The 57,671-nt window shown below is 66.6% G+C and carries 51 protein-coding genes and 1 tRNA gene (1 of these 52 running past the window's edge); 37 read left to right on the plus strand and 15 right to left on the minus strand.

Annotation, left to right across the window (positions count from 1 at the left end; translation table 11 throughout):
* Positions 1 to 703 (plus strand): HNH endonuclease signature motif containing protein (locus tag RM50_RS11385; RefSeq protein ID WP_043452665.1); only part of this gene is annotated, 703 nt, incomplete at its 5' end.
* 72 nt (positions 704 to 775) lie between these two features.
* Complete coding sequence (locus RM50_RS11390) at positions 776 to 2,635, plus strand: ABC transporter ATP-binding protein (protein ID WP_043452667.1); 1,860 nt, start codon at positions 776 to 778, stop codon at positions 2,633 to 2,635.
* Here the strand turns inward: RM50_RS11390 and RM50_RS11395 are convergent.
* On the minus strand, positions 2,632 to 3,237 hold the full coding sequence (locus tag RM50_RS11395; protein WP_043452669.1) for a hypothetical protein: 606 nt from the start codon (positions 3,235 to 3,237) through the stop codon (positions 2,632 to 2,634). The genes RM50_RS11390 and RM50_RS11395 overlap by 4 nt on opposite strands.
* 70 nt (positions 3,238 to 3,307) lie before the next feature.
* Here RM50_RS11395 and RM50_RS11400 point away from each other — a divergent pair, with 70 nt between their 5' ends.
* From RM50_RS11400 to RM50_RS11430, 7 genes are all read left to right on the plus strand, one after another.
* Positions 3,308 to 4,444, plus strand: coding sequence for a GuaB3 family IMP dehydrogenase-related protein (locus RM50_RS11400; protein WP_043452671.1), 1,137 nt, complete (start codon positions 3,308 to 3,310; stop codon positions 4,442 to 4,444).
* Between the two features lie 101 nt (positions 4,445 to 4,545).
* Positions 4,546 to 6,285 (plus strand): glycerol-3-phosphate dehydrogenase/oxidase, encoded by a 1,740-nt coding sequence (locus RM50_RS11405; RefSeq protein WP_043452672.1) that lies wholly within the window; start codon positions 4,546 to 4,548, stop codon positions 6,283 to 6,285.
* Positions 6,286 to 6,325: 40 nt separating this feature from the next.
* Positions 6,326 to 6,814 (plus strand): PTS sugar transporter subunit IIA, encoded by a 489-nt coding sequence (locus tag RM50_RS11410; protein WP_043452673.1) that lies wholly within the window; start codon positions 6,326 to 6,328, stop codon positions 6,812 to 6,814.
* A 73-nt stretch (positions 6,815 to 6,887) separates the two neighbouring features.
* The gene (locus RM50_RS11415; RefSeq protein WP_043452674.1) at positions 6,888 to 7,778 is read left to right on the plus strand and encodes an SURF1 family protein; all 891 of its coding nucleotides are present in this window, start codon (positions 6,888 to 6,890) and stop codon (positions 7,776 to 7,778) included.
* Complete coding sequence (locus tag RM50_RS11420; protein WP_043452676.1) at positions 7,775 to 8,281, plus strand: DUF3817 domain-containing protein; 507 nt, start codon at positions 7,775 to 7,777, stop codon at positions 8,279 to 8,281. The genes RM50_RS11415 and RM50_RS11420 overlap by 4 nt, the downstream gene beginning before the upstream one ends.
* A 167-nt stretch (positions 8,282 to 8,448) precedes the next feature.
* Entirely contained in the window at positions 8,449 to 10,038 is a 1,590-nt protein-coding gene (gene guaA / locus RM50_RS11425; RefSeq protein WP_043452678.1) for a glutamine-hydrolyzing GMP synthase, read from the plus strand.
* Between the two features lie 181 nt (positions 10,039 to 10,219).
* The gene (locus RM50_RS11430; RefSeq protein WP_082007058.1) at positions 10,220 to 14,581 is read left to right on the plus strand and encodes an AAA family ATPase; all 4,362 of its coding nucleotides are present in this window, start codon (positions 10,220 to 10,222) and stop codon (positions 14,579 to 14,581) included.
* A gap of 87 nt (positions 14,582 to 14,668) precedes the next feature.
* Here RM50_RS11430 and cpaB read toward each other — a convergent pair whose 3' ends face one another.
* The 3 genes from cpaB to RM50_RS11445 form a co-directional block, all read right to left on the minus strand.
* Positions 14,669 to 15,397: a Flp pilus assembly protein CpaB gene (gene cpaB, locus RM50_RS11435; RefSeq protein ID WP_082007059.1), complete on the minus strand. Its 729-nt coding sequence runs from the start codon at positions 15,395 to 15,397 to the stop codon at positions 14,669 to 14,671.
* 113 nt (positions 15,398 to 15,510) lie between these two features.
* Complete coding sequence (locus RM50_RS11440) at positions 15,511 to 15,783, minus strand: FmdB family zinc ribbon protein (protein WP_043452683.1); 273 nt, start codon at positions 15,781 to 15,783, stop codon at positions 15,511 to 15,513.
* A 112-nt stretch (positions 15,784 to 15,895) separates the two neighbouring features.
* Complete coding sequence (locus tag RM50_RS11445; protein WP_043452686.1) at positions 15,896 to 16,516, minus strand: 5-formyltetrahydrofolate cyclo-ligase; 621 nt, start codon at positions 16,514 to 16,516, stop codon at positions 15,896 to 15,898.
* Positions 16,517 to 16,620: 104 nt separating this feature from the next.
* On the opposite strand from RM50_RS11445, the gene galU reads away from it, so the two are divergent.
* The 7 genes from galU to RM50_RS11480 all read left to right on the plus strand — a co-directional run bounded on the left by galU (position 16,621) and on the right by RM50_RS11480 (position 23,223).
* Complete coding sequence (gene galU / locus RM50_RS11450) at positions 16,621 to 17,526, plus strand: UTP--glucose-1-phosphate uridylyltransferase GalU (RefSeq protein WP_043452687.1); 906 nt, start codon at positions 16,621 to 16,623, stop codon at positions 17,524 to 17,526.
* 4 nt (positions 17,527 to 17,530) lie between these two features.
* Entirely contained in the window at positions 17,531 to 18,193 is a 663-nt protein-coding gene (locus RM50_RS11455) for a GNAT family N-acetyltransferase (protein ID WP_052260184.1), read from the plus strand.
* A 63-nt stretch (positions 18,194 to 18,256) separates the two neighbouring features.
* Positions 18,257 to 19,159, plus strand: a complete 903-nt coding sequence (locus tag RM50_RS11460) for a hypothetical protein (RefSeq protein ID WP_043452688.1) — start codon at positions 18,257 to 18,259, stop codon at positions 19,157 to 19,159.
* 167 nt (positions 19,160 to 19,326) lie between these two features.
* A tRNA-Ala gene (locus RM50_RS11465) sits at positions 19,327 to 19,399 on the plus strand.
* Positions 19,400 to 19,612: 213 nt separating this feature from the next.
* Complete coding sequence (locus RM50_RS11470; protein ID WP_205622255.1) at positions 19,613 to 22,090, plus strand: PEP/pyruvate-binding domain-containing protein; 2,478 nt, start codon at positions 19,613 to 19,615, stop codon at positions 22,088 to 22,090.
* Between the two features lie 115 nt (positions 22,091 to 22,205).
* Positions 22,206 to 22,358 (plus strand): hypothetical protein, encoded by a 153-nt coding sequence (locus RM50_RS20875; RefSeq protein WP_043452689.1) that lies wholly within the window; start codon positions 22,206 to 22,208, stop codon positions 22,356 to 22,358.
* A 103-nt stretch (positions 22,359 to 22,461) separates the two neighbouring features.
* The gene (locus RM50_RS11480; protein WP_052260186.1) at positions 22,462 to 23,223 is read left to right on the plus strand and encodes a Pr6Pr family membrane protein; all 762 of its coding nucleotides are present in this window, start codon (positions 22,462 to 22,464) and stop codon (positions 23,221 to 23,223) included.
* A gap of 31 nt (positions 23,224 to 23,254) precedes the next feature.
* Here the strand turns inward: RM50_RS11480 and corA are convergent, their stop codons facing one another.
* Positions 23,255 to 24,250, minus strand: coding sequence for a magnesium/cobalt transporter CorA (gene corA, locus RM50_RS11485; RefSeq protein WP_043452690.1), 996 nt, complete (start codon positions 24,248 to 24,250; stop codon positions 23,255 to 23,257).
* The gene (locus tag RM50_RS11490; protein ID WP_205622256.1) at positions 24,251 to 24,745 is read right to left on the minus strand and encodes an Lrp/AsnC family transcriptional regulator; all 495 of its coding nucleotides are present in this window, start codon (positions 24,743 to 24,745) and stop codon (positions 24,251 to 24,253) included. It lies immediately after the preceding gene.
* A 168-nt stretch (positions 24,746 to 24,913) separates the two neighbouring features.
* Here RM50_RS11490 and RM50_RS11495 point away from each other — a divergent pair, with 168 nt between their 5' ends.
* Entirely contained in the window at positions 24,914 to 26,167 is a 1,254-nt protein-coding gene (locus tag RM50_RS11495) for an MFS transporter (RefSeq protein ID WP_043452692.1), read from the plus strand.
* A 14-nt stretch (positions 26,168 to 26,181) separates the two neighbouring features.
* Here RM50_RS11495 and RM50_RS11500 read toward each other — a convergent pair whose 3' ends face one another.
* Both RM50_RS11500 and RM50_RS11505 read right to left on the minus strand, forming a co-directional pair.
* On the minus strand, positions 26,182 to 26,685 hold the full coding sequence (locus tag RM50_RS11500; protein ID WP_043452765.1) for an Lrp/AsnC family transcriptional regulator: 504 nt from the start codon (positions 26,683 to 26,685) through the stop codon (positions 26,182 to 26,184).
* Between the two features lie 116 nt (positions 26,686 to 26,801).
* Positions 26,802 to 28,052 (minus strand): MFS transporter, encoded by a 1,251-nt coding sequence (locus RM50_RS11505; protein ID WP_052260188.1) that lies wholly within the window; start codon positions 28,050 to 28,052, stop codon positions 26,802 to 26,804.
* A gap of 94 nt (positions 28,053 to 28,146) precedes the next feature.
* Here RM50_RS11505 and RM50_RS11510 point away from each other — a divergent pair, with 94 nt between their 5' ends.
* Entirely contained in the window at positions 28,147 to 29,121 is a 975-nt protein-coding gene (locus tag RM50_RS11510) for a LysR family transcriptional regulator (RefSeq protein WP_043452693.1), read from the plus strand.
* 119 nt (positions 29,122 to 29,240) lie between these two features.
* Positions 29,241 to 30,236 carry an N-acetylglucosamine kinase gene (locus tag RM50_RS11515; RefSeq protein WP_430929406.1) on the plus strand — a complete coding sequence of 332 codons (996 nt, stop codon included), beginning with the start codon at positions 29,241 to 29,243 and terminating at the stop codon, positions 30,234 to 30,236.
* Between the two features lie 10 nt (positions 30,237 to 30,246).
* On the opposite strand, the gene RM50_RS11520 is transcribed toward RM50_RS11515, so the two are convergent.
* Positions 30,247 to 31,263: a pirin family protein gene (locus RM50_RS11520; protein WP_043452696.1), complete on the minus strand. Its 1,017-nt coding sequence runs from the start codon at positions 31,261 to 31,263 to the stop codon at positions 30,247 to 30,249.
* A gap of 220 nt (positions 31,264 to 31,483) precedes the next feature.
* On the opposite strand from RM50_RS11520, the gene RM50_RS11525 reads away from it, so the two are divergent.
* The 6 genes from RM50_RS11525 to RM50_RS11550 all read left to right on the plus strand — a co-directional run bounded on the left by RM50_RS11525 (position 31,484) and on the right by RM50_RS11550 (position 37,268).
* Entirely contained in the window at positions 31,484 to 32,584 is a 1,101-nt protein-coding gene (locus RM50_RS11525) for an ABC transporter ATP-binding protein (protein ID WP_043452697.1), read from the plus strand.
* Entirely contained in the window at positions 32,584 to 33,300 is a 717-nt protein-coding gene (locus tag RM50_RS11530) for an ABC transporter permease (RefSeq protein ID WP_043452698.1), read from the plus strand. Before RM50_RS11525 ends, RM50_RS11530 begins: the two co-directional genes overlap by 1 nt.
* Positions 33,297 to 34,043 carry an ABC transporter permease gene (locus RM50_RS11535; protein ID WP_043452700.1) on the plus strand — a complete coding sequence of 249 codons (747 nt, stop codon included), beginning with the start codon at positions 33,297 to 33,299 and terminating at the stop codon, positions 34,041 to 34,043. The genes RM50_RS11530 and RM50_RS11535 overlap by 4 nt, the downstream gene beginning before the upstream one ends.
* Positions 34,040 to 35,002: an ABC transporter substrate-binding protein gene (locus RM50_RS11540; RefSeq protein WP_043452702.1), complete on the plus strand. Its 963-nt coding sequence runs from the start codon at positions 34,040 to 34,042 to the stop codon at positions 35,000 to 35,002. The genes RM50_RS11535 and RM50_RS11540 overlap by 4 nt, the downstream gene beginning before the upstream one ends.
* A gap of 139 nt (positions 35,003 to 35,141) precedes the next feature.
* Entirely contained in the window at positions 35,142 to 36,362 is a 1,221-nt protein-coding gene (locus RM50_RS11545; protein ID WP_043452704.1) for a pyridoxal phosphate-dependent aminotransferase, read from the plus strand.
* A gap of 51 nt (positions 36,363 to 36,413) precedes the next feature.
* On the plus strand, positions 36,414 to 37,268 hold the full coding sequence (locus tag RM50_RS11550) for a polyphosphate kinase 2 family protein (protein ID WP_043452706.1): 855 nt from the start codon (positions 36,414 to 36,416) through the stop codon (positions 37,266 to 37,268).
* 124 nt (positions 37,269 to 37,392) lie between these two features.
* Here the strand turns inward: RM50_RS11550 and RM50_RS11555 are convergent, their stop codons facing one another.
* A complete protein-coding gene (locus tag RM50_RS11555; RefSeq protein WP_043452707.1) occupies positions 37,393 to 37,611 on the minus strand; it encodes an exodeoxyribonuclease VII small subunit in 219 nt (72 codons plus the stop codon).
* On the minus strand, positions 37,608 to 38,990 hold the full coding sequence (gene xseA, locus RM50_RS11560; RefSeq protein WP_082007060.1) for an exodeoxyribonuclease VII large subunit: 1,383 nt from the start codon (positions 38,988 to 38,990) through the stop codon (positions 37,608 to 37,610). The genes RM50_RS11555 and xseA overlap by 4 nt, the downstream gene beginning before the upstream one ends.
* 161 nt (positions 38,991 to 39,151) lie before the next feature.
* On the opposite strand from xseA, the gene RM50_RS11565 reads away from it, so the two are divergent.
* A complete protein-coding gene (locus RM50_RS11565) occupies positions 39,152 to 40,003 on the plus strand; it encodes a hypothetical protein (RefSeq protein WP_043452709.1) in 852 nt (283 codons plus the stop codon).
* A 9-nt stretch (positions 40,004 to 40,012) separates the two neighbouring features.
* Complete coding sequence (locus tag RM50_RS11570; protein WP_043452711.1) at positions 40,013 to 41,092, plus strand: 4-hydroxy-3-methylbut-2-enyl diphosphate reductase; 1,080 nt, start codon at positions 40,013 to 40,015, stop codon at positions 41,090 to 41,092.
* Between the two features lie 148 nt (positions 41,093 to 41,240).
* On the opposite strand, the gene RM50_RS11575 is transcribed toward RM50_RS11570, so the two are convergent.
* A complete protein-coding gene (locus RM50_RS11575) occupies positions 41,241 to 42,473 on the minus strand; it encodes a DNA recombination protein RmuC (RefSeq protein WP_043452713.1) in 1,233 nt (410 codons plus the stop codon).
* Between the two features lie 90 nt (positions 42,474 to 42,563).
* Here RM50_RS11575 and ychF point away from each other — a divergent pair, with 90 nt between their 5' ends.
* Complete coding sequence (gene ychF, locus RM50_RS11580; RefSeq protein ID WP_043452772.1) at positions 42,564 to 43,649, plus strand: redox-regulated ATPase YchF; 1,086 nt, start codon at positions 42,564 to 42,566, stop codon at positions 43,647 to 43,649.
* A 69-nt stretch (positions 43,650 to 43,718) separates the two neighbouring features.
* Here the strand turns inward: ychF and RM50_RS11585 are convergent, their stop codons facing one another.
* Positions 43,719 to 44,273 carry a DUF3090 domain-containing protein gene (locus RM50_RS11585; protein WP_043452715.1) on the minus strand — a complete coding sequence of 185 codons (555 nt, stop codon included), beginning with the start codon at positions 44,271 to 44,273 and terminating at the stop codon, positions 43,719 to 43,721.
* Between the two features lie 72 nt (positions 44,274 to 44,345).
* On the opposite strand from RM50_RS11585, the gene RM50_RS11590 reads away from it, so the two are divergent.
* The 6 genes from RM50_RS11590 (at position 44,346) to RM50_RS11615 (ending at position 53,503) form a co-directional block, all read left to right on the plus strand.
* The gene (locus tag RM50_RS11590) at positions 44,346 to 45,965 is read left to right on the plus strand and encodes a cryptochrome/photolyase family protein (protein WP_043452716.1); all 1,620 of its coding nucleotides are present in this window, start codon (positions 44,346 to 44,348) and stop codon (positions 45,963 to 45,965) included.
* A gap of 101 nt (positions 45,966 to 46,066) precedes the next feature.
* Complete coding sequence (locus tag RM50_RS11595) at positions 46,067 to 47,845, plus strand: ABC transporter family substrate-binding protein (protein ID WP_043452718.1); 1,779 nt, start codon at positions 46,067 to 46,069, stop codon at positions 47,843 to 47,845.
* Positions 47,846 to 48,110: 265 nt separating this feature from the next.
* Positions 48,111 to 49,796: a peptide ABC transporter substrate-binding protein gene (locus RM50_RS11600; protein WP_043452722.1), complete on the plus strand. Its 1,686-nt coding sequence runs from the start codon at positions 48,111 to 48,113 to the stop codon at positions 49,794 to 49,796.
* Between the two features lie 125 nt (positions 49,797 to 49,921).
* Complete coding sequence (locus RM50_RS11605; protein ID WP_043452724.1) at positions 49,922 to 50,851, plus strand: ABC transporter permease; 930 nt, start codon at positions 49,922 to 49,924, stop codon at positions 50,849 to 50,851.
* Positions 50,841 to 51,785, plus strand: a complete 945-nt coding sequence (locus tag RM50_RS11610; RefSeq protein ID WP_043452726.1) for an ABC transporter permease — start codon at positions 50,841 to 50,843, stop codon at positions 51,783 to 51,785. Before RM50_RS11605 ends, RM50_RS11610 begins: the two co-directional genes overlap by 11 nt.
* An 11-nt stretch (positions 51,786 to 51,796) precedes the next feature.
* A complete protein-coding gene (locus tag RM50_RS11615) occupies positions 51,797 to 53,503 on the plus strand; it encodes a dipeptide ABC transporter ATP-binding protein (protein WP_043452729.1) in 1,707 nt (568 codons plus the stop codon).
* A gap of 107 nt (positions 53,504 to 53,610) precedes the next feature.
* Here RM50_RS11615 and RM50_RS11620 read toward each other — a convergent pair whose 3' ends face one another.
* Positions 53,611 to 54,510 carry an SGNH/GDSL hydrolase family protein gene (locus tag RM50_RS11620; RefSeq protein ID WP_043452730.1) on the minus strand — a complete coding sequence of 300 codons (900 nt, stop codon included), beginning with the start codon at positions 54,508 to 54,510 and terminating at the stop codon, positions 53,611 to 53,613.
* Between the two features lie 269 nt (positions 54,511 to 54,779).
* Between RM50_RS11620 and typA the strand changes: the two genes are divergently transcribed.
* On the plus strand, positions 54,780 to 56,708 hold the full coding sequence (gene typA, locus RM50_RS11625) for a translational GTPase TypA (RefSeq protein ID WP_043452732.1): 1,929 nt from the start codon (positions 54,780 to 54,782) through the stop codon (positions 56,706 to 56,708).
* Between the two features lie 119 nt (positions 56,709 to 56,827).
* Here the strand turns inward: typA and RM50_RS11630 are convergent, their stop codons facing one another.
* Positions 56,828 to 57,070: a hypothetical protein gene (locus RM50_RS11630; protein WP_052260190.1), complete on the minus strand. Its 243-nt coding sequence runs from the start codon at positions 57,068 to 57,070 to the stop codon at positions 56,828 to 56,830.
* A gap of 137 nt (positions 57,071 to 57,207) precedes the next feature.
* On the opposite strand from RM50_RS11630, the gene fdxA reads away from it, so the two are divergent.
* Both fdxA and dapC read left to right on the plus strand, forming a co-directional pair.
* Entirely contained in the window at positions 57,208 to 57,534 is a 327-nt protein-coding gene (gene fdxA / locus RM50_RS11635) for a ferredoxin (RefSeq protein WP_013601705.1), read from the plus strand.
* An 11-nt stretch (positions 57,535 to 57,545) separates the two neighbouring features.
* Positions 57,546 to 57,671, plus strand: the 5' portion of a protein-coding gene (gene dapC, locus RM50_RS11640) for a succinyldiaminopimelate transaminase (RefSeq protein ID WP_043452735.1). It continues 1,026 nt past the right edge of the window; the window shows 126 of its 1,152 coding nt (coding positions 1-126); the start codon lies at positions 57,546 to 57,548; the stop codon falls past the right edge of the window.

The raw sequence follows: 57,671 nt of genomic DNA on the forward strand, positions 1-57,671 counted from the left end.
TGAAGCTGCCGGAAGCACGGGCGAGATCGGGAAGGTCCCCACCCCGCGCGCGGACGTCCTAATCACAGTGCCGGTGTTCGCCCTGCTCGGCCTCACCGACGAACCCGCGGAACTGGACGGCTACGGCCCCATCCCCGCGTCGATGGCCCGGAAACTCGTCGCGGACGGGGCGGACTCGTTCCACCGGGTGCTGGTCGACCCCCGCAACGGGGCACCCCTGGAGATCGGCCGTACCCGCTACCGGCTCACCCCGGCCATCAAACAATGGCTCAGGATTAGGGACCGGAAATGCACCTTCCCCGGCTGCAGCAACCACACCCCGGACAACGACACCGACCACCTCACCGCCTGGCACCACGGCGGCGCAACGGATGTCAGCAACCTGGCACAGCTCTGCCCCAAACACCACAGCCACTGGACCCCGGATCCGGCAACCCCGGACGAGCCCCCGGGCTGGACCTCACCCACCGGCCGCCACTACCAACCCGAAGGCCCCACCCCCGAACCGACCCACTGGCCACCAGGCATCCTCCCGGCGGGTAGTGCTGCGCCGCCCGCGTGCTTCCACGGCGAACAAGTCAGCCCCGAAGACCTCCCGCCGTGGGAACCGGACGACGACACCCCCATCGACCCCGACCACCTCCCACCGGACGACCCCGTGTGGGCGGAGTTCTACGGGAAGCCGTTCGTGCTGCCGGTCTAACCCGTGTTCCCGTCCGTCGCCGGATGGGTCGGCGCTGCCCTTTTGGCCCTGGGCCGGCACTAGGCTGATTCCATGTCCCAACCGCGCCATCCGGCGGAACTGACCCCCAAACGCGATCCCCAAAAACGGCTCGCCCTGCGTCCGTATGCCCGAGCCGTGGCCCAGGTCCTTCGAGTGAGTTTCCGGGCCTCCCCGGGCGCCGTGATCATGAAGGTGCTCGGATCCCTGATCTCGGCCGTGCTGCCGCTGGTCACCACCTATTTCGCGTCCCTCACCACCACAGCCCTGGCAGCGGCCTATGCAGGCGACGCCGCCGCCGGCCGCCTCGCCGTCATCTACGTGATTGTCACCGCCGCCCTCGGTCTCTTCTGGGGCGCCTTCAACAGTGTGGACCGCTACATCCAGCAACTGATGAGCTTCAAGGTAGGCGCCATCGTGGGGGACCAGATGTATGAGCGCTTCCTGGCCCTTGAATTCTGGCGCTACGACGACAAGGAGACGGTCGACCTCTACGACCGCGCCAAGCGGTTCTCCGACTCGTACGCCCGCGTCCTGGACCGGATCGCCGCAATCTTCACCCAGCTCGTGTCGGTCATCCTGGCGGTTGGTGCCCTGCTGCTGGTCAGCTGGTGGATTGCCGTCATCGTCCTGGTGGCCATCGTGCCCAGCGTGTATCTGCAGTTCAAGCTGTCCCGCGAACAGATCGCCCACTGGAACACGCAGGTTGACTCCCGCCGCCAGCGCCGCATGATCGAAACCAACCTCCTCCGCCCCCAGCACATTGCCGAGATGCGGCTCTACGGGATCGTTGGCTTCCTAATGGACCTGCGCTCCCGGCTCCGCGACGCGGACGAACGGCGCCGCCTGGATTACCAGCGCCGCTACATCCCCCGGCAATTGGCCGCGGACGCCCTGCAGTACGGCGCGGAGGTGGTGTCGCTGATCTGGGTGGTGGGCCAGATCATCGCCCGGGCAGCCCCGGTGGGCCAGTTCCTCTACGTCCAGCAAATCGTCAGCCGCGCGCTGTCCACCGCCAACAACCTGGTGTCGTCACTCAGCTCGATCGACGAGGACCTGGCCAACCTGAAGGACTACGAGCTCTTCATGGCGATGCCCGTGCACGCGGAACATGCCCCGCCCCTCCTTGGCGCGCCCGAAGAGGTCGAGCTGAAGGACATCCGCTTCACCTATACCGGCAGCGACATCGAGGTGATCAGGGGCGTCAGCCTCACCATCCGCCAGGGCCAGCACATCGCCATCGTGGGGGAGAACGGTGCTGGCAAGTCCACCTTGATCCGGATCCTCGCCGGCCTCTACCGTCCCGATTCGGGCAAGGTGCTGCTCGACGGCGTGGACCTCGCCGCCGTCGACGTCACCTCCTGGCACCGGCACCTTGCCGTGCTCAGCCAGGAGTTCCTGAAGTACGAGTTCGCCACCGCCGCGGACAACATCTACTTCGGCGACGTGCAGAATCCGCGCAACGATGACCGCGTGCGGAAAGCTGCCGCCGATGCAGAGGCCCTGGAGTTCATCAACAAGCTGCCCAACGGCCTGGACAACCACGTCAGCAACTGGATGGAGGATCCCCGCGGCCGGAAGGGCAGCGGCCTGAGCGGAGGCCAGTGGCAGCGGCTGGCCATGGCCCGGAACTTTTACCGGGATGCGTCCTTCATGGTGATGGACGAGCCCACCTCGGCCATTGATGCACTGGCCGAGCACAGGATCTTTACCCGCCTCTTCGCGGACCGCAGCAGCACCATCATTGCCATCAGCCACCGCCTGGCCACCATCGAGAAGGCCGACATTGTGTACATGCTGGAGGACGGGCAGATCGTGGAGCAGGGCACCCACAAGGAACTGGTGGCCTTGCGAGGACGCTACTTCCGGATGTTCGAATCCCAGCTCACCGTGGAGGAACCAACAGGAACCTAGGCCTCCACCACGGTTGTCCGGACCCTCGCCACGCTGGGCCGCGGCGGAACGCTGCTGAACCCGAACGTGACCGGAGGGCGGATGGGAGCGAGCGCGCCGGCGTCGGATCCTTCCCAGCGGACGACGGCGGAGGTCACATGGTGCAGGTCGGTCACCCCATAGAACTCCGTCCTTCCACTGCCGGCAGTGCCGTAGGTGCGGGCGCCCGGGGCCGCCAGGGCGGCCAGCGGACTCACCGCGGAGAGCCAGCGCGGATGGACGGCAAGGCGCCGGGGCACTGCCCGCAGCGCCGAACCCAGGTACGTCCTCGCTCCGGTGACGGCCTGGATCTCCAGCGGGCCGGCGTCGACCGTCAGCCTTCGGTCCGCCAGCGACGCCCGGACGTCCAGCACCCGGACCTCGTCAAAGCTGTAGGTCGCGGAAATGAACCCGGCCACGTCCGTCCGCGGCGCCAGCAGCAGCCGGTGCCCCGAGGGCTGCTGCACCATCACATCGGCGAATGTCCCGAACGGGGAGTCCTGCCAGAGGCCCACCACGGCGCGCAGCCCCGAGGCGGTGCCGATGCCGGCTATGTGCCCGTCGAAGATCCAGTGTCTGCCCATCCCGCCACTGTATCCAACCGCCCCGGCCCGGCTGGGCGGGTGGGATGCGGCGCTGGGATAACCTAGAGCAGTGACTTATGAGATCGAGATCGGCCGTGGCAAGCGTGGGCGTCGTGCCTACTCCCTGGATGACATAGCAATCGTCCCCAACCGTCGCACCCGCGACCCCAAGGATGTCTCCGTCTCCTGGCAGATCGACGCGTACCAGTTCAGCATGCCGGTGATTGCCGCCCCGATGGACTCGGCCATGTCGCCGCAGACCGCCATTGCGCTGGGAAAGCTCGGCGGCCTGGGCGTCCTTGACCTGGAGGGCCTCTGGACCCGCTATGAGGATCCGCAGTCCGTCCTGGACGAGATCGCTTCCCTCGAGGATGAGACCAACAGTCCCGCCGTGACCGGCCGGATGCAGGAGCTGTACCAGGCCCCCATCCAGCCCGAACTCATCACGTCCCGCCTCGCCGAGATCCGTGAAGCCGGCGTCACCGTTGCCGGTTCGCTGACCCCGCAGCGCACCCAGGAGCACTACAAGACCGTGGTGGCTGCCGGCGTCGACATCTTCGTCATCCGGGGCACCACCGTGTCCGCCGAGCACGTGTCCAAGGACCACGAACCGCTGAACCTCAAGCAGTTCATCTATGAGCTCGACGTTCCCGTGATCGTGGGCGGCGCCGCCGGCTACACCCCGGCGCTGCACCTGATGCGCACCGGCGCGGCCGGCGTGCTGGTGGGCTTCGGCGGCGGTGCGACCACCACCACCCGCCGCGCGCTGGGCATCCACTCGCCGATGGCCTCCGCCATCTCCGACGTCGCCGCCGCCCGCCGCGACTACATGGACGAGTCCGGCGGCCGGTACGTCCATGTGATTGCCGACGGCGGCATGGGCACCTCGGGCGACATCGTCAAGGCCATCGCCATGGGCGCCGACGCCGTCATGCTGGGGAGCGCCCTGGCGAGGGCAGAGGAAGCCCCGGGCAAGGGCTGGCACTGGGGCCAGGAAGCGCACCACACGGAACTTCCGCGCGGTGACCGCGCCAACGTGGGCACCGTAGGGCCGCTGGAGGAAGTCCTCTTCGGACCCGGCCACCACACCAACGGCACGTCCAACCTCATCGGTGCGCTGCGCCGCTCCATGGCGACCACGGGCTATTCGGACCTGAAGGAATTCCAGCGGGTCGACGTCGTGGTGTCGCCCTACGCCGGGAACTGACGCGGCCGGCAGGGCGGCGTGGACCGCGGCCGCCCTGCCCAAAGCACGCCACGAGCAAGTAGTGTGGGTTTACTACCGGCACGAGGCACTGGAGGCGTTCAATGAAGAGTGTTCCTGCAAACGGCGGGGTCCTTGGCCCGGAAGCCAGGGAAACGGCCATCCAGCGGTTGCGTGCCACAACTGAACCCGGCCAGGAACTGGACATCCTGATCGTCGGCGGCGGGATCGTCGGTACCGGAGCGGCGCTGGACGCTGTCACCCGGGGCCTGAGCGTTGGCATCGTGGAGGCCAGCGACTGGGCAGCCGGAACCTCGTCACGGTCTTCCAAACTTATCCACGGCGGCCTGCGCTACCTCGAAATGCTGGACTTCGCCCTGGTCAAAGAGGCTCTGCAGGAACGCGGCCTCCTGCTGTCCGAGATCGCCCCGCACCTGGCACGGCCGGTGCCGTTCCTGTACCCGCTGACCAAGCCCTTCATCGAGCGGCCCTACGTGGGGGCCGGCATCGCTTTGTATGACGCCATGTCCATTTCCAGCGGACACAGCCGGGGCGTGCCCTTCCACAAACACCTGAGCCGCCGGGGAACTCTCCGGGCCGCCCCCAGTCTCAAGAACGATGCGTTCGTCGGCTCCATCCGGTACTACGACGGCCAGGTCGATGACGCCAAATACTGCGCCAACCTGGTCCGCACGGCCGCGTACTACGGCGCCCATGCCGTGAACCAGATGAAGGTGGTGGACTTCCTCCGCGAAGGCGAGCGGGTGGTCGGCGCCAAAGTCGAAAACCGCGAGGACGGCACCCAGTTCAGCATCCGAGCCAAGCAGGTCATTAACGCGACCGGCGTCTGGACCGACGAAACCCAGGCCATGGTCACCGACCGGGGCCAGTTGAAGGTCCGCGCCTCCAAGGGCATCCACCTGGTGGTTCCCCGCGACCGTTTCCAGTCCACGGTGGGGCTGATCCTGCGCACTGAGAAGTCGGTGCTGTTCGTCATTCCCTGGGGCCGGCACTGGATCATCGGCACCACCGACACCGACTGGCACCTGGACAAGGCGCACCCCGCCGCCTCCAGCAAGGACATCGACTATGTGCTGGAGCACGTCAACCAGGTGCTGAAGCGGCCGCTGACCCGGGAAGACGTTGAAGGGGTATACGCGGGCCTGCGCCCGCTGCTGGCCGGCGAAAACGACTCCACCGCCAAGCTGTCCCGCGAGCATGTGGTGGCGCACCCGGTTCCGGGCCTCGTGGTGGTGGCCGGCGGCAAATGGACCACCTACCGTGTCATGGCCAAGGACGCGGTGGATGAGGCCACCCGCACCATGGACGAGCGGGTGCCGCCCAGCTGCACGGAGACCATCCCGCTGCTGGGTGCCAGTGGGTTCCGCGCAGCCTGGAACCGCCGCAACCGCACCGCCGAGGAATCCGGCGTCCACGTGGCGCGGATCGAGCACCTGCTCAACCGCTACGGGTCCATGACACCGGAGGTCCTGGCCATCATTGCGCAGAACCCCGAACTCGCGGAGCCCCTGCCGGGCGCGGACGACTACCTCCAGGCTGAGGCCGTCTACGCGGCCACCCACGAGGGGGCCCGCCACGTGCAGGACGTCCTCACCCGGCGCACGCGCATCTCCATCGAGGCGTGGGACCGCGGTGTGTCCGCTGCCCCCGTTGTCGCTAAACTGATGGGTGACGTCCTTGGCTGGAGTGACGCGCAGCGTGAAAACGAGGTCCGCCACTACATTGCCCGTGTGGAAGCAGAACGCCTTAGCCAGCAACAGCCGGACGACGAATCCGCGGACGCCGCCCGCTTGGGCGCTGAAGACATCGTGCCCTTGCGCTGAGGGGCCGCTTGCCCCGCATTGCTGACTGAAGGGATACGCCTTGGCGGAACCACTGGACCCGTACGACGCCCACCTCACCACTCCCGACATGGTGATCCTGGAGATGGAGGCGAAGGACAAGACGGACGCCACCAACCAGTTGGCAGAGCGGCTGTACGCTGCCGGGCGGATTTCGGATCTTGACGGGTTCCTCAAGAACGTCAACGCCCGGGAGCACCAGCTGGCAACGGGGCTTCCCGGCGGCGTCGGACTGCCGCACGCGCGCAGCGAATTCGTGTCCCAAACCTCCATCGCCGTCGGCATCGCAAAATACGGTCATGCGCTGGACTTCGGTGCCGCCGACGGACCCGCCACGGTCATCCTGCTCATTGCCACACCGGCCAGCTCGTTTTCGGACCACCTGGAAGTGCTGGCCACGCTGGCCCGTTCGCTTTCAAAGGAGTCCTTCCGCGAATCCCTGCGGCGTGCCTATGACGCCGAAGTCATCGCCGAGCTGATTAACTCCAGCCTCGTGTTCTTCGACCATTAGCCCGGGCCGCGGCCCAGGCTGGTCCGTCCCTGGCGTTTAGTTGTTCTACAGAAGTACGAAGTACGGTTAAGACGTGTGGAAAACAGCCCTTAAGCCCCGATGGATCGCCGGTTTTGTCTTGGCGATCGTCCTCTCCGGGGTCTTCGTGCTGCTGAGCCAGTGGCAGTTCGGCCGATCCACGCAGCCCGAGGTGCCGGTCAACCCCGCGTCCGAGCAGATCCAGCCGCTCACCGCCACGCTCCAGCCGGGGGAGTTCTTCCACGGCAGTGTGGCGGACCAGATGGTCACCGCCCAGGGAACGTACAGCCCCGACAAGCAGGTGCTGGTCCCTGGCCGCCTGCATGACGGAAAGAGCGGCTACTGGGTGGTCGCGGCGTTCGCCGTCAACGGCGCCCCCACGCTCTCGGGCGCGGCGGCATCACCCCAGACGTGGATTCCCGTGGCCCGCGGGTGGGTGGCGCAACCCCAGGATGCGGCCGCACCGCCGTCGGGCCTGGTGGAACTGACCGGCCGCCTGCTGCCCTCCGAAGCGCCGGTGGCCGGGAAAGCGGCCAAGCCGGGTGAGGCGACGGCCGTTTCCGTGGCGGAACTCATCAACTACTGGGACGTGAGCAGCTACCCCGGGTTCGTATCAGCCACGGCCGAGGTGGTGGCGGGCCAGGACGTCAGTGCCGCGGCAGCGCCCGGAAAACTCCTGCCGCTGAACATCGGGCCGCAGCCGCCGGGGCAGCACATCAACTGGCTTAATCTCTTCTACTCGATCGAATGGGTGGTCTTCGCTGGATTCGCCTTCTTCATCTGGTGGCGGCTGGTCAAGGACGACTACCACCGCGACCTGGAGGAAGCACTCGAGGCTGACGGCGCGGCCGGCCCCGAAGACCCCCAGCACAACCCGCACCAGCTTCCACAGCAGCCTGGACAGCACCCGCAGCCTGGCCAGCACGAACAAAAGGTACAGCCATGATTGATCCGAAACCTGCCACCCCGTCCGCCCAGACCCCGGGTGGCAAGACGTCCAGGAAGCGCCGCTTCGGCGGAACGGAAGCGCAGATCCGGTCGGCCCTGAAGTTCTACAAGGTCATGGCCTACCTCACGGGCACCATGCTGCTCCTGCTGTGCGCCGAACTCGTGGTGCGCTACGGCTTCGGGCAGTACCTGTTCGCCGGCGGCACCAATGCCGTGACCGGCCAGCCGTTCGGATTCGGGTTCGCCGATGCCGAGCCCGCCGGTGTACTCAACGGCGTCAATATCTCCGTCACCGTGCTGATCGTGCACGGCTGGATGTATGTGGTCTACCTGATTTCCAACTTCCGGCTCTGGTCGCTGATGCGCTGGCCGTTCCTGAAGCTGGTCCTGCTGGCCCTTGGCGGCGTGGTGCCGTTCCTGTCCTTCATCGTCGAGAAGAAGTTCCACGCGGAGGTGGAGGCCGAACTGGCCGCCAACCCGCAGGCGCCGCAGCGCTATTGAACTCCCGCACAGCCCCAACCCGCCGCGCAGCCAACCCGCTGCAGACCCAAGCGGCCGGCCAGCCGCAGCCGGCGTGCCCGGCCGGCCAGCCGCCGTCGGACGTTTGCTCCGTCACAGCGGGCCGTCCCAAGATGCGCCGGTGCAACGGCGCCAAGTAGGCTATTACGGTGACTACTCCCACTGCATCCCAAACTTCCCAGAAGCCGGTGCTGGTTGTTGATTACGGTGCCCAGTACGCGCAGCTGATTGCCCGCCGCGTCAGGGAAGCGAATGTGTATTCGGAAGTGGTTCCGCATACCTACTCCACCGAGCAGCTCCTGGCCAAGAACCCCGCCGCCATCATCCTTTCCGGCGGACCTTCCAGCGTTTATGCCGACGGCGCCCCCAGCGTGGGTGCCGACCTCTTCGAAGCGGGCGTCCCCGTCTTTGGCATCTGCTACGGCTTCCAGGCCATGGCCAACGCCCTGGGCGGCACGGTGGACAAGACCGGGCTGCGGGAGTACGGATCGACGGAAACCACCATCCTGGGCGAGGGGCGCTCCGTGCTGGAGGGCATGCCCCAGCACCAGAAGACCTGGATGAGCCACGGCGACTCCGTCCACCGGGCGCCGGAAGGCTTCGAAGTCCTGGCCACGACGGCGGGCGCGGAAGTGGCCGCTTTCGCCAACGAGGAAAAGGGCCTGTTCGGTGTGCAGTGGCACCCTGAGGTCAAGCACTCCGCCTACGGCCAGCAGGTGCTCGAGAACTTCCTGTTCAACTGCGCCAAGATCGAGCCCAACTGGACCACCGGCAACATCCTCGAAGAGCAGGTGGAGCGCATCCGCCAGCAGATCGGGGATGCCCGGGTCATCTGCGGCCTTTCCGGCGGTGTCGATTCCGCCGTGGCGGCAGCCCTGGTCCAGCGCGCTGTGGGCGACCAGCTCACCTGCGTGTTCGTTGACCACGGCCTCCTGCGCGAAGGCGAAGCCGAACAGGTGGAACGCGACTTCGTGGCTGCCACCGGCGTGAAGCTGTATGTGGCCAACGAACAGGAACGCTTCCTGTCCGCGCTGGCCGGCGTCAGCGACCCCGAGACCAAGCGCAAGATCATCGGCCGCGAGTTCATCCGCGCCTTCGAGGAAGCCGAACTGGCCATCATCGCCGAGGCAGCTGCGCACGGCGAAAAGATCAAATTCCTGGTCCAGGGCACCCTGTACCCGGACGTCGTCGAATCGGGCGGCGGTGAAGGTGCCGCGAACATCAAGAGCCACCACAATGTGGGCGGGCTGCCCGAGGACCTGCAGTTCGAGCTCGTCGAGCCGCTGCGCGCCCTGTTCAAGGACGAGGTCCGCGCAGTGGGCGCCCAGCTTGGCCTGCCGCAGGAAATCGTCGGCCGCCAGCCCTTCCCGGGCCCGGGCCTGGGCATCCGGATCGTCGGCGAGGTCACCAAGGACCGGCTGGACCTGCTGCGCAAGGCGGACGCCATTGCCCGCGCCGAGCTGACCGCAGCCGGCCTGGACAACGACGTATGGCAGATGCCGGTCGTCCTGCTCGCCGACGTCCGCAGCGTGGGCGTCATGGGCGATGGCCGCACCTATGGCCACCCCATCGTGCTCCGTCCCGTCTCCTCCGAGGACGCCATGACCGCCGACTGGTCGCGGCTTCCGTACGACCTCCTGGCCAGGATTTCCAACCGGATCACCAACGAGGTGGACGGCGTCAACCGGGTGGTGCTGGACGTGACCAGCAAGCCGCCGGGAACCATCGAATGGGAATAGCACTGTGAGTGGCCGGCCTCCGCCAGCGGGGGCCGGCCACTGCTTTTTCCCGGTGAAAACCTCCGCAAATTCCCTTGCCCCAGTGTTGCGGTCTCTCAAGTCCGGCGTCGAAGCGGCTACTCTCGAAGCTATGCCGGTATGGTCCAGGGCGTCACGTGCAAACGCAGAAAAGAAGGCAGAAGTGTCAGTTGGTCAAGGCCACCCGGAAGGCTCGGAAGAGCTTCGTAAATGGCTGTCCGGGCTCAAACCGGTCACCGGCGCGGACACGATGCTGCGCTTTACCAAGACCCCCGAAGGTTCCATCGACCTCACCTCGGCCCACCCCTCCGGGCTTGCCCAGCTCATGGCCGGGCGCCGTACCCGACTGTCCACGCTGATCCGGGACCGGCAGCAGTATGTCGTGGCGGCACGGGCATCGCGGAACATCCGGTCCAAGATCTTTGAACTTGCCAACGACCGCGGCATCGATGCCGGCTACCTGTCCGCAGGCACCGTGGTGTGGACGTCCGCCGTCGGGGGCAAACCTCAGCGCGTATCCGCCCCGGTGATGCTGACCGCCATCTCCCTCACCGTCCGCCCGGGCGAGGACGACTTCGAACTTCAGCTCACCGAGCAGGCACACATCAACCCCGCGCTGGTGCGGCACCTGAAGAACATCCACGGCATTGTCTTCGACGTCAACGCCGTCACCCGCCTTGCCTACAGCACGGCGCGGTTCGACCCCCAGCCCGTCCTGGACCGGCTGGCCACCCTGATCCGGCCCATCCACGGGGCCGAAACCCAGCACAACCTGCTGGTTTCCACCTTCGCGGACCTCTCCGGCAACCTCGACGATCCCTGGATCAACGACTCGCATCCCATCGTCTCCGCCCTCGCCACCGCGGCCGGCGGCGAAATGGTGGACGTGCAGGACCCGGACCCGTCCCGCTTCCCGCACCTGGACAACAGGCACCCAAAGGATGAGCTCCTCCTCCTGGACGCCGACGCGGACCAGCAGTATGTGATTGATGCTGCCCGTGCCGGCGACTCCCTGGTGGTCAGCACCCCGCCAGGTACCGGCCAGACCCAGACCGCCATCAACACCATCGGCGCATTGGTGGACGCCGGGAAGACCGTGCTGGTGGTGGGGGACCGCCGCGCCAGCCTGAACGAAGTATCCGGACACCTGGAGACCCTGGGGCTGGAGTCCATCCTGTTCCAGCTCTCCGGCAACGTTTCCGCCCAGCAGCTGAAGGGCCAACTGGTCCGGGCCATCGTCCGCAACGAAAAGTCGCTGGAGCCGCAGCTCGGGAACCTGCATGCCACCCTGACCGAGCACCGGCATGCGCTCATGGACCATGTGGCGTCGCTCCACAACGTCCGGGAGCGGTGGGGCTGCTCGCCGTACCAGGCCATGCAGTCACTGGCCGAGCTCACGTCCATCCATCCCGCGCCGGCAACCACCGTCCGGCTCAAGCGGAGCGTCCTGGACAACATCCGTGACCGTGAGGAGCTGGCCGGCAGGCTTCGGCGCGCCGCGGAATTGGGCAGTTTCAGCAAAGCGGCCACCACCAGCCCCTGGCACGGTGCCCGGCTGCTGACCCGCAAGGAAACGGAGGAAGCCCAGGACCTGGTCCGGTCCGTGGCGAAAAGCCTTCCTGCCCTGCGCGACCGTATGCAGGCAGTGGCCGAGCATGCGGAGATCCGCCTGGGCGAGTCGTTCGCCGAGTGGGGTGAGCAGCTGGAACTGCTCGTGGCCGTTCGCGGCAGCCTGGACAAATTCACCCCGGACATCTTCGACCGGCCGGTCACGGACCTGATCTCCGCCACGGCCCCGTCCGCCTGGCGCCGCGAACGCGGCATCGAATTGACGGCCATGCAGCGCTCCCGGCTTCGCCGGGTGGCGAAGGAATACGTCCGCCCCGGCGTGCACATCGCGGACCTGCACTCGTCGCTGGTCCTGGTCCAGGAGCAGCGGGCCCTGTGGGCAGGGTACGCCACCACCCAGCGGCACCCCGCGGTTCCATCCGGCCTGGCCGAAATGAACGCCATGTACCGGTCCCTGGACCGCGAGCTGGCGCAGCTCGGCGAGGCCCTGCGGCACACGGAAGACGGCGGATCCCTGGCAACCGTTCCCTACGCCCGGCTGATGGAGCGGCTGGAGCGGCTGGTGGCGGATACCGACACCCTCAAGACCCTGCCCGAGCGGACGCTCCTTATCGAGAACATGCGCGAACACGGACTCGGTGAACTGCTCGATGACCTCGCGGAGCGGGAAGTTCCGGAAGGATCCGTCGCCGCAGAACTCGAACTTGCCTGGTGGCAGTCCGCCCTCGAAGCCATGATCAGCGGCGACGACTACCTGGCCATGTCCGACGGCGAGGCCCTGCGCCAGCTCGAGGCCGAGTACCGGCTGGCCGACAACGCCCACATCGCCAGCGGTGCCGCCCGGCTTCGGTGGGACCTGGCTGAACGGTGGCGCAGTGCCATTGCCGCCCAGCCCCGCCAGGCGGACCTCCTGCGCAGCCTGCTGAAGGACGGACGGGTCTCGTTGCCGGCCCTCACCGCGCAGGCACCTGACCTGATCGGCAGCCTGGTTCCGGTCTGGTCCGTCAGCCCGTACCTGATGACGGGCCTGCTGCCCGCGGAGCAGCACTTCGATGCCGTCGTGATCCTCGACGCCGAGGCGACCTCCCTGCAGGCAGTCCTGCCCTCGATTGCCCGCGCCCGGCAGGTCATCGCCTTCGGCGATTCCCGCATCGCCACGCCACGGACATTCACGGTTGGGGTGGAACGGCTCGCGCCCGGCGAATCGGCGCACCACCGTGTGGAGAGCGCTTTCACCGCGCTCTCCGCCGTGCTGCCGGTGTGGCGGCTCAACGTGGTGTACCGCGCGGTGGACGAAGACCTTGTCCTCCAACTAAGCAAGAACATCTACGACGGTGGCCTGCGCCGGCTGCCGGAAGGCCAGTCCGCGACCGGGCTGGACCGCTCCCTGTTGGTGGAGTACCTTCCTGACGGCACGGGGCTTCCCAGCGCCGACCACGAAGGCGTGGAATCCGTGGTGGCCGAGGTCAACCGCGTCGTGGAACTGGTTTTCGAGCACGCGCGCATGCGCCCGCGGACGTCCCTCGCCGTGGTTACCGCCAGCCTGCGCCACGCCGCGCGGATCGGCGAGTCCATCCGGCTCCAGCTGTCCAACCAGCCGGGCCTGGCCGGATTCTTCGGCGCCGGCCCGGAGTCCTTCCGGGTGGTCGACCTGGAAAGGGCTCAGGGACTGGTCCGCGACCACGTCATTTTCTCGCCGGGATTCGGGCGGACCCCGCACGGCCGGGCGCTGCACAACTTCGGGCCGCTCTCCGCGGAAGGAGGCAGGGAGAAATTCGCGCTGGCCATGACCCGCGCACGCCGTTCCATGCACGTGCTGACCTGCTTCCGTCCCGAGGACCTGGACCACACCCGGCTCACCCACGGCGCGGTGGACCTGTACACGCTGCTGGACCGGGAGATTTCCGGCAACACCGACCTGGGTACCCCCGCGTCCCGGGCGGCCGCCAGCGAACAGGCACTGGGGGCAGATCCGTTGGTCGCGGACTTGGGCGACCGGCTGCGGGCCCGCGGGGCGAGGGTCTGGCACCAGTACGACGGCGCCATCGACGTTGTTGCCGCCGCCGACCCCCTCAACACCATGGGCCAGGACGAGTCCGACCTTCCACGGCCCGTAGCCATTGAGTCCGACGGCACTGCGCAGTACCGCACCATGAGCGTGCGTGAACGGAGCCGGCTGCGGCCTCAACTGCTGGAGCGGCTGGGGTGGCGCTATATGCCGCTCTGGACCATCGAGGTCTTCACCGATCCTTCGTCCTGCGCGGACCGTATCGCCGGCTACCTTGGGCTGGAAAAGATGGTGTTGCCGGCCAGGACCACGCCCTCTGCAGGATTCCTTGACGATGACTTCGACCAGGCGTTCCATGGAATGGCCGCTTCTGCGCCGGGTGGTGTTTCCTACCTGCCCAGCGACGACCGCGGCGATGACAGCGGAAACCGGCAGGACGCCGGCGGGAACGGGCACCAGGCAGGAACGGACGCCGCCGGCACCGGTTTCGGCCGGAACGGGCAGGGACGCCGCGCCAGTGCCCCGGACAACAGGGAAACGGCCTCCACGGCCGGTGACTCCCCAACAGGAAACAGCGGGCCGGAGGGAGACCTGGCCGTGAACGGGATCAGCGGAGGACACGTGCGCGAGGAAGATCCGCGCCGCAACGGCAACGGGATGAACGGCAACGCTGTGGACGGCAGCGGGATGAACGGCAACGCTGTGGACGAAAACAGCGTAAACGGCAACGCTGCGAACGACAGCGGGACCGCGGAACCTGAAACCCAGGGTGACGCAGCTGGCGCCGCGAAGCCGGCTTCGGACGGGCCTGCCGCCCGGACGACGAAGGCCGGCACCGGGGACCTCCTTCCGACCAAGGCCGCCGAGGACGACGCCCGCAGCTGGGGTGACCGGGACGATGACCACGACGCCTGGTTGAAGGAACAGCGGCCGCCGCACTGGGGCTAAGGGCCTGCGGCGCCCGGACGGGTGGCGCCTGGTCCCGCTGCGGGGTTCCGCTGGTGAGGGGTTCCACTGGTGAGGGTTCCCGAGGGTTTAGGGCGGGCTGACCAGGACGAAGAACAGCCTGCCCTGGGTGGAGGCACCGGCCAGGCGGGAGGATTGCTCCGCGGTGGCTGCCACGACGAGCAGTCCGTCCGTTTCCGTGGTGCCCAGCCACTGGCCGCTCTGCCCACCCTTGTTGGATGTCCACAGCACCGGGACGGCAGAGGCGAGAACCTCGGATGGCCCCTGCTGGTCGAAGCCGTTGGCTGATGTCAGTACGACGTTGACCAACTGGCCGGGGGAGACCAGCTGGATGGATGACGCATCCGCCATGCGCAGGGGAACGGCGGCCGAGCCGGGTGGCGCACCAGCGAGGAGCCCGGGGCCCAGGAGCTGGGCATCGGTGAGGAGCTGTCCTTTGCGCATTGGGGAAGCAAGCTGCTTCCCGGTGGCGGCTGCGTCGTCGCGGAGGAATCCTGGGGCCATCATCCCCGGCGGCACCTGGACACGGGCCAGGTCGGTTGCCGTCATTGCGGTGCCGGCAGGGAGGTCCCTGGCAGCGGCAAGGGCCGTGACGGTCGATAGCGGGGCAGGAGTGAGCTGCTGCACCGTGATGGCCGCCGCCGCGCAGAAGAGCAGGGCTGCAGCGAGGCGTCGGTTGCGGCTTAGCCAGCCGGCAAACCGGGAGCGGAACGAACGGTATCCGGGACGGCGTCCCGGGGAACTGGTGCCCGCGGGCCACCCCGGGCCGTTGCGGTGAGGGCGGGAAAGTATCGGCATGCGCCCACGCTAAGGGGCGGGGCGGCACGCCAGGGAGGCTGAACTGCGCCTATGTGGACAAAGGCGGCCGGGCGCAGGAAGGCGCCGGCCGCCGTCGTCATGGCGTGGAAGTCCTAGCTGGCGGCTGCTGCGGGCGCGGAAGCGGCAGGTGCGGGAGCCGGTGCAGCCGGCGCCGCGGAGGGTGCGGGGGAGACGGAGCTGCCCTTGGAGTCGCGGGAATCAGTGCGGTAAAAGCCCGAGCCCTTGAAGACGACGCCGACGCTGTTGAACTTCTTGCGCAGCGTTCCCCCGCATTCCGGGCATGACGTCAGGCTGCTGTCCGAGAACGACTGGACAATGTCGAAGGCGTGGCCGCAATCCTTGCAGGCGTAAGCATATGTAGGCACTGGTGCTCCTCCTCTTGGGCAAACGAGAGGTCCCGTGCTGCCAACTGGTAAACCATTAGCAGTCGCAGGGCCTGAGTGCTAATTCTATCATCTGGGTCCGGCAGCCCCGGGCTCAGGCGCCGCCCGCCAGGGGCCGGTATCCGGAGGGCATGAGCACCGCCGGGACCGGCCGGTCGAACTCCTCTGCGGGAATCCGGCCGGCGGGCAGCAATTCTTCGTCATAAATAACCGCGGCGAGCGGAATTTCCTTCCCCGCCGTAGCAAGATGCCCCAGGAATTTGTCGTAGTACCCGCCGCCCTGGCCAATCCTGTTTCCCGCGAGGTCCACGGCTGTGGCCGGAATGAAGAGCATCGCCGCGCCTCCGGCCGTCTCCGGGCCGTGGCGGACTCCCGCGGGTTCCAGGATCGGCGCATATTTGCTGCGCTCGAATCCTGTCCCGGGCGTCCAGTACACCCAGCTCATTTCCCGTCCCGGCTCACAGACGGGGAGCAGGACGCTGTGGCCGCTTCGGTGCAGCGCGGCAATCAACGGCAAGGTGGGCGGTTCCTGTCCCACGCCGAGGTACACGCAGGCAGTTCCCGGGCTGCCGCCGGCGACCCTGCCCGCCCAGGCTTCCCCGTGGATGGCCAGGGCGGAACCAGCGGCCTCCAGCTGCGCCGGTGACAGGCCTGCCCGCCGCCTCCGGTGGGCGGCGCGGATATCGTCCTTGACTGCGTTGGTCTCCTGAAGCATGGTGTCCTTCCTGGGTGGCCCGCGATGCCGTGGCTTCGCGGTCCGGGCGCGGGGCCGCCGCGCCGGTGGTTACTGAAACGCCTGACTGACGCTAGATTAGACCGGTGAACACCAGTAACCCCAGAGTCCGCAAAGCCGTCATTCCCGCAGCGGGCCTGGGCACCAGGTTCCTGCCTGCCACCAAGGCGATGCCCAAGGAAATGCTGCCCGTCGTGGACAAGCCTGCCATCCAGTATGTGGTGGAGGAAGCCGTGCACGTGGGCCTCAACGACATCCTGATGATTACAGGCCGTAACAAGCGCGCCCTTGAAGACCATTTCGACCGGGTTCCCTCCCTCGAATCGACCCTTGAGGACAAAGGGGACACGGAGAAGCTGGCGTCCATCCAGGCGGCAAGCCAGCTGGGTGACATCCACTACGTCCGGCAGGGCGACCCCCATGGCCTGGGCCACGCAGTGCTCCGGGCAAAGCAGCACGTGGGCAACGAGGCCTTCGCGGTCCTGCTGGGGGATGACCTCATTGACGCCCGCGACGAACTCCTCAGCACCATGATTGACGTGCAGGCGAAAACGGGCGGCTCCGTCGTCGCGCTCATCGAAGTTGAACCCTCGCAGATCAGCGCGTACGGCTGTGCGGACGTCCAGGCGATCGACGGCGGGGACTACGTCCGCGTCAACAGGCTCGTCGAAAAACCTTCGCCCGAGGAAGCGCCCTCCAACCTTGCCCTGATCGGGCGGTACGTCCTGCACCCGGCGGTCTTCGACGTCCTCGAACACACCAAGCCGGGACGCGGCGGCGAAATCCAGCTGACGGACGCCCTGCAGGAACTGGCGTCCGGCGACGCCGAGGGCCACGGCGTGTACGGGGTTGTGTTCCGCGGCCGCCGCTACGACACGGGGGACAAACTCAGCTACCTCAAGGCCTGCGTCCAGCTCGCCATTGACAGCGAAGACCTGGGTCCCGGCCTGCGGGAATGGCTGCCGGGCTTCACCGCCGGCCTCTCCCGGTAGCGCCATGCAGAGCGGTCCCATTTGGCCGGTCACCCTCGAATGCGGCGACCTGGTCCTTCGGCCTATCCGTTACCGCGACAAGAAGGAGTGGACGGAAGTCCGGTCGCGGAACAGTGCGTGGCTGGCGCCCTGGGAGGCCTCCAACCCGGATCCGGCCGGCGGGCTGCCCGATTACCGGCACATGGTGCGCTCGCTGAAGATGCAGGCCGCCCAGGCCACGGCGCTTCCCTTTCTGATCACCGAGTGGACGCCGGGCCTCAGGAACCCCGCGATTGTGGGGCAGCTGACCGTGTCCTCGATTGTCTGGGGTTCGGCCATGATGGCCACCCTCGGGTATTGGGTGGACCAGGAGCGGGCGGGGCGGGGGATAGCCCCCACCTCCGTGGCCCTGGTGACGGACCACTGCTTCCGGACCCTGGGCCTGCACCGGTTGGAAATCAACATCCGGCCGGAGAACGGACCGAGCCTCCGGGTGGTGGAGAAGCTGGGGTTCCGGGACGAGGGGTACCGGCCGCGGTTCCTGCACATCAACGGCGAATGGGCGGACCACCGGTCTTTCGCCCTCACATCGGAAGAGGTCCCGGAAGGCCTCCTGGGCCCATGGTTGGCGTCGCGCCGTTCACAAAACCCGCCGTTTGCCTCCGGGGGCACGACACACCCTTGGTAATGCGGCCTGAGCAGGCATGATGCTCATACGGTTTTGAGTGTGGACTTCCCCCTTAGCAGCTCAGTGATCCTCGTGGTTGCCGTCGCGCTCTGGATTGTATGGGTTGCCCCTTACGTCCTCCGGAACCGCCGGCACCAGTTCCAGCCCGCCGTCGACTTCCTGGCAGACACCCCCGCCGATGACAGGCCGGACCCGCCCGCCGGCCTGGTATTGAATGTCGCCGCCCAGCAGGAGAAAGCCATGGAACCCAGGAAGAGTGCAGGATCCGCTGCCGGAACTGCAAACACGCCGGCTCCGGCCAAGCTCCGCATCCGTTATGGCCGGACCGCCCTGGCGCTTGCGGGGCTGTTGTCCCTTCTCACCGCATTCATCTCGGGTGTGCTGCTGCCCTTCGGCGTCGGTTCGCCCGCCCTTCCGGTCACCTGCGCCCTGTTGACCGTGGGGTCGGTGGCCCTGTTGCGCTGGCTCGCCGTCCGGGACCGCAAAGCGAAGGTCAACGCGGCATTCCAATCTGCCATGAGCGCGCCTGCACCCCGCCGTGACGAAGCTGTTGCCGTTCCGCCCAAGCCTGAGGCAGCACCGGCCCGTCCGGAAAGCCCGCTCTTCGATGCCGAGGCCGGGCAGGCCAAGGTCAAGCCGCTTACTGCCGTGGAACTGCGTGAAGCCGCCCTCGCCGTCGCTGTGGCCGCGGGCGATACGAGTGCGGCTGCGGCTGCCTCCGGCACCCCGTGGGAGCCCGTGGAGGTGCCCAAGCCCGTCTACGTGGAGGCAGCTAAGGCTGAACGTCCCCAGCCGGAGCCGCTCGAACTTCCCGAGGCGCCTAAAGCCGTCGGCAAACCCTCACTGAAGAAGGGGGCCGCCGCGCCGGCGGCAGAGGCAGCGGCTGCAGCGGAAGCACAGCAGCTGTCCAAGGCCCAGAAGGCCCTGAGTAATCTGGACGACGTTCTGCAGCGCCGCCGGGCATAAGGCCCGACGGCGGCACCCGGCGAGGGCGCGAACGTCCAGGCGGCGCGGATTGGCGTTGGGCCGCGGAGCGGCGTGGGGCCGTGAATTGGCGTTGGGCAAGGATTATTTGTAGCCTAGGGACACCGGTTCCGCACCAGCGGTTTTTCCCGCAGGAGCGGCCACGATCGGGGGCTATAGCTCAGTTGGTAGAGCGCTTCGTTCGCATCGAAGAGGTCAGGAGTTCGAATCTCCTTAGCTCCACAAATCATCACAGCGCCAGAATGAGCGCAGCCCCGCAGGCATCGCAGCTCCAAATGAGCACCGCCGCACAAGCCTCCCCGGTACTTACTCTGCAGGTCCCCGCCCCGTTGGCATCCCGCCCTGGCAACATCTGCACCTATAGATCCTGTTGTGCGCCGCCGGTCTTAGGCCTAGCTTGAAGGAAATATTGGTCGGGAAACGTCAGGAGCCCGGGTGGACGACAAGACTGTAGGCAACATGGCGGAATTCGGGGTCCGGGACCGTGCGCTGGCCGGCGGCAAGGGCGCCAACCTCGGTGAACTCGTGCGGGCAGGTTTTCCGGTTCCGCAGGGGTTTGTCGTGACGACGGCGGCCTACCGCACAATGCTCGCGGAGTCCGGATTGCGGGAATCGTTGGCGGCCCTGGTTGAGGCAGATGCCCCCGGCTCTGAGATGCGGCAGCTGTTCAGCGCAACCAGAATCCGCGGGGAACTCCGCGAAAATATCGCCGCTGCATACGCTGCCCTCGGCAGCGGTCCCGTTGCGGTGCGGTCCAGCGCCACGGCGGAGGACCTGCCAGGCGCAGCCTTCGCAGGCCAGCAGGACACGTACCTCAATGTTGTCGGCGAGCACGCTGTGTTGCAGGCTGTGGTCGATTGCTGGGCCTCCCTGTGGACGGAACGCGCCATCTCGTACCGGCGGCGCCAGGGCATCGACCCTGCGGTCGTGGCCATGGCCGTTGTGGTGCAGGAGATGGTCCAGGCAGATACCGCCGGCGTCATGTTCAGCGCCAACCCGGTGACCGGGGAACGCCGCGAGGTTGTCATCGATGCCGGGCAGGGCCTGGGCGAGGCAATCGTTTCAGGCGAGGTCCCTCCCGACCGTTATGTCCTTGACCCTGCGGGCAGATTACGCTCCTTCAGCCCCGGCGGCAGCGGATTGGCCGCCCACAGTCCCGGGCTTGAGGGCCCGGAGGCCATGGCCGGCGGGACGCCGCAGCCCCGGCTGGAACTCAGCCAGGAGCAGTTGGCCGAACTGGTGCGGTTGGCCGTGCGGGCACAGGAACATTTCGGCAGGCCGCAGGATATGGAGTGGGCAATAGCCCGCGGACGCGCCTATCTCGTGCAGGCCAGGCCCATCACGGCCCTGCCGCCGCAGCCATTTCCGCTCAACCGGTTTCAACGGCTGGTTGGTCCGTTCTTCCTGGAGATGTTCCAGGTCCGACCCTATCCGCTCGATGTGTCCGGTTGGATGCAGCGCGGAATCCTGGCCATGCTCCACGGCATGGCCGGAAGCGTTGGCATTGCGTTCCCGCCGCTGCAAGAACTGTTGCCTGAGGAGGACGGGGTAGTGGTCCGGCTGGTGCCGCCGGTACCCAGGCCCACGTTTCGTACGCTGGCCGCGCCGTATTCCCTGGTCCGGCGGGCCAAACGATACAGCCCGGCCCGCTGGACAGGTGATCCCCGGTTCAGCGCCTTCCTTGCTGACGTTGACCGGCTCAACATGCAGGAACCCGGTTCCTTACCCTGGAAGGCCGTGGTGACCCTCGCCGAAGAGGCCTTCGCCACCATGCGCGGGATCACGGAACTCAGGATCTCCTACCTTCCCGGGGTGCTTCTCTCCCAGCTGAAGTTGAGGTCGATGCTCTTCTTGCTGGGCAGGCGCAGGCTTGCACCGGCACTGATCGCGGGCGCACAGACCCGCACCAGCCAGGCCAACAAAGCACTTGAACAGCTGGCTGCCCAGGTGCAGTCAAATCCGGACCTGGCCGGGCTCTTCACCCACCTGAACCCGGACGAACTGCTGGACGCCCTCACGCAGCGGGATGAGTTCGCCGACTTCCGTGCGGCCTTCAAGCGGTTCCTCGCGGAATATGGCCACCGCGAGACCATGAGTGTGGTCCTCAGCAGCCCGCCAACCTGGTCCGAGGCCCCCGAGGTCGTGCTGGGACTGGTTAGATCCATGACGGGCCGGCGGCCGCCGGCAACCGACCAGACCGGTGAAGCACTCGAAGACCTAATGCGGCATCCGGCGATGCGAATCCACCAGTTGCGCCGGCGGATGGCGGCCGCCGTCGAATCCGCAAAGGCGGGGATGGCATTCCGGGAAGACAGCCACTTCTACGCCACCATGGTCCTTCCGCCGCTGCGCCGGGCACTGTTGGACCTGGGCAGGCGACTCGCGCGGGCGGGGGTCCTGGCCAGGCCGGAAGACGTCTACCACCTGCGCTTCGAGGAGCTGGAGGCGATGGTCGACGGCGACGCGCTTTCCGCGGCCGAGAGGGAAAGGTACCGCCGGATCGTGCAGGCCAGGGCAGCCAAGCGGAAAGAGCTGGAGGGAATTCCGCTGCTTGAGCCCAGTGCTTTGTTCACCACGCCGAAAGGTACTGAAGGCGCCCTGGTGAGCGGAATCCCGGCCAGCCGGGGGCAGGCCAAGGGCATGGTGCGCATCATCCACGGCCCGGATGAGTTTGGCTCGCTGCTCAGCGGCGAGATCCTCGTTTGCCCCTATACCAACCCGTCCTGGACACCGTTGTTCCAGCGGGCTGCAGCCGTGGTCGTGGACCTCGGCGGCCTAGGGTCCCATGCAGCCATTGTCGCCCGGGAGTACGGCATCCCCGCCGTCATGGGTACGGGCTCCGGCACGAGGACGCTGAAGGACGGTCAGATGGTGGTCGTGGACGGCACGGCAGGACTGGTGTCCGCTGCGTGAGCCAGGGCCAGCAGCGCCGTGCGGACCGGCTTATGACGTCGAGCCGCAGTATCTTCGGGCGAAACGCTGGCCGATGCCCAGTTCATTCCGGCCGGCCGGGCCTAGAGTTGGCCCCATGGGAATCATCATCGGACTTCTTGTCATCTGGCTCATCCTGTCCATCGTCGGCTTTGTGGTGAAGGGTCTTCTCTGGCTCGCCCTTATTGGCCTCGTCCTTTTTGTCGCCACCGGCGTCTGGGGCTGGCTGAAGCGCAGAACCAACGCCTGATCCACACCCCCGCCGGACCGCCCGTCGTTAACCCGGCGGACGTCCGGCTTCATACCTCCAAAGGACCCTGTCCTTTACCGCCTCGAACCGCCACGCTGGTTGCATGAGCCGTAGGGATGATGATGGCGGTTGGAAGCCGGCGGTTCCGCCCGTGAGGCTGCACCTTGCGGCCCACGAAGCGCTGGACCCGGACCGTCCCTGGATCCGCACCGTCCGTATCGTCATCGGACTCTTCGTGCTCGCTGCACTCGTCCAAAAGACCATCGATGCGACCCTGCCCGGCAACGATGTGGACATCCCGCAGCTGTATTCGGAATTCACGGTGCAGGGGAACCTCGTCTTCGGGCTGGTCATGGTCGTGTCAGGGGCAAGGCCCAGGAACCGCCTTCCCGCCTGGTGGGACCACCTGTTCGGTGCGCTGGTCCTCTATCTTGTGATGACGGGGATCATTTATGTGTTGCTCGTGGCTCCTCCTGAAGAGCCATGGTGGAGCCTGGATCTGTACTGGCCGCAGCTGGTCCACCACCGGCTGGCCCCGCTGGCGGCGGTGCTCGACTGGCTGCTTGTCACGAGAACGGCCCGGGGTTCCTGGTGGCGCCCGCTTGCCTGGCTCGGCTACCCGGCCGCTTTCCTGGCCTTCTCGTGGGTCCGGGGCGGATTCGACGGCTGGTACGTCTACGACTTCCTTGATCCAACGCTCGACGGCGGCTGGCCGGGAGTGCTCGGCGCAACCACCCAGGTGCTTGCCGCGTTCCTGGTGGTTGCCGTTCTTGTGCATGCTGCGGGCAACGCGCGGTCCCGGCTGGCGGCCGGAGGTCCGGCCAGTCGTGGAGGCCTCGCAGGCAGCCCCGGTATGGCCGCCTGACCATTCGTCGCAGGCCCGGGGCGGTGTCCGGCTAGAGCCAGCCCTTCTTCTTGAAGATCCCGTACATCAGCGCTCCTGCAGCCACCATGAGGAGCAGCGCGAACGGATACCCGAAAAGCCAGTGGAGCTCGGGCATGTTGTCGAAGTTCATCCCGTAGATCCCGGCCACGAATGACGGTGCGAACAGGATCGCCGCCCACGAAGAAATTTTCTTGACCTGCTCGTTCTGCTCGGCGCTGGCTTCATTTTGCCGGTTTGCGGTCAGCGTTCCGTCCAGGGTGAGGGCGTTCTGCAGCAGGTCGCGGAATGAATCCGCCCGGGAGATCACCCGCTCCACATGGTCCTCCACGTCACGCAGGTTGTGCTGCAGTTCCGTTTCCACCTGGTACTTCTTGAAACCCCGCTTCAGCTGGTCCAGCATCTCCGGGAGGGGGTGGATGGCGCGCTGGAACTGGATGACTTCGCGTGCCAGTTCGTAGATGCGCCGGGACACGGAGGAATCGCCGCTGAACAGCTGGTCCTCGATCTCGTCAATGTCATTTTCCAGGCCGGCCACCACGGGCGCGTAGTCGTCCACCACCCGGTCCAGCAGCGCGTAGAGTACCGCTTCGGGCCCATGCTTGAGGAGGTCCGGCCGCGCCTCCAGCCGCTGCCGGACCCGGGCTACGCCTGCAGTCTCGGCATGCCTCACCGTCACCACGAAGTTCCTGCCCGTGAAGACGTGCAGTTCGCCGAATTCCACGGTTTCGTCCGCATCCATGTACCGGGCAGGCCTGAGGACGGTGAACAGGTTGTCATCGTAACGCTCCAGCTTTGGCCGCTGGTGGGCAGAGACCGCATCTTCCACGGCAAGGGCGTGGAGCCCGAACTCGCTGGCCACGGCTGCCATCTCCTCCGCGGTTGGCCGGTAGAGACCGATCCACGCCATACCGCCATGCTGCGCCAGGGTCTCAAAGGTCTGTTCCAGGCTTTCCGGTTCGGCGTGCCGGACGCCGTTGACGTAGACGGCGTTATCGATGATGGTCATTCAGGAAATCCTAGCCGCCGGAGCGGCGGCGCTGCTGAGGCCGCTGATGAGGGGCTCGGTCCGGTAGGGGATATGGGTGTGCAGGGCCAGCACGGTCTCGGTCCGGATGACGCCCTTGATCCTCAGGACCTGCCGCAGGGACGACTGGAGGTTATGGGTGTCGGTGGCCACCACGCGGCACCAGACATCGCCGCGGCCGGAGATCTCATGGACTTCCAGGACCTGGGGGATGAGCCGCAGCGCCGCCACGACGCCGTCGAGTTCACGGTGCGAAACCTCGATGGTCACGAAGGCCACCACGTCGTAGCCCACCGCCTCCAGGTCAACCTCCCGGCCGCCGGGTCGCAGCACCCCGGCACGCAACAGGCGCCGGACACGAGATTGCGCCGTGTTTCTCGCAATGCCCAGGGCCTCGCTGAGTTCGCCAATCTGGATGCGGGGATCCCTGATCAAGGCCAGCAGGATCTTCAGGTCGGTGGGGTCCAACTTGTTCATGATCATCACTCTCGGTCATCCCAATCATCAATAGTTGATGATTCTGCTCAATTATCCCTCTAAAAATCGATGGATAGCGCAGGCGTGCCCCACTCTTGAACCATCACAGTTGTATCCGCGCCGGGCTCCCACAAGGACCACCCGCCGCGGCGATCCTAAGGCGGCATCTTGACGGTCTTCAGTGAACTGCGCATGCGCCCGGCAACGGCTCCGCCGAGCGGGTGGAACGCGTCCACCACGGCGCGCCTTGTCATATCCGGGGCGGTCATCTTCATGCTCCTGGTGGGCGCAAACCTTGCCACGCCGCTGTACCCGCTGCTGCAGGCCAACCTTGGACTGTCCAGCCTGGACGTTACCGCCGCCTTCGCCAGCTATGTCCTGGCCTTGGTGGGGACACTCCTGCTGGCCGGCCACTGGTCGGACCACATCGGCCGCCGGGCAGCCCTCCTGGTCGCCGTTCTGACCGGGCTGGCCGGCGGCTGGATCTTCGCCGGGGCGGGAACGCTGGCCGCACTGTGCGCGGGCCGGGCGCTGCAGGGAATGGCGGTCGCGCTCGCCACGGGCGCCAGCGCCGCCGCGCTGCGGGAACTGCTGCCCTCCCGGCCGGAGTGGGCGTCACGCTTCACCCTGCTGGCTTCTTCCGGGGGAGTTGCGGCCGGACCGGTCATCGGCGGGCTGCTGTCACTGCTTCCCGGCGCCACCACGGCTCCGTACCTGGTCCATTCGCTGCTGCTGGCCGGTCTCCTGGTGCCCCTGTACCTGATCCGCGCCCGCCCGGCGATCATGCTGCCCTCCACGCCTCGGCCGCTGCACGCCCTTGCCCCGCGCCGCCCCTCCGTGTCCCGGCAGTCGAGGGGCGCTTTCTGGCTGGCGTCCGGCGTCGGATTCCTGAGTTTTGCGGTCTTCGGCTTCTCGCTTTCGCTGGCCCCCGGCTACTTCGCACAGGTCCTGGGCACGGACTCCCGTCCACTGATCGGGGTGCTGGCAGGCCTCCCGCTTGCGTCGTCGGCCCTGAGCCAGCTGGTGAGCGTACGCGGCCGCCTGGCCGTACCTGCAGGGCTCGCCGTCCTGGGCGTTTCCGTGCTCCTGCTGGGCGCCGCAGGCGCCTGGCACAGCCCCCTCCTGCTGGTCAGCGCTGCCGTCGCCGCAGGCCTGGGGCAGGGGACCGCCTTCCGGACGGTCTTCAACGATGTAGCGGGAAAGGTGGAACCGGCACGCCACGCGCAGATCATCAGCACCGTGTACGTCATCACGTACCTTGGCAGCGCCGTTCCGGTCCTGGGCCTGGGCTGGGCCAGCGCGGTGTGGGGCATGGCGGAAGCCGTGCAGGCCTTCGTCCTGCTGTGCGGCTCTGCGGCGCTGCTCCTGGCGGCCGCCACCCTCGCACCGTCCATCAGGACGGCAAGCCACCTGTCCGCCTGAGGTGGATGGCCGGGCTACTCGGGAAGCGGCCCGTGGTTGCCCTGGATGTGTTCGAAGACGAGCGTTGTTTCGGTATGGCCCACCACGGGGTCCGTGGCCAGGTTGTCCAGGACCCAGTCACGCAGGTCCTCGGTGCTTCCGACGGCGATGTGCAGCAGGTAGTCCACGGAACCTGAGGTGTGGAACGTCGAGAGCACGGCCGGCAGATGCGGCACGCGGGCGGTGAAGCGGTCGATCTGGTCCCGGTCGTGGGCCCGGAGCCGCACCGCCACCAGCGCCTGCACGGACCTGCCGATGGCCGACAGGCTCAGCTTGGCCTCGTAGCCCTGCACAATGCCCCGTTCGGACAATGCGCGCGTCCGCATCAAGGCCGTGGACGGCGCGATCCCCACCATTTCGGCAAGCTGCTTGTTGGAAATCCTGGCGTCTGCCACCAGGGCCGCCAGCAGCCGCTCATCAATGGCATCCAGCGGTTCAAGATGTGCCCCGGCCCTGATGTTCCTGGGATTCGTACTCACTGCGGTTCCTTCCACGCGCTCCTCCGTTCATCCTAGACCGCAGAATGCCCGCCCTCAGTGCTTCCACCACGGGTCCCGCCGAATATCTGGACCGTTCTGCCGTCCCCGGCGGGCGCTTAATTCGCAGCCGGGTTCCGCTCAGGCAGGGACCCCCGACGGGGATGGACGACGGCGACAGTAACGGCAGTCAGGCACGCCAGGGCCATGACGGCCCCCGCGAGGGCCGTCCAGCCCCACGCCTGGAACACCAGGCCGCCCGCCCAGCCCAGGAGGCTGGATCCCAGGTAGTAGGCCAGGTTGTACAGCGAGGCGGCCTGGGCGCGGCCGGCGCTCGCTATGGCACCAGTCCAGCCGGAGCCGATGCTGTGGGCGGCGAAGAAGCCGCCGGTGAACACCACCAGACCAGCCAGGATCAGCACCAGCGATGGAGTGAGGGTGAGCGCCAGTCCGGCAAGGGCGAGGCCGAGCCCGGCGAGGAGGACATTCCGGCGCCCGTACCTGGACGTCATGCCTGCCGCCCACCGGGACGAGAATGTTCCGGACAGGTAGGCCAGGAAGATCAGGCTGATGACAGTGGCCGGCAGCCCGAACGGGGCCGCAGACAGCCGGAAGCCCAAATAGTTGTAAACGGCCACGAACCCGCCCATCATCAGGAAGGCCTGGGCGTACAAGGCCAGCAGCCGGACATTGCGCAGGTGCCCCGCAAGGGTCCGCAGGGCGTTGCGGAGGCCGGCGGCCGGGGCCGGGACAAACCCCTGCGCCCGGGGCACCAGGACAAGGAAGACGACGGCGGCAACGGTCGCCAGCAGGGATACGGCCAGGGCCGCCGGGCGCCAGCCCCACAGTTCCCCGGCCGGGCCTGCCACGAGCCGTCCGGACAGTCCTCCCAGCGTGGTGCCTGCAACGTAGCTTCCGGCTGCCAGGGCCGCATGTGCTTTGCTGACCTCCTCGTTGAGGTAGGCAATGGCAATGGCCGGGATGCCGCCCAGGGCCATGCCTTCCAGCAGCCGGAGGCACAGCAGCATGGCAAAGTTGGCGGACAACGGCACCAGCAGTCCCAGGATGGTGGCCGCGGTGATGCCCCACATCATGGCTTTGACCCGGCCGATCCGGTCCGCCAGGAAGGACCAGGGAATGACGGTGGCGGCCAGGCCGATGGTGGCCAGGGATATGGTGAGTGCCGCCTCCGCGGCGCCGATGTGCAGGTCCGCCGCAAGGAGGGGAAGGACTGCCTGGGTGGAATAGAGCTGGGCGAACGTGGCCACCCCGGCGCAGGACAGGCCCGCGAGAATCCGGCCATAAGCCCTTGATCCCTTCACATGGCCGTTCCAGTTTCGCGGCGCGTCGACGCTGGGACTCTGTGGCATCCAGCCAGCGTAGCCAATGGAAATAAATGCATCCAATGCATCTTTAATGTCAAAGTGATAGCAGGATTGGATTGTTTGCGGGGAGGAGCTGCGCATGGAACCGGACCGGAAACAGCTCGCGCAGCTGCTGCCGTTGCTGCCGGTGCTGGCGGAGTTGGGCCGCACCGAGCACGTCACGGAGACTGCGGAAATCCTGGGCGTCCCCCAATCATCGGTGAGCAGGGCGCTCGCCCGGGCGAGCGCCGCCGTCGGCACCGAACTTGTGGTCAAGGACGGCCGCGGCGTCCGCCTCACGCCTGCTGCACGCACCCTGCTGCCCTACGTCGAGCAGGCGCTCGCAGAATTCCAGGCCGGGCTGGATGTGGTCCGGAATGAATCCGAGGTGGTCCGGGGCACCGTCTCCGTGTCATTCCAGCACACCTTCGGCGAGGCCACCCTGCCGCTGCTCATCAGCGCCTTCCGCGGACGCCACCCCGGCGCCGGGTTCCGGCTCAGCCAGGGCGCCCGCAGCCAGTGCCTGGACGAACTGGCTGCGGGCGAAGCGGACCTGGCCCTGACGGCGCCGGTGGCTCCTGCCGGGAGGAACCTCGATTCGGCGCCCCTGTACCGCGAGCCGCTCCGGCTGGTGGTGCATCATGCCCACCCGCTTGCGCGGCAGCCCGCGGCCCGCCTGGCGGACATCCGGGGCGAGCCGTTCGTTGCGCTCGGTCCCGGGTACGGGCTGCGGTCCTTGACCGATGCCTTGTTTAGGGAGGCGGGATACCGGCCCAGGATTGCCTTCGAAAGCCAGGATTCGCACACGGTGCGCGGCCTGGTGTCCGCGGGCCTCGGCGTCAGCATCCTGCCACCCGGTGGTGACGCGCCGGGCCGGATACTGCGCCCCGAAACGGGGGATTTGGGATGGGTGGAAGTTCCGCTGGAATCAGCGCTGGCATTCCGGGAAGTGGGTGTCAGCTGGCGGCGGCGGAAGCCCGATAGCGAACCCCTTCCGGCCCGGCTTTTCCGGGAACTGGTGGTTGGCCAGGGGCCCGCCCTGGTCGCCGGACTGGCCAGGAAGGCAAGTGGCTGACCGCTGCCGCTGCGCACCGGGCGCGGGGTGCAGGCAGGCCTCCTGACCGGAGGCGGCAGCAACCGCCGGGCCCGTGCGACGTATGCGCCCGTCCCGCCGCGCCCCAGTACCCTTGTGACGTGACCAACACGCAGAACCCCTCCGCCAGCCCCGTCCACCAACCGGCAGGCCCGCCGTCCGATGCTCCGCAGCGTGAATCCCTGCACGGCAACCCGCAGCCAGGCGGTGCGCTGCAGGGCGTGACGATCGGGCTGGACATCGGCGGCACCAAGACCCATGGCGTCCGTTTTGAAGACGGCCGGCCGGTTGCCGATGACTCGTCGGGGAGTTCGAACGTCCAGAACGTCAGCAGGGAGCAGGCGGCCCACAACCTGGCCGATCTGTTCGCCAGGATCGGCGGGGGTCGCGTTGACAGGGTGTACGCGGGGTCCGGCGGGATCGATACCGACGAGGACGCCGCAGCACTGGCTGCCCTGATCCAGCCGTTGGTGCCGGAGGCCCGGGTCACCGTTGTCCATGATTCCCGACTCCTGCTCGCGGCCGGCCGCGCAACTGCCGGAGTGGCGGTCATTGCGGGGACCGGCTCAGCCGCCTGGGGACGGAATTCCGACGGCGGCGAGGCCAGGGCCGGCGGCTGGGGATACCTCCTGGGGGATGAAGGCAGCGGTTATTGGCTGGGCAGGGAAGCGGTCCGGCACAGCCTGCGCAGGATGAACCAGGGCCTCCCCATCGACCAGCTCACGGCAGCCCTCTTGGCATCGTGCGGCCTGGACCACCCCAACAAGCTGATTGCGCTGTTCCATTCACCCGACACAGGGCGGCGGTTCTGGGCCCAGCAGGCGCGGCACGTCATGGAGGCGGCCGCGTCGGGACACCGGGACAGCGGGGCCTTGCTGGACCAGGCCGGGAAGGACCTGGCCGACCTTGCCGCGCAGGTCCTGGGCCAGCTGCAGATCCAGGGCCCTGTGATCCTGGGCGGCGGGCTGGGCATGAACGTGGCGCCCGTCCAGGAGTCGTTCCGCCGGAACCTTGGCGCCAAGGGAATCACTGATGTCCGGGTGCTGGACCAGGAACCGGTGTTCGGCGTCCTGCAGCTCCTGGCTGAGCCCGCCTGACAAAAGACGGCTAGCCGAAGGAACGCTTACGGGGCGTCAGACGGACGCCGGGAAGCGGGGGAGCAGGGATCCGTCCGGCCTCCGGCCCGGCATCCGGGCCGTGGCCGGGCACCAGGCCATAGCGGGAGGCACCTCTTGCCGCGTCCGGCAGGCCGGCCTGGGCTTCCCAGTCCTCCCGGGCCTGTTCCACTTCGTCATGCGTACGGCCTACGAAGTTCCACCACATCAACAATTCCTCGCCGAACGGTTCACCGCCGATAAGCAGGAACCGCGTTCCGGGCTGCGCCTGGAGCCGCAGCTCGCTGCGGCCGGTGCCCAGGTAGCCCAGCGGTCCCGCCGGAAGCTCCTGCCCGTCCACCGCCAGGCCGCCGTCGAGCACCAAAATGCCATGCTCAAAGGCGGGGTCCAGCGGCAGCACCGCCTCCCCTTCGCAGGACACATCCGCACCGACAATCGGCGAATACATCGTTGCTGGGGACTGCACCCCGGCAAGTTCACCCACCATCACCGTGGCGGTAAAACCCGGCCCTGTGGCGTGCGGCAGTTCCCTATGCTGTTCGAACGCCGGTTCCCGGTGCCGGTCCCCGTCCGGGAGGGCAACCCAGAGCTGGAGGCCGCGCTGGATCGGCAGCTCCCCGCCGGCGGGAAGCACCGCGAACTCGGAGTGCGACACCCCGTGCCCCGCGGTCATGATGTTCAGTTCCCCGGGACGCACCACCACGTCGCTGCCCACGCTGTCCCGGTGGCGGATGTTCCCCGCCAGCGGCCACGTCACGGTCTGCAGCCCGATATGCGGATGGGGAAGCACGGACATTGCGGTCCGGTCAGGGCCGAAGCTGTCCAGGAAGCACCACGCGCCGATCGTGGGCAGACCGCGCTGGGGCAGGGTGCGCTTGACATTCATGGCACGGACCCCGCCCAGCGGAACCTCGCGTTCGGGCCACAGCTGCAGGCAGGGCCCCGGCGTTCCTTCGGCAGTGGCGGGCGGGCAGACTTCCTGCTGTGGTGAAACTTCCAAGTTGGTCACGCCTCCACTTTAAGCGCCAGCCGGTCCGCTGTCCGTGCGGCGGCGACCCATCCGCGCACGGGAGGGTACCGAATGGTCACAGTAGGGATTCCTTTGCGGAGATTAGGGCCTGATCTGCTGAAGCCGGCCCCCGTTTGGGCTACCGTAACTAACAGCTTGCTGATGGCAATGTCGCGGTGCTGGCAGCAGCCCGTCCGAGAGAAACAGGTAAGTCCGCACCATGGACCAGGCGATGATCGAGTTCCAGAGCGTTACCAAGCAGTACCCGGGCGGCCAGCCGGCGGTGGATGGGTTGTCCATGTCCATCACCAAAGGCACTGTCACCGTCTTCGTAGGCCCGTCAGGATGCGGAAAAACCACGTCCCTGCGGATGATCAACCGGATGGTGGAGCCAACCTCGGGCACCATCACGGTCGATGGCCGTGATGTCACCTCGGTTCCCGCAGCGGAGCTGCGCCGGTCCATGGGCTACGTCATGCAGTCAGCAGGCCTGCTGCCGCACAGGTCGGTCCTGGACAATATCGCCACTGTTCCCCGGCTGAACGGCGTCTCAAAAGCGGACGCCCGCCGTCGCGCGGAGGAACTCCTGGACGTCGTGGGACTGGCACACTCCCTGGGCAGGCGCTACCCCTCACAGCTCTCCGGGGGCCAGCAGCAGCGCGTGGGCGTGGCCCGCGCACTCGCCGCGGACCCGCCCGTACTCCTCATGGATGAGCCCTTCAGCGCCGTGGACCCGGTGGTCCGCGACGAACTGCAGCAGGAACTCCTGCGCCTGCAAAAAGACCTGGCCAAGACCATCGTGTTCGTCACCCACGACATTGACGAGGCCACCATCCTCGGCGACAAGGTTGCCGTTTTCGCCACCGGCGGCAAGCTGGCCCAGTACGCCACGCCGGAGGAAATCCTGCGGGCGCCGGCGAACAACTTCGTGGCATCGTTCGTGGGACGTGACCGCGGCTTCCGCCATTTGGGCTTCACCGCGGCCGACGGCGTGGCAATCCATCCGGTGCCCACGATTGTCCGCTCGGCCGGAGGCTACCAGTCCGATTCGAGCGCAGCCGGAGGCTGGCAGCTGGTGGTGGACGGAGACCTGCGTCCGCTGGGCTGGTCAGCGCCGGGCACCGAAACCGAGCTCGTTCCCGGCGGTTCCCTGTTCCGCCCGGGTGAAAGCCTCAGGCGCGCCCTGGACGCTGCCCTGTCCTCGCCGTCGGGCCTTGGCGTTGCCGTTGATCCGGACGGCAAAGTCCTCGGCGTGGTCCGTGGCGGGGAAGTCCTGGCACTGATCGAGGAAGCGCGCCAGGTGCGGCAGGCTGCCCTCTGATGGAATGGTTTTTGGCCAACACCGGCATGATCCTCGAACGCGGCGGACAGCACCTGGTCCTGGCGCTGGTCCCCATGGTCCTGGGCCTGGTGATTTCCATCCCGCTGGCGCAGCTGGCCCGGCAGAACGGAGCGCTTCGTTCAGCGGTGCTGACGGCCTCGTCCCTCCTGTACACCATCCCGTCGCTCGCGCTGTTCATCATTTTGCCCACCATCCTGGGCACCCGGATCCTGGACCCGCTCAACGTGGTGGTGGCGCTGACCATCTACGCTGTGGCGCTGTTGGTCCGCGCCGCCCTCGACGCCTTCGATTCGGTTGACGCGGACGTCAGCCAGGCCGCCCAGGCCATGGGCTTCAAGCCACTGGCCAGGTTCCTGCAGGTGGACCTGCCGCTCTCCCTCCCGGTCATGTTCGCCGGCCTGCGGGTCGTGTCCGTGAGCAATATTTCGCTGGTCAGCGTTGCCGCCCTGCTGGGGGTCGGCAACCTGGGCATGCTCTTCACCGACGGCCTGCAGCGCGACTTCGTCACCGAGGTGGTGGTGGGAATCGTTGCCATCCTGGTCCTGGCGCTGGTAATGGACGCCGTCCTGGTGCTGCTGGAACGCGTGCTCACCCCCTGGGAGCGTGCCGGCAAGCGGCGCGGCCACACGGCAGCGGACCACGGACCGCACCCCGCCAGTGCGCCGGCCACGTCCACGGCAGGGGAGGCGGCATGAGCAACGTCTTCGCCGACACGTTCGCCTGGCTCGCCGATCCGCTCCACTGGTCCGGAAGCATGGGCATTCCGGTCCGGCTTGCCGAGCACCTGCAGTACACCGGCCTGGTCATGCTCATTGCCACGGCCATCGCCGTTCCGGTCGGGTTGTTTGTCGGCCACACCGGGCGGGGCCGGGTGGCGGTCGTCGCCGTGGCCGGGGCCCTGCGCGCTTTGCCCACCCTTGGCCTGCTCATACTCTTCGTGCTGCTCGCCGGCATCGGGCTGATGCCGCCCATCTGGGCCCTGGTGATCCTCACCGTCCCGCCGCTCCTGGCAGGCACCTACGCCGGCATTTCCAGCGTGGACAGGAACGTCGTGGACGCTGCCCGTGCCGTGGGGATGACCGAACTGCAGGTCCTGTTCCGGGCGGAACTGCCCAACGCCCTCACCGTCATGTTCGGCGGCTTCCGGACCGGCGTGCTCCAGGTCATCGCCACCGTCTCCGTGGTGGCCTACATCAACCTGGGCGGCCTCGGCCGCTACCTCTTCGACGGACTCGTCCTCAGCGATTTCCCGCAGATGCTGGGAGGGTCCCTGCTCATCGCGGTGCTCGCAATCGCCGTCGACCTCGTCCTGTCCCTGGTCCAGAGGCTGTTCCTGTCACCAGGAGCCTCAAAGCAGTCCCGCCGCAGCCAGGAGGCTGCGGTTGATCTCACAGACCCCGTTGTTGCGGAGACTGTCGTACAAGGAGGTAAGTCATGAAAGATAGCCGTCCCCAGCGCCTCGGCAGGCGGGCATTCGGCGGCCTGGCCGCCGGGCTTGGCCTGGCAGTGGCATTGTCCGCCTGTGGCGGATCGTCCGATCCTTTGAAGAACGCGCCTGCGTCCAGCGGCGGCGCATCCGGCGGTGCGACCTCCCTGGTGGTGGGCTCCGCCGACTTCCCGGAAAGCCAGATCATCGCCGAGCTGTACGCCGGCGCCCTGAACGCCAACGGGATCACCGCGACCACCAAGCCGAACATCGGCTCCCGCGAGGTCTACTTCAAGGCCGTCCAGGATGGTTCCGTGGACGTGGTGCCGGACTACAGCGGCAACCTGCTGCTGTACGTGGACAAGGAAGCGAAAGAGGTCTCGGCCGGCGACATCGCCAAGGCCCTGCCGGGCAAGCTCCCTGACGGCCTGGCCGTACTGGACGTGTCCAAAGCCGAGGACAAGGACGCCATGGTGGTCACCAAGGCGACCGCGGAGAAGTACCAGCTAAAGTCCATCGAGGACCTCGCCAAGGTCTGCAGCGACATTGTCGTGGGGGCCCCGGCCACCTTCGCTGAGCGCGCGTACGGCCTTCCGGGGCTGAAGAAGAACTACAACTGCGTGCCCAAGAAGCTGGAACCGTTCAGCGACGGCGGCGGCCCGGTAACGCTCAAGGCCCTGCTCGAGGACCAGGTGCAGGTGGCCGATATCTACACCACCACCCCGTCCATCGCGGACAACGACCTCGTGGTGCTGGACGACCCCAAGAACAACTTCATCGCCCAGCAGGTGCTGCCGCTGTACAACAAGGCCAAGATGACCGACAAGGCCAAGGAAGCGCTGAACTCGGTGTCCAGCATCCTCACCACGGATGACCTCATCAACCTCAACCGTGCGGTCAGCGGCAGCCAGAAGCAGGATGCCAAGACGGCGGCGACTGCCTGGCTCAAGGAAAAGGGCATCGTCAAGTAGGCGTTGCCTCCCCGCCACGGCGGGCGGCTGAGGGGTGACCACGACGGCGGCTGCCGGACTTGCGAAGGTCCGGCAGCCGCCGTCGGCGTGTGGTGGACGTCTCAACGGCGATGCATCCTTCCTGTGGCATATTTGAGGGATGGCAGAATTCAGGCAGTCCACGAAGCTCAACAACGTCCTTTACGACATCCGTGGACCGATCCTGCAGGCAGCCCAGCAGATGGAGGCAGAGGGCCACCGGATCCTCAAGCTGAACATCGGGAACCCGGCGCCGTTTGGCTTCGAAGCGCCCGACGCCATCCTGGTGGACATGATCCGCCACCTGCCGCACGCCCAGGGGTACAGCGATTCCCGCGGCATTTTTTCCGCGCGCACCGCCGTGTCGCAGTACTACCAGACCCGCGACATCCAGAACATCCACGTTGACGACATCTACCTGGGCAACGGCGTCAGCGAGCTGATCACCATGTCCCTGATGGCGCTGCTGGATTCGGGGGACGAAGTCCTCATTCCCACCCCGGACTACCCGCTGTGGACCGCCTCCGTGGCGCTGGCCGGCGGGAAGCCCGTCCACTACCTCTGTGACGAGGACTCCGGCTGGCAGCCCGACCTTGAGGACATGGAAGCCAAGATCACGCCCCGCACCAAGGGGATCGTGGTCATCAACCCCAACAACCCCACCGGCGCCGTCTACCCCGAGGAAACGCTCAAGCGCATTGTTGCCCTTGCGGAAAAGCATGGCCTGGTGATCTTCGCCGACGAGATCTACGAGAAGATCCTGTACGAAGACGCCGTCCATGTGAACCTCGCCAAGCTCACCGGTGACCACGTCCTGTGCCTGACGTTCAGCGGTTTGTCCAAGGCCTACCGCGTCTGCGGCTACCGGGCCGGGTGGATGGCGATCTCCGGACCGAAGAAGGACGCCGCGGACTACCTTGAAGGCATCAACCTGCTCGCGAACATGCGGCTGTGTGCGAACGTTCCCGCCCAGCACGCCATCCAGACCGCCCTGGGCGGCTACCAGAGCATCAACGACCTGATCCTTCCCGGCGGCCGGCTCCTGGAGCAGCGCAACAAGGCGTACGACATGCTGAACGCCATTCCCGGGGTTAGCACGCAGCAGGCCCGAGGTGCCCTGTACCTGTTCCCGAAACTGGACCCTGAGGTGTACCACATCCGGGATGACGAGAAGTTCGTCCTGGACCTGCTGAAGGAAGAGAAGATCCTGGTGTCGCACGGCAGGGCTTTCAACTGGGTGCGCCCGGACCACTTCCGCATGGTGACGCTGCCCAACGTCAAGGACATCGAGGAAGCCATCGGCCGGATGGGGGACTTCCTAAGCAGGTACCAGGGGAACTAGCCTGTGCACACGGGCCTGCCGGTCCGTACAGCGCTTGCGGAAAGGAACCCCATGGCCCGCGTCGTCGACTTCGACCAGCATCCTGCCCAAACCCTGCGGGCAGGGGAGGGGTTCTCCCTCGCTGACGTGGATCCCGATGCGACCCCCGGCTACAGCGGCAACAAGGACGACGGCAAGCTCCTGCTCGCCGGGATGGACGATGAGCTCTCCCGGCTGCAGGAAAAGCTCTTCGCCGAATCCCGCTTCGGCGGGACCAAACGGATCCTGCTGGTCCTCCAGGCGATGGACACCGCCGGCAAGGGGGGCATCGTCAGCCACGTGATGGCCGCCATGAACCCGCAGGGCGTGCAGTTCAAGGCGTTCAAGGCCCCCACCGATGAGGAAAAGTCGTACGACTTCCTGTGGCGCATCGAGAAGGAAGTGCCGGCTGCCGGGATGGTGGGGGTCTTCGACCGCTCCCATTACGAGGACGTCCTGATTCACCGGGTCCACAACTGGGCCACCCCGGACGAGATCAAGCGGCGCTACGTGGCCATCAACGAGTTCGAGGCCAGGCTGACCGACTCCGGCACCAAGATCGTCAAAGTGATGCTCCACATCAGCGGGGACGAGCAGAAGGAACGGCTGCTGGCCCGGCTGGACAACCCGGCCAAGCACTGGAAGTACAGCCATGGTGACCTGGACGAGCGTGCTTTCTGGGATGACTACATGGATGCCTACCAGGCAGCGATCGAGGAAACCAGCACGCCGGCCGCGCCCTGGCATGTGGTTCCCGCCAACAAGAAGTGGTTCGCCCGGATCGCCGTCCAACAGCTCCTGCTGGGCGCGCTCTCCGGGATGAACCTGAAATGGCCCAAGGCTGAGTTCGATGTGGCCGCCGAACGGGAGCTCGTGGCGCGTTCCTGAGACCTGCGTTCCTGACACCTGCGTCCCTTACACCTGCGTCCAGCGTGGTGGGCAGGTTGCAGGGGACAGCGGCATTCCGCAGCGTTGGGTCCCTACAGCGTTTGGTCCCTACAGCGGTTGGTCCCTACAGCGGTTGGTCCCGGGCGGCCGCGAGCCGCTTCCGTGCGCCTTCCAGCCACTCTTCGCAGCGCGCCGCCAGTGCCTCGCCGCGTTCCCACAGGGCAAGGGACTCCTCCAGGCTCGCCCCGCCGGCCTCCAGCCTGCCCACGACTGCGATCAGCTGTTCCCGCGCTTCCTCGTAGCTGAGGGCTGCGACGTCGGATTCAGGTTTTGGTTCGCTCATGCCTTCTCTTCCAATTCGTGGTTCGGGTTTCGTGGGTGCACTGCACCGGTGGACTGCGCAGGGACGGGGGATTGGGCGGGACCGGGGGATTGGGCGGGACCGGTGGAGGTGGCGCCGAAGCGCCCCTCCGCCACCCGGATCGACAGGGCCGCGCCGGCCGGTGCCTCGGCGGGCCGTCGGACAACGGCATGGCCTGCCTGGGCGATCCGGGCGGCCTGGTCTCCGGCCAGTTCGACGACGGCGTACCCCCTGTCCAGGGTCTTCTGCGGTGACAGTGCGCGCACCTGGGCCTTGAGGTGCTCCAGTTGGTCCGCCGCCCGCACCACCGTGGAACTCACGGCCGCGGAGGACCGGCGCAGCAGGCGCTCGATCTCCTCGGCCCGGCCGGACACCATTCCCTCCGGCGCCGCCATGACGGGACGCGAGTGCAGTGCCGACAGCCGGTCCGCTTCCCGGTCCACCAACCGTTCCATGCAGCGCCTCAGCTGTTCCCGCGCCGTGCGCACGCCGGCGAGTTCCTCGGAGACTTCGGGGACGATCCGCTTGGCGGCGTCGGTAGGGGTCGAAGCACGGAGGTCCGCCACATAGTCCAGCAGCGGCCGGTCCGCCTCATGCCCGATGGCACTTACCACCGGCGTGGCGGCAGCGGCCACGGCACGGATGACTTCCTCGCTGTTGAACGGCAGGAGATCCTCCAGTGCGCCGCCGCCCCGGGCGATGACGATGACATCCACCTCCGGCCGGGCGTCCAGCTCACGCAGCGCGCGGACCACCTGCGCTACGGCGGTGTTCCCCTGGACAGCAACCTCGCGGATCTCGAACTCAACCGCAGGCCACCGCAGGGCCGCATTCCGAAGGATGTCCTTCTTGGCGTCCGAGTCGCGCCCGGTGATCAGGCCAATGCGGTGCGGCAGCAGGGGCAGTGGCTTCTTTCGGGAGTCGGCGAACAGACCCTCGGCAGCCAGGGCCTGGCGGAGCCGTTCAATCCTGGCCAGCAGGTCACCCAGTCCCACCGGACGGATGTCCCGCACCAGCATGTTGAGCCTGCCGGTCTTCAGCCAGAACTCCGGTTTCAGCAGGGCCACCACGCGTGAACCGCGCTCCAGCGGAAGATTCTGCCGTTCCAGCACCTTGGTCCACACTGAAGCCGGGAGGGAGACCTCCGCGTCGACGTCGCGGAGCGTGAGGTAGGCGTTGGTCCCACGCCGGTTCAGCTCGATGACCTGGCCTTCCACCCACGCCGAGGGGGTGCGGTCGATATGGGCTTTCAGCTTCTGCGACAACAGCTGCAGCGGCCACGGGTTGTCCGGACTGGTTTCCGCTGCGGTGGCGGGCAGCGTCGTGGCGCCGGTACCAGGAAGGGACGACTGGTCAGACATGCGGACGCCGTTGGGGAGCTGGTGCTGCGGGCATGCGGTCCTTCAGTTGTTAGGGGCGGTCAATCAACCTTATCCGCAAGCAGTATCACCGGGCACTGACAGCGGCTGTCCCCAGACCCTGCCTAGGATGGGTTAAGGCCCCCCAACCCGAAGGACCTGTTGTGCGTACTTTTGTCTCTGCCGTTGCCACCGTGCTGGGCATCCTCCTGGCCGCCGTTGCCGTTCCCGCCATCTGGGTGGACCGGAATATTGTCCAGGAAGACGGGTTCGTCCATCTAGCAGCTCCGCTTGGCAAGGACCCGGACTTCCAGAAAAGGTTGGCTGCGGCGGCAGTGGGCACGATCGATACGGGAGCCGTTCCCGGGTTTCTCTCCGACCTGATCCAGCCAATGATTGAGCAGGCGGCTGAGTCGCTGACCGGGCTTCCCGGCTATCCGGCGGCCTGGGAGGAGACCCTGCGCAGAAGCCACCGGCTGAGTTTCGCCAGCCCCGCTGCCGGACCGCAGGGAAGTGCGTCCGCGTCCACCCTGACCCTCGACGTCGCACCCCTGGTTGCCCTCGGCTCCGAGGAAATCTCGCGAACCACCCGGCTCCCGCTCGACCCGCCCGCACAGACCCTCATCAACGTTGGCCAGCCAGTGCAGAAGGAATGGACGGAGCGGCTCGCGACGTACGCTCCCATGGGCTATGTGGCCGCCATCGGCTCGGCCGTCGCGTTCCTGCTGGCGCTCGTGGCAGCACGCCGCCGCTGGACTGTCCTGCTGGCCGCCGGGCTTGGCAGCCTGGTATTGGCCGCGGTGTGGGCAGCGGGCCTGCAGCTGGGTACCGCGCGGGCCCAGGCTGCAGACACAGGCAACGCGGTGGCCAACATGTTCCGGGACGAATTCCTCGCCGCGGCAGGCGCGGACTTCCAGACGTGGATTACCACGGCCGCTGTGGCCGGCGGTGTCCTGGCGGCAGCCGGCGTTGTGACGTTGTTCGCATCCCGGAAACGGCCGCGGACCAGCCGGTAACATGGAGGGATGACCACCTCGGCCGTATCCCTTTCGATGCCCACCATTCCGCGCAGGCGCCGTTCGCCTGGGGAAGTAGCAGCTGCAGCCCCGGTGAACGGCACCAAGAGGGTGCTCCTGGCTGCGCCCCGCGGCTACTGTGCGGGCGTCGACCGGGCGGTGATCGCCGTCGAGAAGGCCCTGGAACACTATGGACCGCCGGTGTATGTCCGCAAGCAGATTGTCCACAACGTTCATGTGGTCACCTCCCTGGAGGAAAAGGGCGCCATCTTCGTTGACGAGACCGACGAAGTACCCGAGGGCGCGCTGGTGATCTTCTCCGCCCACGGCGTGTCCCCGGCTGTGGTTGAGTCCGCGGAAAACCGTGGCCTGCGCACCATTGATGCCACCTGTCCGCTGGTCACCAAGGTCCACAAGGAGGCCGTCCGCTTCGCCAAGGACGACTTCGACATCCTCCTGATCGGCCACGACGGGCACGAAGAAGTGGAAGGCACCTCCGGTGAGGCGCCGGAGCACATCCAGATCATCAACGGACCCCACGAGGTGGACAAGGTCACCGTCCGCGACCCCGAGAAGGTCATCTGGCTCTCCCAAACCACGCTGAGCGTGGACGAGACCATGGAGACCGTCCGGCTGCTCAAGGAACGGTTCCCCACGCTTCAGGATCCGCCCAGCGATGACATCTGCTACGCCACCACCAACCGCCAGGTGGCCATCAAGAAGATCGCCCCCAAGGCCGACCTCGTGATTGTCGTGGGCTCAGCCAACTCCTCCAACTCCGTGCGGCTGGTGGAGGTGGCCCTGGAATACGGCGCCAAGGCCTCCTACCGGGTGGACTTCGCCAACGAAGTGGACGAAGCATGGTTTGAAGGCGTTGCCACCGTTGGAGTCACGTCCGGCGCTTCCGTGCCCGAAGTGCTGGTCCAGGACGTGCTGAGGCTCCTGTCCGACTACGGCTACGGCACGGTGGAGGAAGTCGTCACCGCCGAAGAAGATCTCCTGTTCTCGCTGCCCAAGGAACTGCGCGCAACGCTGAAGGAAGCCGGCGACGTCAGCCGGGCCCTCGGCGGACGCCGCTCCCGAAGCTGACACCACTCCTGCGGCCGATACTGCATCGCGGCCGACACCAAGTCCTGTGCCGACACCAAATCCGCGGTCAGGGCCGGTGTTCGCCGCAAGCCGCGAAGGGCCGGGCAGTTAATCAACTGCCCGGCCCTTCGCGCATCCCTGACCCGTGTCAGGCTGCTTCGTCGTTACCCTGCAGTTCAGGCGCCGCCAGGGCGCGGGGCGTCACCTCCACAACGGGCGGTGTCACCAGGCCGGACTCCTCAAGGCTGTTCAGCTTCCGGGCCGTCGGCAGGACACGTGCTTCCAGGGTGCCCACCATGGCGTTGTAGCGGTCCACCGATGTCTTCAGCGAGGAACCCAGCTTGCTGACGTTCTCACCCAGGGTTCCCATCCGGTCGTACAGCTGCCGCGCCAGCTCGAACAGCTCGCGGGCACTGTCCGTCAGCACGTCCTGGCGCCACGTAAACGCCACGGACTTCAGCACGGCCAGCAGGGTACCCGGCGACGCAAGGACCACGTTCCTGGACAGGGCATGGTCCAGGAGCCCGGCGTCCGCCTCCAGCGCGGCAGCCAGGATCGACTCGGCCGGAATGAAGCAGACCACCAATTCCGGCGAGTTGCCGGGGATGTCCCAGTATTTCTTGTTGCCGAGCGCGTCCACGTGGGCCCGGAGCGCCTTGGCATGGGCAGCCAGCAGCGCCTGCCGGTTCCGGCCGTCGGCAGCCGTCTGCGATCCTGCCTGCAGGCCCCCCAAACGGGGATCAATTGCGCCGAGTTCCTGGGCCTCAAGGTAGGACGACAACGGGACCTTTGCATCCACCACCAGTTGTTTCTGGCCCGGCAGCTGCACCACAAGGTCAGGGCGGACAGCGGTCTCGTGGCCGGCGCTGTGCACCTGCTCCACGAAATCCACGTGCCGCAGCATCCCCGCAGCTTCCACCACGCGCCGCAACTGCACCTCACCCCACTGGCCCCGGGCACTGTTGGAGCGCAGGGCGGATTCAAGGGCGTGCGTGGACCTGATCAGCTGTTCATCCGAAAGCCGGGCCTCCTGCAGCTGCTGGGCCAGCTGGCCGTACTGTTCCACCCGGTCCCGCTCCAGCAATGCCACCTGGTGCTGGACCGCGGAAAGCTTTTCCGCCACGGGGGCCAGGGCGCGCAGGACGCTGCCGTCCTGGTTCCTTGCCTCGCCCAGCTCCCGGTTCTGTGCCGCCAAAAGCCGCCGTTCGGCGTCGGCCGCTGCCAATTGCGCCGTGACCTCCGAAAGCCGGGATGAGACGGCGTCGAAGTCCGCTTCCACTGCGTGTGTGTTCCGCCGCAGCGAAAAATAGGTGGCCGCCGCGCCGGCAAGCGCACCGAGCAGCAGCATGAGAAGGGCCAGAATCAAGGCAAAAGCATCCATGCCTTCACTGTTGCACGGGCCTCTGACAATCATGGGCAGTGACATCCGCCGGTACTGGCCGCCGGGGCCCTGCGGGTAGAATCAATGCTCGTGGCTCTTACTATTGGCATCGTCGGACTGCCCAACGTCGGCAAATCAACCCTCTTCAATGCGCTCACCCGCAACCAGGTCCTGGCCGCGAACTATCCGTTCGCCACCATCGAACCCAACGTGGGCGTCGTGAACCTTCCGGACGCCCGGCTGCAGCAGCTTGCCGGAATCTTCGGCTCCCAGCGCATCCTGCCCGCAGCCGTGTCCTTCGTCGACATCGCCGGCATCGTCAAGGGCGCATCCGAGGGGGAGGGGCTGGGGAACCAGTTCCTGGCCAACATCCGCGAAGCTGAGGCCATCGCAGAAGTGGTCCGTGTGTTCGACGACCCCGACGTCGTGCACGTTGACGGGAAAGTTGACCCGCGCTCGGACATGGAAACCATCAACACCGAGCTGATCCTCGCCGACCTGCAGACCATCGAAAAAGCCATCCCGCGGATCGAAAAAGAGGTCAAGATCAAAAAGCGGGAAGCCGCTGAACTTGCCGCGATCAAGGCTGCCCAGGCGGTGCTGGAGCGCGGGGACACCATCTACTCCTCCATCAAGAGCGACAAACTGGAGATGGAACACCTCAAGGAGCTCGGCCTGCTGACGGCCAAGCCGTTCATCTACGTGTTCAATGCCGACGAAGGCATCCTGGGCAGCCCCGAAAAACAGGAAGAGCTGCGCGCCATGGTGGCGCCGGCCGACTGCATCTTCCTCGATGCCAAGCTCGAGGCGGACCTCGTTGAACTTGACGAGGAAGAAGCCCGGGAAATGCTGGAAATGAACGGCCAGGACGAGTCCGGCCTGGACCAGCTGGCACGCGTGGGCTTCCACACCCTGGGGCTGCAGACCTACCTGACGGCCGGCCCCAAGGAAGCCCGCGCCTGGACCATCCGGCAGGGAGACACCGCACCCCAGGCCGCCGGCGTGATCCACTCCGACTTCCAGCGCGGCTTCATCAAGGCCGAAGTCGTCTCCTTCGAGGACCTCATCGAAGCAGGATCCATGGCCGAGGCAAAGTCCCGCGGCAAGGTCCGGATCGAAGGCAAGGAATACGTCATGGCCGACGGCGACGTCGTGGAGTTCCGCTTCAACGTCTAGTTCCCGGGGAGCAGACCCGAGGCGTTGGCCGCCAGGAGCAGTGTTCCTGGCGGCCAACGCTTTTTTGCATCAAGCCTCGGGGAGCGTGCAGGTGTGCCCTTCGGGGTCCAACGGGTAGCCGCAGAGGGGGCACGCCGGACGGCCGGCACCCACGATTTCCCGGGTGCGCTTGGCGAAGGCGCGGGCGGTGCCCACCGGCATCCGCACCAGCAGCATCTCGTGGCCGGCGCCCCCGTCGCCGTCAAGCGGTTCATCGTCGTCGTCTGCGTCGGCATCAGTGAGGGGGCGGGCCTCAATAATGACCTGGGCCGTGGTTGGGTCCCAGCCCAGGCTCATTGCGCCGGCGCGGAACTGCTCCTGGACGGCCTCAAGCTGGTCATTGTCGACAAGTTCAAGGGGAGTACCCGCAGGAACGCTGAAGGGGTTGCCCTCGACGGTCATGAGCTGGTCGAGAATTTCATCGATCTTCTCCGCGAGCAAAGCCGACTGCTGCTTCTCCAGGGCAATACTCACCACCTGCGTCCCCGCACGCACCTGCAGGTAGAACGTGCGCGCCCCCGGCAGGCCGATGGTGCCGATGACGACCCGGTCAGGCCAGTCAAACTCGTGAACACGTGTGGACATCTCAGTATTCTAGGCACATGAGGTTCAGGCCAGGGTGGTGTGGGCGCTGACGGTACGCCGTATCGTGGGATCATGAGCGCCCGACCCCACCTGCGCCTGGTGCTGCCCCACCAGCTCTTTGAGCAGCAATGGAAAGGGGCGGGACCGGACACGGTATTTGTCCTGATCGAGCACGACCTCTACTTCCGCCAGTACTCCTTCCACGCCCACAAGCTGGTCCTGCACCGGGCGTCCATGGCCCGGTATGCGGACCGGCTGCGCGCGGACGGACGCGAGGTGACCGTCCTGCACAGCGACCGCAACCGGGCGTCCCGCGTGCAGTTGGCAGAGGTGGTCCGGCGCCGTCGGCCCGGGCAGGTGACATGGTTCGACGTCGTCGATGACTGGCTGGAGCGGGACCTGGTGGCCGGCCTGGCCGACGGCGGCTACGGGATGCGCCCAGGGGATGTTTTGGAGACGCCGAATTTCCTGACGTCCCGCGCGCAGATCGAGGAGTGGTTTTCGCATAACCCGCCCCGGATGCAGGACTTCTACGCATGGCAACGCCGGCGGCTGGGCATCCTGGTCGGGAAGGACGGCGGACCCGTCGGGGGCAAATGGTCATTCGACGAGGACAACCGAAAGAAGCTTCCCCGCGGGTACGTCCCGCCGACCATCTCCCGTTTCAGGAACCACCCGGTCCATCAGGGGGAGGCGTTGTTCCCGGTCGAAGCGCTGACGGGGAAAGCAGGCCCGGCGGCAGGCACTCCTGCCGAAAAACGGTCCCGCGATGTCGAGCTCGCCATTGACTGGGTGGCAGGCGAATTCCCCGACGCCCCCGGCGACCCGCGGCTCTTCGCCTGGCCTACCACTGCCGGGGAGGCCCGGGAACATTTGCAGGAATTCGTTGCGGACCGGCTGCCGGGGTTCGGGCCCTACGAAGACGCCATTTCCGCGGAACACCCGTTCATTCACCATGGACTGCTGACACCCGTCCTGAACGTTGGCCTGCTGGATCCGCGCGAAGTCCTGCGCGCCGTCCTGGAGGCTGCGGGTGGAACCATCCCGCTTGCTTCCCTTGAAGGCTTCGTGCGGCAGGTCATTGGCTGGCGGGAGTATATGCGCGCCACCTACCTGCTGCGCGGCCGGCACATGCGCACCGCCAACCTGCTCAGCCACCGGAACGGGCTGGGGCCCGGATGGTGGGATGCGGGAACGGGGCTGGCACCCGTGGACCTGGTCATTTCCCGGGTCCTGGCCACCGGATACGCCCACCACACTGAGCGGCTCATGGTCCTCGGCAATGCCATGTCCCTGCTCCGTATCCACCCCGACGACGTGTACGAGTGGTTCATGGAAATGTTTGTCGACGCCTACGACTGGGTCATGGTCCCCAATGTCTACGCCATGAGCCAGTTCGCCGCAGGCACCGGCATCACCACCAAGCCCTACGTTTCAGGCAGCAACTACCTGCGAAAGATGTCGGACCTGCCGGCGGGGGACTGGGCGGCGGATTGGGACGCACTGTACTGGGCGTTCATCGATGACCACCGCCCGGTCTTCGAGCGGAATCTGCGAACGCGGATGGCCGTTTCACTGCTGGACAGGATGGAGCCTGAAACCCGGGACGGCCACCGGCGGCGGGCCGGGGCACTGCTTGACGGGAAGGACGGGCGCCGGCTGCTGTGGACACCGCCGGCCGAACGGGCCTGAGCCCTCCGGGTCCGCAGCAGGGCGCCGGTACGGCTTATCCTGAAACTGTAGGGCGCCACTCCGGCGGCCCGGGTCCCTGAGGGAAATCACAAGGAGGCGGCATGCCGGTCCGGCGCCTGTTGCAATTGCTCACCGCCGCATTGTCGGCTGCCCTTGTCCTCGCCGGCTGTTCCGGCGGCAGCGCCCCGTCCGTGGTGGTCGGTGAGGCAAAACGCGGCGGAAGCGTCACGGTCGCGGAGGTCAACGCCTTTTCCTCCTTCAACCCTTACAGCGCCAACGGCAACACCGACATCAACTCGAAGATCGGCGCCATGACGCACTCCGGCTTCTACTACCTCGATGACAGTTCGAAAGTGGTCCGGAACGACAAGTTCGGCCACTTCGAGAAGGTCTCCGACCAGCCGCTGAAGGTGAAGTACACGGTCAATGAAGGTGTCAAGTGGTCGGACGGCGCACCCATTGGCGCCGCCGACCTCCTCCTGAGCTGGGCGGCCGGCTCCGGCTACTTCGACGACGTCGATCCGGCGGCCGGCAAAGGCACAAGGTACTTTGCAGCGGCCTCCGGCACTATGGGCCTGGCGGGCACGAAGTTTCCGGAGATCGGCGCGGACAACCGTTCCATCACCATTGAATACGCCGAACCCTACGCTGACTGGGAAGTGGCGTTCGACGTCGGACTCCCGGCCCACGTGGTCGCTGCCAAGAGCGGCCTCACGGACGAAGCGGACCTTGTGGACCTCCTCAAGGACACGCCGCGCGGCAACCCGGAGAAACCGGCCTCCCATCCAGCCTTGAAGAAGGTGAGCGATTTCTGGAACACCGGATTCGACACCAAAGCCGTTCCGGACGATCCAGCCCTCTACCTTTCCAGCGGCCCCTACATCGTGCGCGACATCGTCCCCGAAGTTTCCATGAAGCTTGTCCGCAACCGCGACTACGTCTGGGGCGCCGAACCGTGGCTGGACGAAATCAACGTCCGGTTCACGGGATCCGTGCCCGCTGCCGTCGATGCGCTCAGGAACGGCAAGGCGGACATCATCTCGCCCCAGCCCTCGGCGGCCACGGACAGCCTCCTCACGGGCTTGTCCGGCCAAGGGATCACCGTTGAGCGGTACAAGCAATCCGGCTACGACCACCTCGACCTGAACTTCTCTGGACCGTTCGCGGAGAAGGACGTCCGGGAGGCCTTCCTCAAAACGGTGCCGCGGCAGGCCATCGTTGATGCCGTGCTGGGAACGCAGGGACCGGACAACAAGCCACTGGACTCCCACGTGTTCCTGCCCGGACAGCCAAAGTACGCGGACACGGTCAAAAACAACGGGTCCTCGGACTACGCAGAAGTGGACATCGATGCGGCCAGGAAACTGCTGAAAGGCGCCACTCCCACTGTCCGGATCCTCTACAACCGGGACAACCCCAACCGGGCCAAGGCATTCGCGCTCATTCGGGACTCCGCCGGCCAGGCCGGATTCAACGTGGTCGACGGCGGGCAGGCAAGTGCGGACTGGGCAGCAACGCTGAGCCGCGGCGGCTATGACGCGTCCCTGTCCGGATGGATCGGCACAGAGGCAGGCGTCAGCCGGGTGCCCCAGATCTTCCGCACCGGCGCGGGCAGCAACTTCACCGGATATTCCGACGGCGACGCGGACAAGGTCATGGAGCAACTTGTTGTCACCACGGACCTGGGCAAACAGGACGAACTCCTGGCCGACATCGACAAGCACGTCTGGGAGGACGCCTACGGCCTCCCGCTCTACCAGACACTGGGGACGACGGCCTTCAACTCCCGGGTGGCCGGCGTCAAAACCAGTCCCGGCGCGCTGGGCGTGTGGTGGAATGTCTGGGAGTGGCGGCTGTCCGCCGCAGCCGCGCCGGCTTAGGTCTTTCGGCCCTTGCGGGGCCTTCACGTTGCCGATTCGCCGTCTGCCCTACCGGCGAGTAGCATGTGACGTGCATAACTACCAGTCAAGTACCGGCGTATTTGAGCGCGCCGGTCACGGTTTGGCAACGGAGTACCAGTATCTGGACTTCGTGCGGTTAGGCTAACTCGTATTATGTAGGTTTCGTCACAGCGGTGAGCTGCGTCCGGCCTACGGGGAAGCACAAGATTCCCCTATATCTCTCCCACAACTCATAGGAGGCGGAATGCGTTTTAGGCGCACTTCCAAAGCACTGGGCATCGTGGCAATCGCCGCGCTTGCCCTGACCGGGTGCGGCGCCGGCGGCGGCAGCACTGACGGGTCCAGCACTGCTGCCGGCGATCCGAACAAGGTCATTACCGCCTACAGCAACGAGCCACAAAACCCGTTGCTGCCGGCGAACACCAATGAGGTTTACGGCGGCCGCGTGGTCGAGCTCCTCTTCGAAGGCCTGCGCACCTACGATGCCAGCGGCAAGCCGGTCAACGCCCTGGCCGAGTCCATCGAGTCTTCCGACGCCCAGAATTGGACCATCAAGGTCAAGCAGGGCCAGAAGTTCACCAACGGTGAGGCCATCACGGCCAAGACCTTTGTGGACTCGTGGAACTTCGCCGCCAACTCCAAGAACCTGCAGAACAACGGCTTCTTCTTCGAATCCATCGCCGGGTACGAGGATGTCTCCGCTGTGAACCAGGAGAAGGGCGCGGACGGCAAGACCACCACCACGCCTGCACCCAAGGCCGACACCATGTCCGGTCTGGCAGCAACCGATGATTCCACCATCACGGTCAAGCTCGCCCAGCCTGAAGCCGACTGGTCCCTGCGCCTTGGCTACTCCGCCTTCTTCCCGCTTCCTTCCGCCGCACTGGCTGACCCCAAGACCTTCGGTGAGAACCCGGTCGGCAACGGCCCGTACAAGTTCGAGAAGCAGGGTTCCTGGGTACACGACCAGTCCATTTCCCTGGTCAAGAACGCCGATTACAAGGGACCGCGCGAGGCCAAGAACGGTGGCGTGACCTTCAAGTTCTACACCGATCCGGGCCCCGCATACACCGACCTCCAGTCGGACAACCTGGACATCACGGACGTTCTTCCGTCGAACGCCCTGAAGACCTATGTCTCCGATTTCCCGGACCGCAACTCCACCAAGCCGGTTGCCACCAACTCCACGCTGAACATCCCGCCGTACAACCCGAACTTCCAGGGTGAAGCCGGCAAGCTGCGCCGCCAGGCACTTTCCTACGCCATCAACCGCGAGGAAATCGCCAAGGTTGTCTTCAACGGCACCCGTACCCCGGCCAAGGCATTCGTTCCGCCGGTCATCGACGGCTTCAAGGAAGGCCTGAAGGGCAGCGAAGTCCTCAAGTTCGACGCCGCCAAGGCCAAGGACCTGTGGACACAGGCTGAGAAGATCAAGCCGTACGACGCCTCCAAGCCGCTCCAGATCGCCTCCAATACCGATGGCGGCAACAAGGAATGGATTGACGCCGTAGCCAACGGCTTCAAGAACAACCTCGGCATCCAGGCTGAAATCCAGCCTTTCGCCAAGTTCGCTGAAGTCCTGAACCTCCGCAAGTCCCAGCAGCTGCCGGGCCTGACCCGCGCAGGCTGGCAGGGTGACTACCCGTCGCTCTACAACTTCCTGGGACCGGTGTGGGCAACCAACGCCTCCTCCAACTACGAGAAGTACTCGAACCCTGAGTTCGACAACCTCCTCAAGGAGGGCCTGGCCGCGAAGAGCACCGACGAGGCCAACGACAAGTTCAACCAGGCCCAGGAAGTCCTGTTCCAGGACCTGCCCGGCCTGCCGCTCTGGGATCAGGCACGCCCGATCGTGTGGAGCAACAACATCGTGAAGGCCGAGACCGGCTGGAACGGCGGCATCCTGTACTACGGCATCACCGCCAAGTAGTCCCAGATCTAACTTGCCGTCAGGCTGATGGGGGTTCCGGTTGCGTCCGGGCCCCCATTGGCTTGCAAGCGGCAGGAAGGCATTCATGAACGCGTTTTCTTCCTTACCGGAAGGCAGGTGATCCTGTGATCCGGTTTATTCTGCGCCGACTCCTTCAGGTGATCCCTGTCTTCCTCGGCACTACCCTCCTGGTGTACTACATGGTGTTCGCCCTCCCCGGCGATCCCATCGCGGCACTCTTCGGCGACCGGCAGCCCCCGCAGGCGGTCATCGACACCCTCCGCAGCCAGTACAACCTGGACCAGCCCTTCTGGGTCCAGTACGGGCTGTTCCTCAAGAACCTCTTCACTTTCAACCTGGGCAATGACTTCACCGGGCAGCCCATCGCGGCAAGCCTTGCCCGTGTCTTCCCGGTGACGGCGATGCTCGCCATCGAGGCGCTGGCCATCCAGGCCGTCTTTGGTGTTGCTTTCGGTGTTTTCGCGGGCCTGCGCCGCGGCGGCTGGTTCGACTCCACCGTCCTGGTGGCCTCCTTGGTGGTCATCGCAGTCCCCACCTTCGTCCTGGGCTTCGTTTTCCAGCTGGTCTTCGGCGTGCAGCTCGGCTGGGCCAAACCCACGGTGGGTGCCAACGCCAACTGGGGCACCCTGCTGCTGCCCGCCGTCGTCCTTGGCCTCGTGTCCTTTGCCTATGTCCTGCGCCTGACCAGGGCATCGGTCAGCGAAAACATGAACGCTGACTACGTGCGGACCGCCACGGCAAAGGGCCTGTCCCGGCCGCGGGTGGTCGTAGCGCACATCCTGCGCAACTCGCTGATCCCGGTGGTGACCTACCTGGGCGCCAACCTTGGCGGCCTGATGGGTGGTGCCATCGTCACAGAAGGCATCTTCAACGTTCCCGGCGTCGGCAACAAGCTCTACCAGGCTGTCCTTCGCAGTGAAGGCCCCACCATCGTTTCCATCGTCAGCGTGCTGGTGCTGGTGTTCGTGGTGGCCAACCTGCTTGTCGATCTCCTGTACGCCTGGCTTGACCCGAGGATCCGCTATGACCAGTAATAACAGCCACTTTGTGGCCCCCATCGACGAGACACCGCTGCAGGCAACGGACGCCGTCAAGACAGACCAGGCCCCGCTCAGCCTGTGGGCCGACGCCTGGCGGAAGCTCCGCCGTCGTCCGCTGTTCATCATCTCGGCACTGCTGATCCTTGCCCTGATCGTGATTGCGCTGTTCCCGGGCCTCTTCACGTCCACGCCGCCCAACGAGGGCTGCGAGCTTGCCAACTCCGAAGGCGGCCCCACCGCCGGGCACCCGTTCGGCTTCACCTTCCAGGGCTGCGACGTCTACTCCAGGGTCATCCACGGCACCCAGGCCTCCCTTTCCGTGGGCCTGCTCTCGGTGCTGTGCGTGCTGGTCATCGGCGTGACGCTCGGTGCCCTCGCCGGCTACTACGGCGGCTGGATCGATGCCGTGCTGGCCCGCCTGGGTGACATCTTCTTCGCCCTGCCCCTGGTGCTGGGCGCCCTGGTGATCACGCAGCTGCCGCTGTTCCGCGAGAACAAGAGTGTCTGGACCGTGGTGTTCGTCATCTCGCTCCTGGCATGGCCGCAAATGGCAAGAATTACCCGCGGCGCCGTCATTGAGGTCCGCAACGCGGACTTCGTCACGGCCGCCCGCGCACTGGGCGTCTCGAAGTTCGGCGCCCTGATCCGCCACGTCCTTCCCAATGCGCTGGCTCCGATCATCGTGCTGGCCACCCTGGAACTTGGCGTATTCATCGTGGCCGAGGCCACCCTGTCCTTCCTGGGCATCGGCCTGCCCCAAAGCATCATGTCCTGGGGCAACGACATTGCAGGTGCGCAGGCGTCGATCAGGACGCGTCCGGAAATCATGCTTTACCCGGCCGCCGCGCTCTCCATCACCGTGTTGAGCTTCATCATGCTGGGCGACGCCGTGCGCGATGCCCTCGACCCGAAGAGCCGTCAGCGATGAGAGATAAAGAGATGACAACTCCAGACGTCCGCATTGATGAAGCCGGCACCACCGGCATCAGGCCGCTGCTCGAAATCCGTGACCTGGCCATCACCTTCAAAACCGGCGGCGGTGACGTCCAGGCGGTGCGGAACGCCCACCTGACCATCATGCCCGGTGAAACAGTGGCTATTGTTGGCGAATCAGGTTCGGGCAAGTCCACCACCGCGCTGGCCGCCATCGGCCTCTTGCCCAACAACGGCAGGGTGTCCGGCGGGCAGATCCTGCTTGATGGCGAGGACATCGCCCACGCGAGCGAGCAGCGGATGATCGAACTGCGCGGCAACACCATCGGCATGGTCCCGCAGGACCCGATGTCCAACCTGAACCCCGTGTGGAAGATCGGCTACCAGGTCAAGGAGACCTTGCGCGCCAACGGGCGGCCCAGCGGACCGGATGACATCGCCAAGGTGCTGTCCGAAGCTGGACTGCCGGACGCCAAGCGCCGGGCAGGCCAGTACCCGCACGAGTTCTCCGGCGGCATGCGCCAGCGCGCGCTGATCGCCATCGGCCTGTCCTGCCAGCCGCGCCTGCTGATCGCTGACGAACCGACGTCGGCCCTTGACGTCACGGTGCAGCGGCAGATCCTGGACCACCTGGAAAAGATGACCGACGAACTGGGCACCTCGGTCCTGCTGATCACCCACGACCTGGGCCTGGCCGCAGAGCGGGCGGACAAGGTCGTGGTGATGTACCAGGGCCGGGTGGTCGAAGCGGGACCGTCACTGGAACTGCTCCGCAACCCCCAGCACCCCTACACCAAGCGGTTGGTCGAGTCTGCCCCGTCCCTGGCCAGCCGCCGCATCCAGGTGGCCAAGGAACAGGGCGTGGAGACGGCGGATCTGCTGGCACCCGCCGCGGAGGCAGTGAAGTCCGAAACCTTCCTGCAGATCCAGGACCTGCGGAAGGTGTACAAGCTCCGCCAGGGGCTGGGCAAAGCCGCGGACTTCGCGGCCGTCGACGGTGTGAGCTTCGATGTCCGGCGCGGAACCACGACGGCGATCGTGGGGGAGTCGGGGTCCGGCAAGTCCACCGTGGCCAAGATGGTGCTGCAGCTGGAAAAGCCGACGGAGGGCAGGATCCTGTTCGACGGCGTCGACACCTCTGCGCTCAAGCCTGCCGAGCTGTTCAAGTTCCGCCGACGCGTCCAGCCGATCTTCCAGGACCCGTACGGTTCCCTCGACCCGATGTACAACATCTACCGCACCATCGAGGAGCCGCTCCGGGTCCACAAGATCGGAGACCAAGCCAGCCGGGAGAAGAAGGTCCGCACGCTGCTGGACCAGGTGGCTCTGCCCCAGTCCGCCATGCAGCGGTACCCGAACGAGCTCTCCGGCGGCCAGCGGCAGCGCGTGGCCATCGCCCGGGCGCTGGCACTGGACCCCGAGGTCATCATCTGTGATGAGGCCGTGTCCGCGCTGGACGTGCTGGTGCAGGCCCAGGTGCTGAACCTGCTCGCCGACCTGCAGGCCAACCTTGGGCTCACCTACCTCTTCATCACCCACGACCTTGCGGTGGTGCGGCAGATTGCCGACCACGTGTGCGTGATGGAGAAGGGCCGGCTGGTGGAGACCGGGTCCACGGACGAAGTCTTCGAGTCGCCCCGGCAGGATTACACCAAGGCACTGCTCAACGCCATCCCCGGCGCCAAGCTGATGCTTCCGCCCGAAGTGGCGTAGCGGTCATCGCCTGACAAAAGGCTGGAGCCGGGACCTGCGGGTCCCGGCTCCAGCGTTTTAAGTGCTGACTGCGTACTGCACCGCTGCACCGCTGCACCCAGGTTGGGTCAGTCCTGGTAACCGCCGTTGCCCCCGGCCACCGCGGCAAGGGGGCCCTGCCCAGCCGAGGTCTTCCGGTCCAGTCCGAGTTCACGCAGCCTGCCGGCGAGGATCCCGCCGAGGGCCGCCCGGCCGGCCGTGTTCATATGCACCGAATCGGCCAGGTCTTTCGTTAGTCCGTATCGGGTGAGCCAGTCGCCGACCGAAACAAAGGGCAGCCCGTGGGCGCCGGCCACCGACCCCAGCAAGGCATCCACTTCGCTCCGGCGGCCGCCGCCGTTGTCCGCTCCGCGCGCCAGGGTGCCGATCATCGCCATCCGCGTTCCGGGATAGCGGGCCTTCAGTTCGGCGATGAGCCGTTCCGCGTTTTCCGTAATGCGGGCATTGCTTGCGCCGCTGGCGGCGTCGTTTCCGCCGCCCTCGATGACGATCAGTGCCGGGGCGCCGGAGGGAAGCAGCCAGTCGCCGCGCTGCAGGGCATCGATGTAGTTGCCCGTGGCGCCGTTCGCTGCGACGTAGCCGGTCCCCCCGCGGCCGCAGAAGTACACGTTGTAGCCAGCCGAAGCCAGGCCGAGGCGGGGCCACCCGTCCGCGGGTTCCGACTGCGAATCGCCAATCAGCAGCACGGTCCGGTTGATATCCGGCACCACTGCTTCCATCCTGCCGTTGCCGGGGTTCCGGATCCGGGACGTGGCCGCTGCGGCAGTCACCGCCCCTCCGCCGCCGGGTTGCCCGCCTGCTGCCTGGGCATTGCCGGCCTGTCCGCCCGTCCACGGGCTCCCGTACGGGGACGCGCCGGTCCCCGCACACCCCGATACTCCCAGCACTGCCGACGCGGCGAGAAGGCCCGACAGCGCGGCGGCGGCAATCCGGGCGGAAGCCCGCGGATTCGCCTTGGCTGGGGGCATCGTTGTCTCCGGCTTGCTCAGGGGTGGACGCTGTGTCCCGCCATCATGCCACGCGCGCAGGGAAAAGAGTGAAATTCATCACATGACGGGCCGGCCGCCCCTGATCGCCGCGTTCCGCCGCCGGGCCATCCCGCTGGATTTTAGGCCTATAAATGGCACAGCGGCTAGAATGGTGGAAGGCGCCCTGTGCAAAGGGCCGAATCCGTCGTGCGTTCCAGTTGGAAATGTCGCGATACAACAGCTGACTCCACTGAATCGAGCCATTACGCATGTCTGAAACCACCACCAACACCGCGGTAGCCACTGCATCGCGCAGTGACCTGCGCAACGTCGCGATTGTGGCCCACGTTGACCACGGCAAGACCACCCTGGTCGACGCCATGCTCAAGCAGACCAACTCCTTTGCCGAGCACAACCACCTCGAGGACCGCGTGATGGACTCCGGTGACCTGGAGCGCGAAAAGGGCATCACCATCCTGGCCAAGAACACCACCGTGGCCTACAACGGTCCGTCTTCCAACGGCGAGACCATCACCATCAACGTCATTGACACCCCCGGCCACGCCGACTTCGGCGGCGAGGTTGAGCGCGGCCTATCCATGGTGGACGGCGTTGTGCTCCTCGTCGACTCCTCCGAGGGCCCGCTGCCCCAGACCCGCTTCGTGCTCCGCAAGGCCCTCGCCGCGCACCTGCCCGTCATCCTGCTGGTCAACAAGACCGACCGCCCCGACGCCCGCATCGACGAAGTGGTGCACGAGTCCATGGACCTGCTCCTGGGCCTGGCGTCCGACCTTGCCGACGAAGTGCCGGACCTGGACCTGGACAAGGTCCTGGAAGTACCCGTTGTCTACGCCGCCGCCAAGGTTGGCCGCGCCTCCCTGGAGCAGCCGGCCAACGGCTCCGCCCCGGACAACGAAGACCTTGAACCGCTGTTCAAGACCATCATCGAGCACATCCCGGCTCCCACCTACAACCCCGAGGGTGTCCTGCAGGCGCACGTCACCAACCTTGACGCCTCCCCGTTCCTGGGCCGCCTTGCCCTGCTCCGCATCTACAACGGCACGCTCCGCAAGGGCCAGCAGGTCGCCTGGGCCCGCCACAATGGTGAGCTGAAGACCGTCAAGATCACGGAACTGCTTGCCACCAAGGCACTGGAGCGCGTTCCGGCCGAATCCGCCGGTCCCGGCGAGATTGTCGCCGTCGCCGGTATCGAGGACATCACCATTGGTGAAACCCTCACCGACGTCGAGAACCCGCAGCCGCTGCCGCTGATCACCGTGGACGACCCCGCGATCTCCATGACCATCGGTATCAACACCTCCCCGCTGGCCGGCAAGGTCAAGGGCGCCAAGGTCACCGCCCGCCAGGTGAAGGACCGCCTGGACAAGGAACTGATCGGTAACGTCTCCATCAAGGTTCTCCCCACCGAGCGTCCCGACGCCTGGGAAGTCCAGGGCCGTGGCGAGCTGGCGCTGGCCATCCTCGTGGAGCAGATGCGCCGTGAAGGCTTCGAACTGACCGTCGGCAAGCCCCAGGTGGTCACCAAGACCATCGACGGCAAGATCCATGAGCCCATGGAGCACATGACCATCGACGTGCCCGAGGAATACCTGGGCGCCGTCACCCAGCTCATGGCCGCCCGCAAGGGCCGGATGACCAACATGGCCAACCACGGCACCGGCTGGTGCCGCATGGAGTTCATCGTTCCGGCCCGTGGCCTCATCGGCTTCCGCACCCGGTTCCTCACCGACACCCGCGGTGCAGGCATCGCAGCCTCCATCTCCGAAGGCTACGAGCCGTGGGCCGGCCCCATCGAGTACCGCACCAACGGTTCCATGATCGCCGACCGCGCCGGTGTTGTTACCCCGTTCGCCATGATCAACCTGCAGGAACGCGGCTCCTTCTTCGTGAAGCCGACGTCCGAGGTCTACGAGGGCATGATCGTGGGCGAGAACTCCCGCGCGGACGACATGGACGTCAACATCACCAAGGAAAAGAAGCTCACCAACATGCGTGCAGCTTCCTCCGACAGCTTCGAGAACCTGACCCCGCCGCGCGAGCTCACCCTCGAAGAATCCCTGGAATTCGCCCGTGAGGACGAATGCGTCGAGGTGACCCCGGAGGCGATCCGCATCCGCAAGGTCATCCTGGACACCAACGAGCGCGCGAAGGCCAACCGCGCCCGCGCCAAGGCATAACAACGCCCTGAACACACGGAATGCCACCGGCTTCGGCCGGTGGCATTCCGCGTTTAAGTTCGCGGCTGCGCGGTGAAACGCAGTCAGGCCGGGCAGCGGCAGTCCCGGCGCGGTGGGCCCTACACCGGGCGCGCCGCGCGGCGCGGGGGAGCGGGCGGGACTTCCTTGGCAGCCACAACACGCCCGAGCGGAATGACGACGTCGGCCTGCCGGGTCCGGACGGTGCAGGAACCGGCGTCACACGCCAGCAGATGGCCCAGGGCGTCCGTGAAGCCCTCGTCAAGGCGGTAGCGCACCACCACCCGGGTTCCGGGCGCGGCCGACGACAGGAACAGGACGGGCGCGGGGACGGGCTGACTCACCAGTTCATACTAGGGACCTCGGCTAGGTTCGCGGTAACGGGCTGGGAGATAATAGGCTCAGATGTCAACAGTCCGGCCATGCCGCCGGATGCAAGAGCCGGCGGGACGCCGGAACCCAACGTGGAGAGGCCAGGGACGTGACGTACGTAATCGCGCAGCCGTGTGTGGATGTTAAGGACAAGGCATGCATTGAGGAATGCCCGGTCGATTGCATCTATGAAGGCGAGCGTTCGCTGTACATCCATCCGGACGAGTGCGTCGACTGCGGCGCCTGCGAACCGGTCTGCCCCGTGGAGGCCATCTACTACGAGGATGACACCCCGGAGGAATGGGCCGACTACTACAAGGCCAACGTCGAGTTCTTCGACGACCTCGGTTCCCCCGGCGGCGCGGCCAAGATCGGCAACACGGGCAAGGACCACCCGATGATCGCCGCCCTGCCGCCGCAGAACCAAGACCACTGACCGGACGGAAAGTGACCGCAGCAGTGAATTCCTTTGGCCTGGACCTGCCCGACTACCCCTGGGAGGCCATGGCACCGTACCTGGCCAGGGCGTCGGAGCACCCCGGCGGAGCCGTAAACCTCTCCATCGGGACGCCC

The organism is Pseudarthrobacter phenanthrenivorans (genome assembly GCF_000813845.1).
GTDB lineage: Bacteria > Actinomycetota > Actinomycetes > Actinomycetales > Micrococcaceae > Arthrobacter > Arthrobacter phenanthrenivorans_B.

What these genes read in the sequence shown, in the direction of transcription:
- RM50_RS11390 (WP_043452667.1), top strand. Translation starts at nt 776, where the DNA reads ATGTCCCAACCGCGCCATCCGGCGGAACTGACCCCCAAACGCGATCCC.
- RM50_RS11395 (WP_043452669.1), bottom strand. Translation starts at nt 3,237, where the DNA reads ATGGGCAGACACTGGATCTTCGACGGGCACATAGCCGGCATCGGCACC.
- RM50_RS11405 (WP_043452672.1), top strand. Translation starts at nt 4,546, where the DNA reads ATGAAGAGTGTTCCTGCAAACGGCGGGGTCCTTGGCCCGGAAGCCAGG.
- RM50_RS11420 (WP_043452676.1), top strand. Translation starts at nt 7,775, where the DNA reads ATGATTGATCCGAAACCTGCCACCCCGTCCGCCCAGACCCCGGGTGGC.
- cpaB (WP_082007059.1), bottom strand. Translation starts at nt 15,397, where the DNA reads ATGCCGATACTTTCCCGCCCTCACCGCAACGGCCCGGGGTGGCCCGCG.
- RM50_RS11445 (WP_043452686.1), bottom strand. Translation starts at nt 16,516, where the DNA reads ATGCTTCAGGAGACCAACGCAGTCAAGGACGATATCCGCGCCGCCCAC.
- RM50_RS11455 (WP_052260184.1), top strand. Translation starts at nt 17,531, where the DNA reads ATGCAGAGCGGTCCCATTTGGCCGGTCACCCTCGAATGCGGCGACCTG.
- RM50_RS20875 (WP_043452689.1), top strand. Translation starts at nt 22,206, where the DNA reads ATGGGAATCATCATCGGACTTCTTGTCATCTGGCTCATCCTGTCCATC.
- RM50_RS11480 (WP_052260186.1), top strand. Translation starts at nt 22,462, where the DNA reads ATGAGCCGTAGGGATGATGATGGCGGTTGGAAGCCGGCGGTTCCGCCC.
- corA (WP_043452690.1), bottom strand. Translation starts at nt 24,250, where the DNA reads ATGACCATCATCGATAACGCCGTCTACGTCAACGGCGTCCGGCACGCC.
- RM50_RS11490 (WP_205622256.1), bottom strand. Translation starts at nt 24,745, where the DNA reads ATGAACAAGTTGGACCCCACCGACCTGAAGATCCTGCTGGCCTTGATC.
- RM50_RS11505 (WP_052260188.1), bottom strand. Translation starts at nt 28,052, where the DNA reads ATGCCACAGAGTCCCAGCGTCGACGCGCCGCGAAACTGGAACGGCCAT.
- RM50_RS11510 (WP_043452693.1), top strand. Translation starts at nt 28,147, where the DNA reads ATGGAACCGGACCGGAAACAGCTCGCGCAGCTGCTGCCGTTGCTGCCG.
- RM50_RS11525 (WP_043452697.1), top strand. Translation starts at nt 31,484, where the DNA reads ATGGACCAGGCGATGATCGAGTTCCAGAGCGTTACCAAGCAGTACCCG.
- RM50_RS11530 (WP_043452698.1), top strand. Translation starts at nt 32,584, where the DNA reads ATGGAATGGTTTTTGGCCAACACCGGCATGATCCTCGAACGCGGCGGA.
- RM50_RS11535 (WP_043452700.1), top strand. Translation starts at nt 33,297, where the DNA reads ATGAGCAACGTCTTCGCCGACACGTTCGCCTGGCTCGCCGATCCGCTC.
- RM50_RS11540 (WP_043452702.1), top strand. Translation starts at nt 34,040, where the DNA reads ATGAAAGATAGCCGTCCCCAGCGCCTCGGCAGGCGGGCATTCGGCGGC.
- RM50_RS11545 (WP_043452704.1), top strand. Translation starts at nt 35,142, where the DNA reads ATGGCAGAATTCAGGCAGTCCACGAAGCTCAACAACGTCCTTTACGAC.
- RM50_RS11550 (WP_043452706.1), top strand. Translation starts at nt 36,414, where the DNA reads ATGGCCCGCGTCGTCGACTTCGACCAGCATCCTGCCCAAACCCTGCGG.
- RM50_RS11555 (WP_043452707.1), bottom strand. Translation starts at nt 37,611, where the DNA reads ATGAGCGAACCAAAACCTGAATCCGACGTCGCAGCCCTCAGCTACGAG.
- xseA (WP_082007060.1), bottom strand. Translation starts at nt 38,990, where the DNA reads ATGTCTGACCAGTCGTCCCTTCCTGGTACCGGCGCCACGACGCTGCCC.
- RM50_RS11570 (WP_043452711.1), top strand. Translation starts at nt 40,013, where the DNA reads ATGACCACCTCGGCCGTATCCCTTTCGATGCCCACCATTCCGCGCAGG.
- RM50_RS11575 (WP_043452713.1), bottom strand. Translation starts at nt 42,473, where the DNA reads ATGGATGCTTTTGCCTTGATTCTGGCCCTTCTCATGCTGCTGCTCGGT.
- RM50_RS11585 (WP_043452715.1), bottom strand. Translation starts at nt 44,273, where the DNA reads ATGTCCACACGTGTTCACGAGTTTGACTGGCCTGACCGGGTCGTCATC.
- RM50_RS11590 (WP_043452716.1), top strand. Translation starts at nt 44,346, where the DNA reads ATGAGCGCCCGACCCCACCTGCGCCTGGTGCTGCCCCACCAGCTCTTT.
- RM50_RS11595 (WP_043452718.1), top strand. Translation starts at nt 46,067, where the DNA reads ATGCCGGTCCGGCGCCTGTTGCAATTGCTCACCGCCGCATTGTCGGCT.
- RM50_RS11600 (WP_043452722.1), top strand. Translation starts at nt 48,111, where the DNA reads ATGCGTTTTAGGCGCACTTCCAAAGCACTGGGCATCGTGGCAATCGCC.
- RM50_RS11610 (WP_043452726.1), top strand. Translation starts at nt 50,841, where the DNA reads ATGACCAGTAATAACAGCCACTTTGTGGCCCCCATCGACGAGACACCG.
- RM50_RS11615 (WP_043452729.1), top strand. Translation starts at nt 51,797, where the DNA reads ATGACAACTCCAGACGTCCGCATTGATGAAGCCGGCACCACCGGCATC.
- RM50_RS11620 (WP_043452730.1), bottom strand. Translation starts at nt 54,510, where the DNA reads ATGCCCCCAGCCAAGGCGAATCCGCGGGCTTCCGCCCGGATTGCCGCC.
- typA (WP_043452732.1), top strand. Translation starts at nt 54,780, where the DNA reads ATGTCTGAAACCACCACCAACACCGCGGTAGCCACTGCATCGCGCAGT.